General features: G+C 42.3%; 52 protein-coding genes, 4 tRNA genes, 1 rRNA gene and 1 pseudogene (1 of these 58 running past the window's edge). 14 read left to right on the top strand and 44 right to left on the bottom strand.

Annotation, left to right across the window (positions count from 1 at the left end; all coding sequences use genetic code 11):
- Both bfmS and bfmR read right to left on the bottom strand, forming a co-directional pair.
- Nucleotides 1-1297, bottom strand: partial view of a sensor histidine kinase BfmS gene (bfmS, locus tag QTA56_RS06165; protein ID WP_267980085.1) — the 5' portion only. 350 nt of this gene lie to the left of the window's left edge; only the first 1297 of its 1647 coding nucleotides appear in the window; the start codon lies at nt 1295-1297; the stop codon falls past the left edge of the window.
- A 113-nt stretch (nt 1298-1410) separates the two neighbouring features.
- The gene (gene bfmR, locus QTA56_RS06160) at nt 1411-2127 is read right to left on the bottom strand and encodes a response regulator transcription factor BfmR (RefSeq protein ID WP_004655457.1); all 717 of its coding nucleotides are present in this window, start codon (nt 2125-2127) and stop codon (nt 1411-1413) included.
- Between the two features lie 522 nt (nt 2128-2649).
- Between bfmR and QTA56_RS06155 the strand changes: the two genes are divergently transcribed.
- The 5 genes from QTA56_RS06155 (at nt 2650) to QTA56_RS06135 (ending at nt 9006) form a co-directional block, all read left to right on the top strand.
- The gene (locus tag QTA56_RS06155; RefSeq protein ID WP_267980084.1) at nt 2650-5484 is read left to right on the top strand and encodes a ribonucleoside-diphosphate reductase subunit alpha; all 2835 of its coding nucleotides are present in this window, start codon (nt 2650-2652) and stop codon (nt 5482-5484) included.
- Between the two features lie 134 nt (nt 5485-5618).
- A complete protein-coding gene (locus QTA56_RS06150; protein WP_267980083.1) occupies nt 5619-5747 on the top strand; it encodes a preprotein translocase subunit YajC in 129 nt (42 codons plus the stop codon).
- Between the two features lie 22 nt (nt 5748-5769).
- Nucleotides 5770-6249 carry a hypothetical protein gene (locus tag QTA56_RS06145; protein ID WP_267980082.1) on the top strand — a complete coding sequence of 160 codons (480 nt, stop codon included), beginning with the start codon at nt 5770-5772 and terminating at the stop codon, nt 6247-6249.
- Nucleotides 6250-6277: 28 nt separating this feature from the next.
- On the top strand, nt 6278-7561 hold the full coding sequence (locus QTA56_RS06140) for a ribonucleotide-diphosphate reductase subunit beta (protein ID WP_267980081.1): 1284 nt from the start codon (nt 6278-6280) through the stop codon (nt 7559-7561).
- A gap of 50 nt (nt 7562-7611) precedes the next feature.
- Nucleotides 7612-9006: a hypothetical protein gene (locus tag QTA56_RS06135; protein ID WP_267980080.1), complete on the top strand. Its 1395-nt coding sequence runs from the start codon at nt 7612-7614 to the stop codon at nt 9004-9006.
- Nucleotides 9007-9201: 195 nt separating this feature from the next.
- Here QTA56_RS06135 and QTA56_RS06130 read toward each other — a convergent pair whose 3' ends face one another.
- From QTA56_RS06130 to QTA56_RS06120, 3 genes are all read right to left on the bottom strand, one after another.
- The gene (locus QTA56_RS06130) at nt 9202-9765 is read right to left on the bottom strand and encodes a TetR/AcrR family transcriptional regulator (protein ID WP_267980079.1); all 564 of its coding nucleotides are present in this window, start codon (nt 9763-9765) and stop codon (nt 9202-9204) included.
- A gap of 1105 nt (nt 9766-10870) precedes the next feature.
- Nucleotides 10871-11626, bottom strand: coding sequence for a glutathione S-transferase family protein (locus QTA56_RS06125; protein WP_267980078.1), 756 nt, complete (start codon nt 11624-11626; stop codon nt 10871-10873).
- A gap of 13 nt (nt 11627-11639) precedes the next feature.
- Nucleotides 11640-12791 carry an oxygenase MpaB family protein gene (locus QTA56_RS06120; RefSeq protein ID WP_267980077.1) on the bottom strand — a complete coding sequence of 384 codons (1152 nt, stop codon included), beginning with the start codon at nt 12789-12791 and terminating at the stop codon, nt 11640-11642.
- Between the two features lie 126 nt (nt 12792-12917).
- Here QTA56_RS06120 and QTA56_RS06115 point away from each other — a divergent pair, with 126 nt between their 5' ends.
- The 3 genes from QTA56_RS06115 (at nt 12918) to QTA56_RS06105 (ending at nt 15147) form a co-directional block, all read left to right on the top strand.
- Complete coding sequence (locus QTA56_RS06115; RefSeq protein WP_267980076.1) at nt 12918-13526, top strand: PadR family transcriptional regulator; 609 nt, start codon at nt 12918-12920, stop codon at nt 13524-13526.
- Between the two features lie 92 nt (nt 13527-13618).
- A complete protein-coding gene (locus tag QTA56_RS06110; RefSeq protein ID WP_267980075.1) occupies nt 13619-14599 on the top strand; it encodes a putative solute-binding protein in 981 nt (326 codons plus the stop codon).
- 86 nt (nt 14600-14685) lie between these two features.
- Entirely contained in the window at nt 14686-15147 is a 462-nt protein-coding gene (locus tag QTA56_RS06105) for a Cif family virulence factor (RefSeq protein ID WP_267980074.1), read from the top strand.
- A 297-nt stretch (nt 15148-15444) separates the two neighbouring features.
- On the opposite strand, the gene QTA56_RS06100 is transcribed toward QTA56_RS06105, so the two are convergent.
- A complete protein-coding gene (locus QTA56_RS06100) occupies nt 15445-16620 on the bottom strand; it encodes a zinc-binding dehydrogenase (RefSeq protein ID WP_267980073.1) in 1176 nt (391 codons plus the stop codon).
- Between the two features lie 369 nt (nt 16621-16989).
- Between QTA56_RS06100 and QTA56_RS06095 the strand changes: the two genes are divergently transcribed.
- From QTA56_RS06095 to ntrR, 3 genes are all read left to right on the top strand, one after another.
- Nucleotides 16990-17868 carry a phosphoribosyltransferase family protein gene (locus QTA56_RS06095; RefSeq protein ID WP_267980072.1) on the top strand — a complete coding sequence of 293 codons (879 nt, stop codon included), beginning with the start codon at nt 16990-16992 and terminating at the stop codon, nt 17866-17868.
- 24 nt (nt 17869-17892) lie between these two features.
- Nucleotides 17893-19383 (top strand): nicotinate phosphoribosyltransferase, encoded by a 1491-nt coding sequence (locus QTA56_RS06090; protein WP_267980071.1) that lies wholly within the window; start codon nt 17893-17895, stop codon nt 19381-19383.
- Nucleotides 19384-19734: 351 nt separating this feature from the next.
- Nucleotides 19735-20484, top strand: coding sequence for an ADPR responsive transcriptional repressor NtrR (gene ntrR, locus QTA56_RS06085; protein ID WP_267980070.1), 750 nt, complete (start codon nt 19735-19737; stop codon nt 20482-20484).
- Between the two features lie 85 nt (nt 20485-20569).
- Here the strand turns inward: ntrR and QTA56_RS06080 are convergent, their stop codons facing one another.
- The 16 genes from QTA56_RS06080 to rpe all read right to left on the bottom strand — a co-directional run bounded on the left by QTA56_RS06080 (nt 20570) and on the right by rpe (nt 32543).
- Nucleotides 20570-22174, bottom strand: coding sequence for a GMC family oxidoreductase (locus QTA56_RS06080; RefSeq protein WP_267980069.1), 1605 nt, complete (start codon nt 22172-22174; stop codon nt 20570-20572).
- Between the two features lie 164 nt (nt 22175-22338).
- Entirely contained in the window at nt 22339-22962 is a 624-nt protein-coding gene (locus QTA56_RS06075) for a nuclease-related domain-containing protein (protein ID WP_267980068.1), read from the bottom strand.
- Between the two features lie 100 nt (nt 22963-23062).
- Nucleotides 23063-23139, bottom strand: a tRNA-Pro gene (locus tag QTA56_RS06070).
- A 4-nt stretch (nt 23140-23143) separates the two neighbouring features.
- Nucleotides 23144-23219: transfer RNA gene (locus QTA56_RS06065), tRNA-His, on the bottom strand.
- Nucleotides 23220-23257: 38 nt separating this feature from the next.
- Nucleotides 23258-23334 (bottom strand) — tRNA-Arg (locus QTA56_RS06060).
- A 69-nt stretch (nt 23335-23403) separates the two neighbouring features.
- A tRNA-Pro gene (locus QTA56_RS06055) sits at nt 23404-23480 on the bottom strand.
- Nucleotides 23481-23610: 130 nt separating this feature from the next.
- Nucleotides 23611-24675 carry a quinolinate synthase NadA gene (gene nadA / locus QTA56_RS06050; RefSeq protein WP_267980067.1) on the bottom strand — a complete coding sequence of 355 codons (1065 nt, stop codon included), beginning with the start codon at nt 24673-24675 and terminating at the stop codon, nt 23611-23613.
- Between the two features lie 143 nt (nt 24676-24818).
- Nucleotides 24819-26051 (bottom strand): bifunctional glutamate N-acetyltransferase/amino-acid acetyltransferase ArgJ, encoded by a 1233-nt coding sequence (argJ, locus tag QTA56_RS06045; RefSeq protein WP_267980066.1) that lies wholly within the window; start codon nt 26049-26051, stop codon nt 24819-24821.
- Between the two features lie 81 nt (nt 26052-26132).
- Complete coding sequence (locus tag QTA56_RS06040) at nt 26133-26621, bottom strand: methylated-DNA--[protein]-cysteine S-methyltransferase (RefSeq protein WP_267980065.1); 489 nt, start codon at nt 26619-26621, stop codon at nt 26133-26135.
- A gap of 20 nt (nt 26622-26641) precedes the next feature.
- Nucleotides 26642-26959 (bottom strand): DMT family transporter, encoded by a 318-nt coding sequence (locus tag QTA56_RS06035; protein ID WP_267980064.1) that lies wholly within the window; start codon nt 26957-26959, stop codon nt 26642-26644.
- Between the two features lie 166 nt (nt 26960-27125).
- Nucleotides 27126-27671 (bottom strand): hypothetical protein, encoded by a 546-nt coding sequence (locus tag QTA56_RS06030; RefSeq protein WP_267980063.1) that lies wholly within the window; start codon nt 27669-27671, stop codon nt 27126-27128.
- A gap of 1 nt (nt 27672) precedes the next feature.
- Nucleotides 27673-28179 carry a cobalt transporter gene (locus QTA56_RS06025; protein ID WP_267980062.1) on the bottom strand — a complete coding sequence of 169 codons (507 nt, stop codon included), beginning with the start codon at nt 28177-28179 and terminating at the stop codon, nt 27673-27675.
- 82 nt (nt 28180-28261) lie between these two features.
- A complete protein-coding gene (locus QTA56_RS06020) occupies nt 28262-29146 on the bottom strand; it encodes a copper resistance protein B (RefSeq protein WP_267980061.1) in 885 nt (294 codons plus the stop codon).
- The gene (locus tag QTA56_RS06015) at nt 29133-31016 is read right to left on the bottom strand and encodes a copper resistance system multicopper oxidase (protein WP_267980060.1); all 1884 of its coding nucleotides are present in this window, start codon (nt 31014-31016) and stop codon (nt 29133-29135) included. The genes QTA56_RS06020 and QTA56_RS06015 overlap by 14 nt, the downstream gene beginning before the upstream one ends.
- Before the next feature lie 74 nt (nt 31017-31090).
- Nucleotides 31091-31516: a hypothetical protein gene (locus QTA56_RS06010; RefSeq protein ID WP_267980059.1), complete on the bottom strand. Its 426-nt coding sequence runs from the start codon at nt 31514-31516 to the stop codon at nt 31091-31093.
- 340 nt (nt 31517-31856) lie between these two features.
- Nucleotides 31857-32543, bottom strand: a complete 687-nt coding sequence (gene rpe, locus QTA56_RS06005) for a ribulose-phosphate 3-epimerase (protein WP_267980058.1) — start codon at nt 32541-32543, stop codon at nt 31857-31859.
- Between the two features lie 176 nt (nt 32544-32719).
- On the opposite strand from rpe, the gene QTA56_RS06000 reads away from it, so the two are divergent.
- Nucleotides 32720-32995 carry a DUF2218 domain-containing protein gene (locus QTA56_RS06000; RefSeq protein ID WP_267980057.1) on the top strand — a complete coding sequence of 92 codons (276 nt, stop codon included), beginning with the start codon at nt 32720-32722 and terminating at the stop codon, nt 32993-32995.
- 27 nt (nt 32996-33022) lie between these two features.
- Here QTA56_RS06000 and fghA read toward each other — a convergent pair whose 3' ends face one another.
- The 7 genes from fghA to QTA56_RS05965 all read right to left on the bottom strand — a co-directional run bounded on the left by fghA (nt 33023) and on the right by QTA56_RS05965 (nt 39390).
- Complete coding sequence (gene fghA / locus QTA56_RS05995; protein WP_267980056.1) at nt 33023-33868, bottom strand: S-formylglutathione hydrolase; 846 nt, start codon at nt 33866-33868, stop codon at nt 33023-33025.
- Complete coding sequence (locus QTA56_RS05990) at nt 33837-35282, bottom strand: C13 family peptidase (protein WP_267980055.1); 1446 nt, start codon at nt 35280-35282, stop codon at nt 33837-33839. Before QTA56_RS05990 ends, fghA begins: the two co-directional genes overlap by 32 nt.
- A gap of 472 nt (nt 35283-35754) precedes the next feature.
- Complete coding sequence (locus tag QTA56_RS05985) at nt 35755-36558, bottom strand: class I SAM-dependent methyltransferase (RefSeq protein ID WP_267980054.1); 804 nt, start codon at nt 36556-36558, stop codon at nt 35755-35757.
- Nucleotides 36558-37379, bottom strand: coding sequence for an undecaprenyl-diphosphate phosphatase (locus tag QTA56_RS05980; RefSeq protein ID WP_267980053.1), 822 nt, complete (start codon nt 37377-37379; stop codon nt 36558-36560). The genes QTA56_RS05985 and QTA56_RS05980 overlap by 1 nt, the downstream gene beginning before the upstream one ends.
- An 18-nt stretch (nt 37380-37397) precedes the next feature.
- Complete coding sequence (gene tsaB, locus QTA56_RS05975) at nt 37398-38081, bottom strand: tRNA (adenosine(37)-N6)-threonylcarbamoyltransferase complex dimerization subunit type 1 TsaB (RefSeq protein WP_267980052.1); 684 nt, start codon at nt 38079-38081, stop codon at nt 37398-37400.
- 143 nt (nt 38082-38224) lie between these two features.
- On the bottom strand, nt 38225-38752 hold the full coding sequence (locus tag QTA56_RS05970) for a gamma carbonic anhydrase family protein (RefSeq protein WP_267980569.1): 528 nt from the start codon (nt 38750-38752) through the stop codon (nt 38225-38227).
- Between the two features lie 32 nt (nt 38753-38784).
- Nucleotides 38785-39390, bottom strand: coding sequence for a CoA pyrophosphatase (locus QTA56_RS05965; RefSeq protein ID WP_411956081.1), 606 nt, complete (start codon nt 39388-39390; stop codon nt 38785-38787).
- 129 nt (nt 39391-39519) lie between these two features.
- Here QTA56_RS05965 and QTA56_RS05960 point away from each other — a divergent pair, with 129 nt between their 5' ends.
- The gene (locus QTA56_RS05960) at nt 39520-40068 is read left to right on the top strand and encodes an NUDIX hydrolase (RefSeq protein WP_267980050.1); all 549 of its coding nucleotides are present in this window, start codon (nt 39520-39522) and stop codon (nt 40066-40068) included.
- Between the two features lie 44 nt (nt 40069-40112).
- On the opposite strand, the gene filF is transcribed toward QTA56_RS05960, so the two are convergent.
- The 7 genes and pseudogenes from filF to filA form a co-directional block, all read right to left on the bottom strand.
- A complete protein-coding gene (gene filF / locus QTA56_RS05955) occupies nt 40113-42083 on the bottom strand; it encodes a putative pilus system protein FilF (protein ID WP_267980049.1) in 1971 nt (656 codons plus the stop codon).
- A 19-nt stretch (nt 42084-42102) separates the two neighbouring features.
- Entirely contained in the window at nt 42103-43026 is a 924-nt protein-coding gene (filE, locus tag QTA56_RS05950) for a putative pilus assembly protein FilE (RefSeq protein ID WP_411956085.1), read from the bottom strand.
- Nucleotides 43027-43074: 48 nt separating this feature from the next.
- Nucleotides 43075-43155: pseudogene (locus QTA56_RS18310) on the bottom strand (hypothetical protein); the annotation flags it as partial.
- A gap of 53 nt (nt 43156-43208) precedes the next feature.
- A complete protein-coding gene (gene filD / locus QTA56_RS05945; RefSeq protein WP_267980568.1) occupies nt 43209-44873 on the bottom strand; it encodes a putative pilus system OmpP1/FadL family transporter FilD in 1665 nt (554 codons plus the stop codon).
- 12 nt (nt 44874-44885) lie between these two features.
- Entirely contained in the window at nt 44886-46013 is a 1128-nt protein-coding gene (gene filC / locus QTA56_RS05940; protein ID WP_267980047.1) for a putative pilus system protein FilC, read from the bottom strand.
- A 47-nt stretch (nt 46014-46060) separates the two neighbouring features.
- Nucleotides 46061-46894 carry a putative pilus system C39 family peptidase FilB gene (gene filB / locus QTA56_RS05935; RefSeq protein ID WP_267980046.1) on the bottom strand — a complete coding sequence of 278 codons (834 nt, stop codon included), beginning with the start codon at nt 46892-46894 and terminating at the stop codon, nt 46061-46063.
- 354 nt (nt 46895-47248) lie between these two features.
- A complete protein-coding gene (gene filA, locus QTA56_RS05930) occupies nt 47249-48301 on the bottom strand; it encodes a putative pilus system protein FilA (RefSeq protein ID WP_267980045.1) in 1053 nt (350 codons plus the stop codon).
- Between the two features lie 519 nt (nt 48302-48820).
- Between filA and pabB the strand changes: the two genes are divergently transcribed.
- Nucleotides 48821-50176, top strand: coding sequence for an aminodeoxychorismate synthase component I (pabB, locus tag QTA56_RS05925; protein ID WP_267980567.1), 1356 nt, complete (start codon nt 48821-48823; stop codon nt 50174-50176).
- A gap of 31 nt (nt 50177-50207) precedes the next feature.
- Here pabB and hisC read toward each other — a convergent pair whose 3' ends face one another.
- The 8 genes from hisC to rrf all read right to left on the bottom strand — a co-directional run bounded on the left by hisC (nt 50208) and on the right by rrf (nt 57666).
- Entirely contained in the window at nt 50208-51296 is a 1089-nt protein-coding gene (hisC, locus tag QTA56_RS05920; RefSeq protein ID WP_267980044.1) for a histidinol-phosphate transaminase, read from the bottom strand.
- 156 nt (nt 51297-51452) lie between these two features.
- Nucleotides 51453-52745 carry a histidinol dehydrogenase gene (gene hisD, locus QTA56_RS05915; protein WP_267980043.1) on the bottom strand — a complete coding sequence of 431 codons (1293 nt, stop codon included), beginning with the start codon at nt 52743-52745 and terminating at the stop codon, nt 51453-51455.
- Nucleotides 52746-52951: 206 nt separating this feature from the next.
- A complete protein-coding gene (hisG, locus tag QTA56_RS05910; protein ID WP_004799890.1) occupies nt 52952-53635 on the bottom strand; it encodes an ATP phosphoribosyltransferase in 684 nt (227 codons plus the stop codon).
- Entirely contained in the window at nt 53632-54891 is a 1260-nt protein-coding gene (murA, locus tag QTA56_RS05905) for a UDP-N-acetylglucosamine 1-carboxyvinyltransferase (protein WP_004675159.1), read from the bottom strand. Before murA ends, hisG begins: the two co-directional genes overlap by 4 nt.
- A gap of 6 nt (nt 54892-54897) precedes the next feature.
- Complete coding sequence (ibaG, locus tag QTA56_RS05900) at nt 54898-55149, bottom strand: BolA family iron metabolism protein IbaG (protein WP_004675160.1); 252 nt, start codon at nt 55147-55149, stop codon at nt 54898-54900.
- Nucleotides 55150-55288: 139 nt separating this feature from the next.
- Complete coding sequence (gene hpf / locus QTA56_RS05895) at nt 55289-55630, bottom strand: ribosome hibernation-promoting factor, HPF/YfiA family (protein ID WP_267980042.1); 342 nt, start codon at nt 55628-55630, stop codon at nt 55289-55291.
- A gap of 168 nt (nt 55631-55798) precedes the next feature.
- Entirely contained in the window at nt 55799-57247 is a 1449-nt protein-coding gene (locus QTA56_RS05890; protein WP_267980041.1) for an RNA polymerase factor sigma-54, read from the bottom strand.
- 304 nt (nt 57248-57551) lie between these two features.
- A 5S ribosomal RNA gene (gene rrf, locus QTA56_RS05885) occupies nt 57552-57666 on the bottom strand.
- Nucleotides 57667-57671: the final 5 nt, after the last annotated feature.

Raw genomic sequence — 57671 nt, 5'->3', positions numbered from 1 at the left:
GCAGATAACGGCGCTCGGCATCAACACGCAAGGCCAGAGGTGGAGCAATCAGTTCAATTTCTTTCTGGGTTTTGAGCGCCTCGGTCTCCATTGCGACCTGATCCAGCACCTCGACCAGCACAAGGTCTTCAAAATCAAGCGATGGTGTGCCCTGCTCCAGTTTGGCATAGGTCATGATCTCATCAATCAGGGTATTGAGCGCCTCAATATCCTTGTCAATCATGTCCACCTGCTGAATACGGTAACTGTAGTCGTCCTCTTCCGCCAGCATCTCCATGCCAAAACGGATACGGGCCACAGGCGTTCTCAGCTCATGCGAAACTGCACGCATCAATTCCCGCTGTGCCTCAATCAGGCGCTGGATATGGTCTGACATATTGTTATAACTTGATGCCAGATTCGCCATTTCATCAGTTCCCTCAATCGGGACACGCAATGACAGGTCGCCTGACTTCATTTTATTCAGGGCATGACGAACCTGACGAACTTTACGCTCCAAAGGCAGAATCAGTCCATATACACCAAGGCTCAGCAAGAACAAGCTAAATAAGGTAATACCAGCCGCAAGCTGGAAAGGCATCCAGTTGAACATCGGGACTGGTCCCAGAACCAACACCTGTGCAGGATGGTTGGGCATTGGAGATACAATGGAGATGGTGGTGCCACGTATGCTGGCACTGTCTTTATACATCAGCACACTCTGGTCCTGACGCAAACGGCCAATCTGTTCAGAGTCGAGGTTAATGTCTCGGATATCGGCAATTTCAATGGGATAATAGAAGTGCTTTTTAATTTTTTCCAGATATTCGCGCTCTTGGCCTGGATAAAAGATCAGGTAGTCCAGCACGAAAATTGGCAACGCTTTCATCTGCCGCTCGCCGATTTTATCCACCTTAATATAGAGAAAATGTTTGGGATCGTCTTTCAGTCCAATAATGACATAACCAATCCCATTATTGGCATCGTAACGAACCACAGACTGTTGCTCTGCGATCCGCTTTCGCTCAGTACGGGAAAGCTCCACCCGCGCCGCATCAACATAGTAGATGGGAAGCTCCAGCAAATCGGAAGCATCTGAAATCCAGTCCAGCTTTTGCTGTTTTTCTGGTTGGCGAGCCACGCCCTCACTGATGACATAGGAAATACCATCTGTCAGGGATTCACGATATTCCTGCGCCCGTTGGTAGTTAATGATCTGCACCAGCAAATAACAGAATGCCGCCACAACAACGACCAAAACCACCAGCCCAGCATAAATACGCAAGAATATGCTGTTTTTCAGTACTCGACTCACCATAGGGTAAATAATTCCCAGCTAATTTAGCCTCCCTCCCCACCTCCCTCTCATCAGGGAGGGGTCACCTCTGTTCTTAAAGGTAGGGGGTGGCTAAAACTCTGCAAGAAAGGGATTTATATCCCGTTGGTTTCTTTGACGAATAAATAACCCTTGCTGCGCACCGTCTTAATACGTTTTGGATTCTCTGGGTCATCACCAATTTTCGGACGGATACGGGAAATACGCACGTCGATTGAACGGTCCTGACCATCGTATTCAATGCCACGCAAACGCTCAAAGATGTCTTCACGAGAAAGGATACGGCCCGCGTTTGAAGCCAGCAGCCATAACAGGTCATATTCCGCGCTGGTGAAATCAACCAACTCACCATTGAGTGTCACTGAACGGCCACCGTTATCAATCACCAGATCATCAAACTCGATACGTTGCGCCACTTCATCCTCAACCGTCTTGTCGGTACGGCGTAATAACGCGCGGATACGTGCAAGCAAGACACGTGGCTGCACAGGTTTGGCAACATAGTCATCCGCACCCATTTCCAGACCAAGCACCTGATCCATATCTTCAGTACGTGCGGTCAGCATCAGGATTGGTTGATGGTAGTGTGGACGCACTTCGCGACAAACGGTTAGACCATCCGCCCCAGGCAACATTACATCCAGCACCACTAAATCAGGCTGTTCACTGATAATACGACGAATGGCACGGTTACCATCAGTTTCAACCCCAACTTCCAAACCGTTACGGATTAAATACTCCTGGGTTAAGCGTGCTAAACGTTCGTCATCTTCAACGATCAGAATCTTTGGTAACTTTTCTTCTTGGCTCATTTATTTGCCCCTAATAATCTTACAGATACATTGGTTTATGATTTGCAATATACACACGTTTACATTGTAAACAAGTGGTCGTTCACCAAACTGATACACGTCCACCCAGTTTTGTTATATTTTTATTAATATGATGAATTTTAATGTCTTTTTCAGAATTACATGCTTGTTATAAACAACATGGATATTGAGTATAAATTTTGTACCAGTATTAAACAATTTGTTTCTTTGCGCTTCCGAAATAATTTAAGTGTCTGTTTTTTGAGTTATCCACAGAGTTATCTATACGTCTTTTTAAAGCCCTTTGCTATGCTATGTGCCTGTGAATACAGCAGTTAAAACACGAAAAAAACTTTAGTAAAATGTCAAGATTGATCTGCTGTTAAAAATCCCGTATCTTGTGTTGAAAATAAACTTTAACCACTAAGTATTGTGTTTATCCCTCAAACATCGTGGCATATTTTGTGCACGGTTCAAACGGTCTATGAACATAAAAATAGATGATAATGGAGCTATGCTGACATGAGCATCATCACTTCCGCACCTGGCCAAATTCAGGTTATTAAGCGCACTGGAGAAATCGCGACATTTAATGCCGAGAAGATTTCTGTTGCGATTGGAAAAGCCTTTTTAGCTGTTGAAGGTCAGCAGGGAGCCGACTCAAGTCGTATCCATGACCGTATTGAGCAACTCACAGAGATGGTGCTGAATACCTTTAATCGTCGTTTACCGTCAGGTGGCACGATTCATATTGAAGAGATTCAGGACCAGGTTGAATTGGCGTTGATGCGCACAGGCGAGCAAAAGGTTGCCCGTGCCTACGTGATTTACCGTGAACAGCGTGCCACCGCCCGTCAGCAGGCAGGTGCGAACCATCACCCTACCCTACAGATTACCGATGCCAATGGTCAGCTCCAGCCATTGGACCTAGGTGCGCTTACAGCCAACATTGAAACTGCAAGTGCGGGTCTTGAAGGGATTGATGTTCAGGCCATTGTCGATGAAACCGTTAAGAACCTCTATAACGGTGTAAAGGAAAGCGACATTGCCACCACCATGATGATGGCGACACGTACCCGTATTGAACAGGAACCAAACTACACCTATGTGACTGCGCGTTTATTGCGTAATGAACTGGTGAGCACAGGTCTTGAGTTTTTAGGTTTAGCAACCGATACGCTGGAAGGCGATGCTTTAGAAACATTCCTAAAGAAAGGGATCGAGCTTGATCTTTTATCTCCAGAACTGCTTGATTTTGACCTTGCCAAACTGGCGGCGGCGATTCAGCCAGAACGTTCAAACCAGTTTACCTATTTAGGCCTACAGACATTATTTGACCGTTATTTTATCCATTCAAATGGCGTGCGTTTTGAATTACCGCAATTGTTCTTTATGCGTGTGTCGATGGGTCTTGCGCTCAATGAAGACAATAAGGAAGAACGCGCAATTGAGTTCTATAACCTGTTGTCAAGCTTCGACTACATGGCCTCTACGCCTACCCTGTTTAACTCTGGTACATTGCGTCCGCAACTTTCAAGCTGCTACCTCACCACCATTGGTGATGACCTGTATGACATTTATGGGGCAATGCGTGACAATGCCATGCTGTCTAAATGGGCAGGCGGTTTAGGCAATGACTGGACACCTGTACGTGCCTTGAACTCTTATATCAAGGGTACAAATGGTAAGTCTCAGGGTGTGGTGCCATTCCTGAAAGTGGCGAACGATACCGCTGTTGCGGTGAATCAGGGCGGTAAGCGTAAAGGTGCGGTCTGTGCCTATCTTGAAACCTGGCACTTAGACGTTGAAGAATTCCTTGAGCTGCGTAAGAACACAGGTGATGACCGTCGTCGTACCCACGACATGAACACAGCAAACTGGGTGCCTGACCTGTTCATGCAACGTGTATTTGAAGATGCTGAATGGACACTGTTCACACCATCTGAAGTACCCGACCTGCATGACCTGACTGGTGCTGAATTTGCTGAGCGTTATGCACACTACGAAGCTGTAGCCAAAGAACAAAACTTGCTGCACAAGAAAGTACGTGCCAAAGACTTATGGCGCAAAATGCTTTCCATGCTGTTTGAAACAGGCCATCCGTGGATCACATTCAAGGATGTATGTAACCTGCGTTCACCACAACAACACGTGGGCGTGGTTCACTCATCCAACCTGTGTACAGAAATCACCCTGAATACCAATCAGGATGAAATCGCAGTATGTAACCTGGGTTCAATCAACCTTGTACAACACGTTCAAGGTGGTGTGCTGGATCGTGAGAAACTTGCCCGTACCATCAAAACAGCAGTGCGTATGCTCGATAACGTGATCGACATTAACTACTATGCAGTGCCACAGGCGAAGAACTCGAACCTGAAACACCGCCCTGTGGGTATGGGGATCATGGGCTTCCAGGATGCGCTTTATGAAATGGGCATCGCTTACGGTTCAGATGAAGCGGTTGACTTTGCCGATGAATCAATGGAAGTGATCAGCTACTATGCAATCCAAACCTCTAGCGACCTTGCGATTGAACGGGGTGCCTATTCAACATTCAAGGGTTCACTGTGGGATCAGGGCATCTTGCCAATCGATTCTTTAGACCTTGTTGGTAAAACCCGTCCTGAGCGTATGTTTGAGGTTGACCGTACCCAACGTCTGGACTGGAATACTTTACGTGCCAAAGTTCAAAAAGATGGTATGCGTAACTCAAATGTGATGGCGATTGCACCAACCGCAACCATTTCAAACATTTGTGGTGTGTCTCAGTCAATCGAGCCAACATTCCAGAACCTGTATGTGAAATCAAACCTTTCTGGTGAGTTCACTGTCATCAACCCTTACCTTGTTCGTGCATTAAAAGAACGTGGTCTGTGGGATACCGTAATGGTGAATGACCTGAAACATTTTGAAGGTTCTGTACAGAAAATTGCCCGTATTCCTGAAGAATTGAAAGCGATTTTTGCCACTGCATTTGAAGTTGAGCCACGCTGGATTGTGGATGCTGCATCCCGTCGTCAAAAATGGATTGATCAGGCACAGTCACTTAACCTTTACATCTCTGGTGCAAATGGTAAGAAACTGGACATCACCTACAAAATGGCGTGGTTGCGTGGCCTAAAAACCACCTATTACCTCCGAGCTTTGGGTGCAACCTCTGCCGAGAAATCAACAATCAATACTGGCGCACTTAATGCGGTTAAACCAGCGGCTGTTGAAGCACCCGTTGTTGCGGCACAGGCAGTGGTTGTAGAGAAAAAACCTGATGTACAAGTTGAAGAGGATTTTGCTACGGCTGCGCCTGTACCATTGGCGTGTTCAATTGACAATCCAGACTGCGAAGCTTGTCAGTAAGACCGCCCCTAGCCCCTCCTAAAAGGAGGGGGACTTGCCATGAATCTAATGCTGAATATGATTCATGCTATCCCCTCTCCTAAAAGGAGAGGGTCAGGGAGAGGTTGAAAAGAAGATAAATAGAGGCAAAGATCATGTTCCATCTCAGTCATAATTATCAATTTGGTGTGATTGTCCTGATTCTTGCCTTTTTAGTTTTTTATATTCCTATGGTTTACGCATTTTTTAAAATTCGTAAACAGCAGCAAAAGCAAGATCAATAAAGTGATTGCTTAGGAAGATAAGATGACACTTCAACTTGATTTAGAAAAATATGCTAATTCAAATGCAGTGCTCATCCAGATTTATATAAATCGTATGGTACTTGGTGCTTCCTCTGTTACAGGGCAAATGGCTGGGTCCGCTTCCTTTTCACATCCACGTTCTTTATTGGGCAACTACAGCATAGCTGAAGAGACACTGACCAAGCTGATAAAACAAGGCAAATTTAGCTTTTTAGATTCAGCACCCATTATGTTTATTCAGGCTATGGAACGAACAGAAGCAGGCTTAACACAGGTGGAAATACGGGCATTGCAGGAATTAGGGTTAGCGAGTGGCGCAAGGGCTGTGGCTGTTTATGATGAAACAGGCAAATTATTGACACCCAATTCACTTCCCTCTCCAGTCAATCTTAAACGTTTAAAAAGCATGTTGGGATTAACGGTTGGAGTGATGGTATTGCTGTGTCTGATCTATGTTTTAGTGTTTAAAACTGTCACATAAATAAATTAAGATTAGAGTGAGATAAATTATGTCTATCCTTAGCTGGGACGATTTTGAAGATGATACGCAAAAACCGACTGCACCTGAACACAAGTCTGCGTCCCTCGAATCGCAAAAAACGGTTGATACGCAAGTGGTATCTGATGCAGAGCCATCATCGCCGCGTGTGGCAGCTCCACAATCCGCTGGAGCCAGTACCGTGCGATCAACAAATCCAACCGATTCGCTGGCTAGAGCATCTGAAGCCCTAGAACATCTTGACGTTGCGCCAGGTCTGGAAGAACTGGAAATGGGCGCACAGCGTGTACAGGTTGATGACAAGGCCATGATCAACTGCCGCGCGGACTTGAACCAGCTTGTACCATTTAAGTATGAGTGGGCTTGGCAGAAATACCTTGACGGGTGTGCCAACCACTGGATGCCACAAGAAATCAACATGAACCATGACATCGCGCTTTGGAAGTCTGAAAATGGCTTGACCGAAGATGAACGTACCATTGTCATGCGTTCTTTAGGTTTCTTCTCGACTGCGGACTCATTAGTTGCAAACAATCTGGTATTGGCCATCTACCGCCACATCACCAATCCTGAATGCCGCCAGTACATCCTGCGTCAGGCGTTTGAGGAAGCGATTCATACCCATGCCTACCAATACTGTATTGAGTCTTTGGGTATGGATGAAGGCGAAGTCTTCAATATGTACCGTGAAGTACCAAGCGTTGCACGCAAGGCATCGTGGGGCCTGAAATATACGCAGTCTTTAAGCGACCCAACGTTCCACACAGGCACACCTGAAAATGACCAGCGTTTATTGCGTAACCTGATCGCATTCTACTGCGTACTTGAAGGCATTTTCTTCTACTGTGGCTTTACCCAGATTTTGAGTATGGGCCGCCGTAACAAGATGAATGGTGTTGCTGAGCAGTTCCAGTATATTTTGCGTGATGAGTCGATGCACCTGAACTTTGGTATCGACATGATCAACCAGATCAAGATTGAGAACCCTCACCTTTGGACAAATGAGTTCCAACAGGAAGTGATTCAAATGATTCTTGAAGGTACCATGCTTGAAATCGAGTATGCGCGTGACACTATGCCGCGTGGTGTATTGGGCATGAATGCCAGCATGATGGAAGAATACTTGAAGTTCATCTGTAACCGTCGTTTGTCTCAGCTTGGTTTACCAGAGCAGTTTGCTGGCGTGACCAATCCATTTGCGTGGATGTCTGAGATGATGGACTTGCGTAAAGAGAAGAACTTCTTTGAAACGCGTGTAACGGATTATCAGACTGGTGGTGCGTTAAGCTGGTAATAAACTTAAAAGGTCGAGCTTTCTCGACCTTTTTATGCCTGAGAATATATATGGATAAAGAACTCGGTATCGATTTAGAAAAAATAAATGAAGATATCAATCAACTACAAGAAGAGGACATAAGTCCAAATCTATTTATTACTCTATATAAAAATACTATTTTATCCCCAACAGAAACACTTGAAACAAGCAGATTTGCACAATTTATTGAAAATTCTCAATTAAGTTATTCACTAAATAAAGCTAGTTCTATAGTTACACTTTTAGATAATTTTTTTGTATCTGCAATATTATTTAAACCTGAAGAAGAGGGTGTATTTGAACTTACCTATACAAATTTATTCAATATAAAGAGAACATTACGACAAGATAAATTAAATAAAGAAGGAAAAATTATTTTTTGGACAAATGACTGTGTTAAACAAATATCTATAAAATTTAATAATGAAAAACTCTTTGCAAAAAAGAGGTCTACCCTAGAAAGATTTCAACTTTATGGGATGAAGTTTAATGATGCAATTACTCAACTAAATAATTTTTATCAGATTAAGGAAGATCGAAATGAATATGAAGAAACTATTTCAACAAAGAAAATAGAGTTAACCAACAAAGTTGAGGAAATAGTTAATAAATTGAATGAATATCAAGAATATTTAGCGACACAAGAAGAACACGAATCTGAATTGGAAAAAAATATAGAAGAATTAAAAGAACAGAAGAAGAATCTACAAAACAATATAAACCAGCAAAATACAGAAATTGAATCACTTAGTTCACAAATTACTGCAAAAGATAATCAATTATCAAAATTAAATGAAGATTTTTTGGAGCTACAAAAACGTTCAAAATATTTAAATGATGGTAATGAACGTTTAGAACAACGGAGAAAAGATTTAGAAAAGTCTGTAAATCTATTTCCAGATAACCTTGAGGGTTTTGTTACTCGAGCAACTAGAACTAAATGGACTTATGGTTTTCTAGCATTCATCCCTCTACTTATTCTAGGATTTATTGTAAATCTTTCTTGGGAAACTTTAAAAGACTTTACAGCAATAACAACAGTAGATACTTTCGAAAAAGCATGGATTATTTTAATTCAAAGATTACCGTTTACTTTACTCATAATTACTTTAGCTTCAATGTGTTTAGCATTTCTATATAAAATGGTTCGTCATTTAACAGAAATTCAACAGCAAGAATTGAATCTATCAAAAATTAGTATGCTTGCTCGTGATGTTTCAGATAGTGAACACAGCTCTCTAGATGAAGAAGCAATTCAAAAATTACGTATTGATCGTAAAATGAAATTAATAAGAGAGTTTTTAAATTCAGAATTCAATAGATATCAAATATTTATTGACAAGGAAGAAAAAAATAAGGATATTAAATTTGTCAAAATAGATTTACCTTTCAAAATTCCATTCACAACAAATAAGAATGAATAACTGACATATAAATATTCATAAAAACAACACCAATATATTTTTAAAATTATTTCACAGATAAAAAACTCATTTTAATTATAAATAAGACCATTATATTTAACATAGTTAAAGTCCATTTAAAATTATTTAATAAAATATAAATACATAATTTCAGGCAATTAAATTTATAAAAATAAAATACCTATATAATATTTCTTATACTTTAATTTTCTGTTTTTTTCCAAAAAACCCCTCAACTAACCTCTCCCGATCCACCTCAAACCCACTCAATAACTGAACCATTGCCCCATCAATCATAAATAAGAACAGATCAACATCGGGTTTTAACAGGCTCATTTCCATACCTGACAACAATTCAAGAATTTCCTGAACTAGCCATTCCCGATATTCAATCACTACCTGATAGGCATGAGGATAAAGCTGTTCAATTTCAAAAATGGCCTTGAACAGAAGATGATAAGGGCTATTCAGGTCTGCATGTAAAAGATAAATTTCCCTGAGTTTATTGGCTGCCGTAAGGTGTTGGCATGAATAAATAATTGCCAGCACCTCTTGTTTGAGCCGCTCTTTTTGCACGGTCATGCATATTTCAATAAATCGTTCTTTAGACTGAAAATTATTATAAAACGTCATTTTGGCGATTTTGGTTTGCTGCAAAATAAAGTCTATGCCTGCCTTGTGAAATCCATAGGTATCAAATAGCTGGATGGAGGTATGCACCACCTGTAATGCTCTTGGAGAAATTTTTAAATTTGACATATAGATACCATCCACTCATCTTTTTTTGTTGTATTTAAATGAGATCAAACTACCTTTGCCCTTATGGCGGGCGAAAAAAAGGCATGCAGAGGCTCTGAAAGACTGCCCTATCGCATCTCAGTTTTATTGTTGATCAGTTTTTCTAGTCGCAATGAACCAAGGCCTGAAAGCTCAAAAGCGATCAAGCTGTGTAAAAGACTAATCTGGAGGTATAAGAATAAAATACATAGCCAACTCCTAAAATTCGGAATTCTGCCAATGCACTCATGAAGAATTATGGTGGCAGAACGAAAGAGGGTTAGCAGACTGGTTTCAACTCCAGCACACCCGAAGGTGTCCCACTCCCGTCCTACCGCTACGGGAGGGGCCGAGGAGTTTATACACAAAACTATTCCTCAGAAGAAATAGTTCTGATGTAGTTGAAAAAACGGTCTGCTAAAACCGACTGACCATGTGGGTCAGCATATAAAGGATAATCTGTGAGGTGGCGGGTGTCAATGTAAGGCTAATGGCAAGCCATTAAATTTATTAACTTTAACCTGAATTCAATATAAAATTTTCGATGAAATATGATACTCGGAAACGCCATCCGCAATTGTTTGAGACAGGACTTCATTAATAAAGTGCTGTTTCTGCGATTTATTAAATGAGTTAGCGGTAGTCAACGAGTTTTGCGGATGACAATGGTTTTGCCTACTTTTGCCGAAACAAAAGTAGGTCGTCGAAGACATATCCTGAAATTGGATGAGAACTCGGCAAGACTCCGAAAAATATTTTTTCAATAAATTAAAAAATATTTAAGTCAAACTCAAATTAACTTTAAAATATGGTGGCAAAACGAAAGAGGGTTGACGGACTGGACATCTAGAACCAGCACGCGCGGACGCGCCCCTCTTCCGTTCTACCATTACGAGAAACAAAATTATTATCAAAATATAGGTAAGCAGTCACAAAATAATCTGTGATTTTGCAAGTGTCAATGTAGGTAATAGCAAGTCATTAAAGTTACTATTATTTCTTAATATATGAATCAAATATCAACTTAATTCTAAGTTGTTGAGACATTATTCTACTTTTGAGTTTTAAAAAGATATGGATTCAATAATCACCCACACACACGATAATCCCGATAAAGCCTGAGCACCCATTGCCCTGCCAATGTGTTACGTGATTCCGCGCGAAGCTGCTGAGTCAGTGGCGGCATTCTGGTATCAGTCCACGGGCTATTCTCTGGGCCGAACAATGGGGCGAGCATACTTGCCGCAGTCAGGTCTGCCAAAGTAAAACGATCCCCGACCAGATAATGATTAACATTGCCCTGCAACCAATCTTCCATTTGCAGCAGCGTGTTCTGAATTTTTTCCCAAGAGTCTGCCACACGTGGTTCATAGACCTGAAAGGTACGGCGAATCATTTGTCTGAGCAGTGGTTTGCTACTATCTGCCAGCATACGTTGCCAGCGTGAATATCCAGAAAAATTAAAGAAAATATCGCTGACTTCATCACGCTCAACCGCCAGACTCCAGCAATAGCGGCGAACATGATCGCCCAATTCATCAAAGAAATCTTCCAGTTGCATCACCCGTTTTCTTGCCAGTTCATCTACAGGTAAAAGTGATCGTTTAGGATAAGTATTTTCAAGATACAGGGCGATTTTGGTTGAATCCCCAATCCTGTGCTGCCCATCCACCAAAATAGGTAGGCAACGCTGACCAGCCAAACGCCATGCCGTTGGCGCATGCAAACCTGGCACCAAGTCACGGCAGGTATAGTCCAAGCCTTTGGCATCCAGATTCCAGCGGGTTTTCTCACAGTAAAGTGACAGGGGAAATTGATACAGTACACGCTGATCTAAAGTCATTGTTATACTCCTTTTACGCATGGCCATGTGGCTGATAATCTGCCGCCACACCCGCCAAACCACGTTGTACCAAGTTATGTAGATAACGTTTGCCAAACTTCTCAGCAGAACGTCCCACTTGAGGAATAAGCAATGTCCAACTATAGATTCGTAGCCCAAATGCCAAAGGTGCAATCCAGCGCATTGCCATTTGATGCTGGGCAACCCCCATCCCATCTGCCCTTTCATTTCCCAAAAGATAACGGGACAGGACTTCATGTACAGTTTTTGGAATCATGTGTGCATCAGGCAAGTTTTTTAAACCCTCAAACAAGGCTTGCGCCAACTGGCGTGAGCTATCATTCGGGTCAAAGCATAGAGGCATAATACGCTGGTCAATCGCCTGCTGCTCTGCCACCGTATTGCCCAGCAAGCCCAGTGGAACACCCAACAGGCGTGTGACATATCGCCAGATCAGGTAATAGCCCTCATGTTCTTCTGGACGAATTTTTGCACCCAGTGCCTGTAAACTCTCTAGCACCATCGTGCCAAAAAATAACGGGCCTGCGGCGGTATGTAATTGGTTGATCGGCAGACCTGTTGCCATATCCCAACGCTCAGATGCCATTAAACGTAAACGCACCATCGCGTGCATCAAGCGGACACGCATACAGATTTCCCAAACCGCCCCATAAGGTCGTAGTGCTTCGGTATCCAGCACCCCAAAAAACAGGGTGGATGATTCAAACAGGCGGCGTACCACATTTTGTTCCAGACGTTGCGTACCTGACAAAATATGGGCTGAGGCAGCATTGGAAAAAGTGGTCATTAAACCACCATGAATCAGGGCAATGATCAACTGCGGAAAGTGTCGATAGGCCATTGCCCCACCCTTAGCCATCAACTCAAAATCCACCCAGTCGGGAATCATTTCCATATCGGCTAAAAAATCCTGACACGCCACATTGCCCTCACGGGCAAGTTGCTGAATGGCTGGCAATGGCTGGGCAAGCGGTTTTTTATGCGCTCTCAAAGTCTTAACCACATTCTCCGCCAGCTCATCTCCCAGATTTAACCACGGCGCAAGTGGCATCGCCCATAACCATGACTTGCGCGATATTGCTGGCAATGGACTGGTGGGTGCATCAGGTGAAAATGTAGCAGGTACATCAGCAAGCATATTCATGGTTCAACCTGTCAAATCGGGCAAATAATATTCAGCCTAGCAAAGATTTTTTAAATACTCAACTTGTTGAATATTAAATTTGATTATTGGATGCTAAGATAAATTATTTATTGAGGAGTCAATATCATGTCACTTCGCCATGTCTTACTGGTGTATTTAGGTACGGGGGCTGCCAGTGGCTACGATATTATCAAGGGTTTTCAACATACTTACGGCTATTTATGGAATGCCAGCTTTCAGCAAATCTACCGTGATCTGGGTAAGTTGCACAGTGATGGACTCATTGACTGCGACATTGTTGAAAATGCGCCCCGCCCACCCAGAAAAGTCTATCGGCTCAATCCAGAGGGTTATGCCGCTATGCAAAAATGGCTGGCAACCCCCATCAAGCCACCGCATCTCAACAGCGAGTTTTTAGTCAAACTGTCTTCGGTTCACCTGCTGGACGCAGATCAGTTTATGCAGGAATTTCAGCAATACCGACAGGCTTACCAGCAAAGTCTGGATGATTTATTTCGTATGCAGGCGGTCTTCCAGTCACTTCCACCAAACGTACTGGAAAAGTTTGAGGGCATTTACCTGACCCTGACACATGGGATCAGTCAGATTCAATGCTGGCTGGAATGGGCAAAACAGGTGGAGGTGTTTTTACAGAAGCAGAAATGGCGAGAAACCACCGCAGAGGATCTTCAGCTATTTACTGAGGCATTGCAGTTGAATCAGCCAGAAACATAACTCATCAAATTTAATATTCATCATGTTGAGTATTTAAAAAATCTTTGCTAACCTGAACGCATTCCATATCCCAACCAAAAGGAATGATTGGTATGAAACTTGGGTTTAGCCTGCTTGTGTTGGGCGTACTGCTTTCTCAGCAAACACAGGCGCAAACGTTCTGTGTTTTTGATATGGTCGGCGCACAAGGCCCTGTCATTTCGGGTATGCGTGAATATGCCACGCAATCAAGGGCATGGGGCGCACAGCTTGAACTGCGCTCCTATACTTCTGAACGGGTCGCTGCCGAAGACTTTAAGGCAGGTCAATGTGATGCGGTTTTGCTGACAGGGATGCGTGCACGCCAGTTTAACCATTTTACAGGCAGCATTGACTCAATTGGCGGCTTGCCAAACTACACCCAACTCAAGCTACTCATGGCAGCCTTGCTGCGTCCCGATGCCAGCAAGATGATGAGCAGTGGACAATATGAGGTGGCTGGGTTAATGCCTTTGGGCGCAGCCTACATTTTTCTGCGTGATCGCAATATCAATACCGTTACCAAAATGGCGGGACGCAAAATTGCCGTGCTGGACTACGACAAGGCGCAACTGGTAATGGCGGAACGCATTGGCGCACAGGCCGTGATGAGTGATGTCTCCAATTTTGCAGGAAAATTCAATAATGGTCAGGTGGATGCCACCGCTGCCCCTGCGGTTGCCTATATGCCGCTTGAGCTTTACAAGGGTGTGGGCAGTCAGGGTGCAGTGCTAAAACTGCCTGTGGCACAACTGACCTTTCAAATGTTGATTCGCCCAGATAAATTCCCAGCAGGATTCGGGCAACGTTCCCGTGAATATTTTTATGGTCAGTATGATACCGCCATGAAAACCATATCGGCAGCCGAAGATGACATCCTGTTTTTCTTTCCACCTGCCGATGGAACCGCACCACAATATCGGGAAATGATGCGTCAGGCACGAATCAGCATGACCAAACAGGGAATTTATCATCCAAAAATGATGAACCTGATGAAAAAAATCCGCTGCCGTGCCGAACCCACCCAAGCGGAATGTAGTGACAATCTTGAATAGCGCACACTAATCACAGATTGCCAAGATCAAGCCGCTTTTAGGCACGTACTTTTAATTTACACCCTATAACAATATCTGGAGTCATCATGAAAATCGCTTTCGCTCCATTGCTGATCATCAGTTTGCTTAGTCCACAACTTCATGCCAGTGACATTGATAAAGACACGGCAACCCGTTTTATTAACAACTTTTATCAAGCCATACAAAAACACGACCTCAAGGCAGTTGGTAATATGATTGACAATAAAGCCACGATTAAGGTGTTATGGACACAGGCTGATCCACCACAAAGCTTTACCATCAGCAAAGCCGATTATTTGCAGCAACTCAAGGCAACCTGGCATTTTGCCACCAATGAAAGTTATGAAATCAAGAACATCAAGGTTAGTCTGGTTGATAATGTCACGACAGTCAGTTTGCAAGAGACAGAAAATCGGACGCTTTTTGGTAAGAAAGCGGGACAGCAGAATGAGCTACAAATTGCGCTGGGCGGTGATACAAAATCGCCGCGTATTATCAGTATCCAGAACAAAACCAAGCTTTGGTAGATGTTCTGTTGTAGCCCCTATTTAATTAATCTGAGTTCGATATAAAGTTCTTGATGAAATATGATACTCGGAAACGTCATCCGCAATTGTTCGAGGCAGGACTTTATTAATAAAGTGTTGTTTCTGCGATTCAGTAAACTAGCTGACAGTAGTTAACGAGTTTTGCGGATGACAATGGTTTTGCCTACTTTTGCCAAAACAAAAGTAGGTCGTCGAAGACATATCCTGAAACTGGATGAGAACTCGGCAAGACTCCTATAATATAATTATTTTTCAATAATTTAAGTTGGAATCAGATTAAGCTTTAATCAACTGAATATCAGAACCCGTACGTTTCGGATCAATCAGGATTTTGGCATGTTGCTCTGGATCCCGTAATGCAGCAAAGGCATTATTGACCCCATCCAGTCCGACAATACCTGTAAGCAATGGTGAACAGTTTACCTTACCCTCAGCAATCATATGCAGGGTGTCACGGAACTCCAGTGGTGTATAGCCCAGTACATACTGGATTTCCAATTCCTTATTGATGGCCAATGCAGGTTCGATCTTATCGCTTTGCATACAAACGCCAACACCAACAATACGCGAGAACAGTGGCGCACCCTCAAGAATCTGCTGCATGATCCCTGCCACGCCTACACACTCAAAGATTACTGGACGTTTAGGCAATAGACCGAGTTTGTCACCGACCCGCATTGCGTTGACCCAAGGCAATGAGAACGTCTGGACCTTGTCAAAAATGCCCATTCCCATATTAATCGCTTCAGAGACATTCCCCAGCAACCCAAGCTCTTTCCAGCTGCTAAATGGAGATTGCTGTTTAGGGTCAATCAAGATATCTGCACCACATTGTTCAGCCAAGCGACGACGATTCGGTGAAAAATCACTGGCAACCACTGTTTTAACCCCCGCCGCCTTGAGCATCAAAATCACACCCAAACCGACTGGACCACAGCCCACCACAATCGCAGGTTCACTTTTCTTGATTCGGCTACGGCGTACCGCATGCAAGGCAACAGCCATAGGTTCAGTCAGCGCCGCACTATCCGCATCGAGTCCATTTGGAACTTCAAACATCAGGCTCGATTGAACCAGAACCTGCTCTGCATAACCACCTGATGCACTTGGTGAAAGTCCAGTGGGTACATAACCCTGTAGATCAACATTTAACAATGGCATCGCACAAACCAAAGTATCCGCTTTCAGTTTACGGCGTGTTTTTGGACCATAATCTAGGACCTTACCACAAAACTCATGACCGAAAACCAATTTATCTGAGGATTTCGCCACGCCATTAAATCCTACCCTTTCTGCCAAATCATGCATGTGGTCACAGTGGTGTTGCATGTGCAAATCCGAACCACAGATTCCACAACGTACCACCTCAAGCAACACCTGACCTTTGGCTGGAATCAGTTTTGGACTGTCTTCAATTTGAAGCTGGGCATTCTGGCAAACAAGAGATTTCATAGGATGTTTTCCTTTTTTGTTTTATTCCATTTGTTAGCGTTTCAGTTTTTTAAGTGACTGGAATCATCGCATCAACAAAGCTTGCCACAATACTGACAAACCATATTGTCAAAATCTATGACCCAAATATAAATATCTTAAATGAATAAAGTCAGCATACCAGAAGATTTAGAGCTGTTTATAAAATAAAGGCTGAAGAATTAAAAGTTTTAAAAAATAAATTCCAATTATATTCAAATAGATAGATAACTTACCTCCCCAGCAATCCAATATTTTTTAAAAAACACAAAATGAGCTGTTGCAATTTATAGTGTCATTATGCCAATATATATTTAATGGCTATAAGCCACTATATAAGGAAAGCAAAAAATGGCGATTCAACTCAAGACAAGCAACGTGAATGTTCCCATCGAATTTTTACAGTTTTCAGGTGGTGAACGTCATATTCAACTGAATCCGAGCCTGCTCAATCCATCTGAAAATTCAGTGCAGATCAAGGCTTTACTCAGCAACAGCACCGATGTAATGGACTACCTGTTACTGGAAAATGTGCTACTGCAACAGGGCATCCAGCTTGCAGTTGAAATCCCCTATTTTCCTTATGCACGTCAGGATCGTATCTGTGCACAGGGTCAGGCCTTTTCACTTGACCTGATGACTAAACTGCTGAATAGCAATACAGAACAATATGTAGGTCAGCGCCAGGAAATTATGGTGTGGGATTGCCATAGTCAGGCAACGCTTGAGTTACTGCGAGCAAATACCACTTTTCAAAATGTGGTCAATATTGAACCGATTCAGATCATTCAGCAGAGTGAAGCATTAATGCAAATTTTGCTGGCTGAACATACCGTACTGGTCTGCCCCGATGTAGGTGCAACACAACGTACTCAGGCGATTGCCAATGGCATTAATGCACAACGCCAACAGGCAATCAACATTATTCACTGTGAAAAAGTAAGAGATGCAAGCACAGGAAAAATCAGGGCAACACAAGTCCACAGTGCAGACTTAACAGGCAAAACCGCAGTGATTACAGATGACATTTGTGACGGTGGTGCAACCTTTATTGGCATTGCCCAGCAATTACGTCATCTCAATTGCCAGAACATCATCCTGTATGTCACACACGGCATTTTTAGCAAAGGACTTAATGTTTTCGATGGCTTGGTTGACCAGATTTTTACCAGCAATAGCCGCCCGCAACAACCTCATGCAAAACTCAAGATTATTGATTTTCAAAACTAATTTACATAAATAGGAGTATAAAAAATGAGTCTTAAAATCAACCCACTAAATGCCATCGACTTTTATAAGGCAGATCACCGTCGCCAGTACCCCGTTGGTACGGAGTACGTTTATGCCAACTTCACACCTCGCTCCTCACGTTTGGCAAAAATGCTGCCTGATTTTGATGACAAAGTGGTGTTCTTTGGCCTACAGGGATTTATCAAACACTTTTTAATTGAAACATGGAATGAGGGCTTTTTTAACCAGCCGAAAGACAAGGTGGTCGCAGCCTATAAACGCCGTATGGACAGTTCATTGGGTGAGGGTGCTGTACCTGTGGAACACATCGAAGCGTTACATGACTTAGGCTATTTACCTTTAAGAATTAAAGCTTTGCAAGAAGGAAGCCGCGTCAATATCAAAGTACCTGTATTGACCATTATCAATACTGATCCAGATTTCTTTTGGTTGACCAACTATATTGAAACCGTACTCAGTGCTGAACTGTGGAAGAGTTGCACTACAGCCACCATTGCTTATGAATATAAACGCCTGCTAAATCAATATGCACAAAAAACAGGTGCGCCTTTGGATTTTGTCCCTGTGCAGGGGCATGATTTTAGTAGCCGTGGGATGAGTGGTATTTATGATGCAGCTCAATCCAGTGTTGGGCACTTGACCAGTTTTATTGGCACAGATTCAGTGGCTTCGATTGATTATGCTGAAGAATATTATAATGCGACAGGTGTGATTGGTGTTTCAGTGCCTGCAACTGAACACAGCGTGATGTGTATGGGCAGTGAGGAAAGCGAGTTGGAAACCTTTAGACGTTTGATCTGCGAGCTTTATCCTGCTGGTGTGGTCAGCATTGTGTCGGATACATGGGATTTCTGGCGTGTGATTACCGAATTTAGCGTTGAACTCAAAGCTGAAATCCTCAATCGACAACCCAATGCTTTAGGTCTTGCCAAAGTGGTGTTCCGTCCAGATTCGGGTGATCCTGTCAAAATCATCTGTGGTGATCCTGATGCTGAAATCGGTAGCCCAGCCTATAAAGGTGCGGTGGAATGTTTATGGGAAATCTTTGGCGGTACAGTCACCGATAAAGGCTATAAGGTGCTGAATGAGCGTGTGGGTTTGATCTATGGTGACTCGATTACCCTTGAACGAGCACAAAATATTCTAAAAGGATTGGAAGCGAAAGGCTTTGCATCTAATAATTTAGTGTTTGGGATTGGCAGTTATACCTATAACTATCTGACTCGGGATACTTTTGGCTTTGCAGTCAAGGCAACTTGGGGACAGGTCAATGGGGTTGGTCGGGAGCTGTTTAAAGACCCGATTACTGATTCAGGCACCAAGAAATCTGCCAAAGGTTTGTTACGGGTAGAACAGACTGCCAATGGTTTTGAGCTGTTTGATCAACAAAGTCTTGAACAGGAAAATATGGGCGCATTAACACCTGTATTTGAAAATGGGAAATTGTTGAGAGAGTGTACATTGGATGAAGTGAGGGGGAGGCTTACCCTATAAATATTCAATTGAAAACTTTTCACCATTCTACCCTGCCTCATAAACCATGTATGATCGCATGACATTTATATAAGCATTCTCTTACTTTTCATAGGTAAGGAGTATACTCCGCAAGGTAAGTAAAAATCCTTTGTAGGACTGGCGGTACATCCTGAGCAATTTCAAAGCAACGCTTTGAAAGCAGCGCAAGGCAGTCCTACAGGGTGGCATCCATGCCGCCAACCACGATAGCAAATAAAGAGAAAAAGCCTAAAATTTTTCAAATTAACATCAATGCCTTATAAGCAAATGCTTCCAACAATACAAAATCATTTATAATTGTTATTGATCAATTTATGAGAAATCAAAACTGTGACCTACACCTCTGAACAAGAATACCTTGCCCACTATCAAAAACGTGACTATGACAGTCCTTTGTTTACCGTGGATATGGCAATTTTTTCGATTTCAAAAGGTCAGTTACAGGTTTTGCTGATTCAGCGTTCCAACTTTCCTGAGAAAAGCAAATGGGCTTTACCTGGCGGTTTTGTTGATTTAAACAACGATCAGGATTTAATGACAACCGCCCACCGTAAACTACTGGAAAAAACAGGGATTCACACCCCTTATCTGGAACAGGTGGAAACAATCGGCAATCGCCAACGTGACCCGCGCGGCTGGTCAATTACCTCTCTCTATTTTGCATTGATTGATTTTCAAAAATTCCAGATCGAGGAAACCGCACAAATTGAACACAGTACATGGTTTCCCATCCATGAAGCACTACAACTTGAACTGGCCTTTGACCACCAAAAATTATTAAATATGGCAGTTGATCGCCTCAGCAGTAAAACACGCTACACCGCCCTACCTGCCAGCTTAATGCCTGAACGGTTTACCCTGACTGAACTACAGACTATTTATGAAATTATTCTTGGGCATAGTCTGGAAAAAAAGGCTTTTCGCCGTCGGATGCAAGAAGCAGGTGTGGTTGAGGAAACAGGGCAGCATAAAATTGTTGGCAAACGCCCAGCCCAACTATTTCGTTATGCACTGGATGATTTTAACTTTACCTTTCCAAGAATGCTGGAAACACCAAGAAACTCTAATGAGGATGAGTAAGTAACATGGGCAGATAATCATCTGCCCATGTTATTAGTGAGATTCAATATAAGAAATATTTCCCACCTAAAGAATAAAATTTATCTTATCGCCAAGTCTGGCGAATCATATCGACAGCTTTTTCGGCAATCATAATCGTTGGCGCATTGGTGTTGCCATTGACTACAGTTGGCATGACTGAAGCATCAATCACGCGAAGTCCCTCCACCCCATAGACTTTCAGTTCTGGGTCAACCACCGCCATGTCATCCACACCCATCTTGCAGCTTCCCACTGGATGGTAAACGGTATCGACACGCTGGCATAACACCTTGCGAATATCCTCATCCGTTTTTACATTTGCGGTGAACATATCTTCCTTGATTTTTTCGTTTAAAGCGGGCGCCTGCATCAACTTCTGGGTGATCTTGAAGCCATCCACCATATCCTGCAAATCCTGTTCATCTTCCAGAAATTTAAAGTCAATCAACAGTGGATCATTGGCATTTTTACCACTTAGCTTGACTGAACCACGGGCACGCGGATTGAGCAGGCACACGTGACAGGAAATCCCATGTCCCGTATGCATGGTTCTGGCATGGTTATCCACCACTGCAATCACAAAATGCAACTGTAAATTCGGTTTATCCAGTTCAGGACGGGTTTTTAGGAAACCACCACATTCGGCATAATTGGTGGTGATCAGGCCACGGCGTTCCTTGCGGTAACGTCCAATCTGCTTAAACAGGTCAAAACTGCCCCCGACCGACACCCCAAACGTTCCATCAGTGAGCTTGGTTTTATAGGCAAAAATAAAGTCGGGGTGGTCGTGCAGGTTTTCCCCCACGCCAGGCAGGTCCTTAACGACAGGAATACCATGTTTTTCCAGTTCCTGACTCGGGCCAATACCAGACAGCATCAAGATTTGCGGTGACTGGAACGCGCCGGCCGAAAGCAGCACTTCCTTATTCGCCCTTACCGTATGGCTTTGACTCTTATGCTTATATTCCACCCCGACCGCACGACCATTTTCAATCACAATATGTGACACCATCGCATGGGTAATAACATGCAGGTTCGGGCGTTTGCCAATGTGCGGCAATAAGTAGCCACGTGCAGCACTCCAGCGCTCGCCATTTTTCTGGGTGACCTGATAAACCCCCAACCCTTCCTGCTCAGCCCCATTAAAATCGTCATTGAGTGGATAGCCCACCTGTTTAGCCGCTTCAATAAAGGTTTTTTGGTAAGGATTGTCTGAATGTAGTTCACTGACATTGAGTGGGCCATGCTGTCCGTGATATTCATTCTTGATTCTTTCATTGTGTTCAGACTTGATGAAATAAGGCAAAACTTCATCATACGACCAGCCCTTATTACCCAGTGCCGCCCAGTGGTCATAGTCATCACGATGGCCACGAATATACACCATCGCATTAATCGCTGAACTTCCACCCAGCCCCTTGCCGCGTGGTTGATAGCCTTTACGCTGGTTCAGGCCCTTTTGTGGAATGGTTTCCAAAGCCCAGTTGTTCAGCTTGGTTGGGATACTGATTACGGCGGCGGCGGGCGTATTCACCAGCCAGTTGTTGCCATCTCCGCCAGCTTCCAGCAGGCACACGGAAACATTCGGGTTTTCTGTCAATCTTCCTGCCAGCACACAACCTGCTGACCCCCCACCAATAATCACAAAATCATAAGCTGTTTGCGTCATTTCTATCCCTGTTATTTTCTTTATAAAATTTGAGCCATTATGCCTAAAATTTGGCTAAAAAACAGTATTCACTGTCTAACCATATCCCTTATTTTATAAAAATAAAAATTTAATTTTAAACAGTATCTTAAAGAATAAACCTTATAAAAAGTTGCTTTAGGAATTTAAGACTGATTCAGATGCTTTTGTTTTAAATGTTCAACATGTTGACGATCTGTTCTCCATGATGGTTCCAGAACTTCTTTCTCAATACGATAACGAATACGTTTCTGCTTCATTGGACTAATCGCTTCATCACGAAAACCTTTTACATAATCAAGCCAAACCTTACCTCGTAAAACATTCTCTGGCATTTCTGTCTTAAATTCACATCTTGGCGTAAATACTATCACTGAGTGTAAATATTGCGGTTCAAGTACGTCTGCTAAAATCGCTTCCAACACTTTGCTATGTTTATAATTTTGGTGTAATGGATTTTGAAATTTATAGCTTTTTTTATAAATTTTCTGCGTCCATTGCTTTTGTCTGGCATTTCCAAAAATCCAACCCGTATAGTTTTTAGTTTCAATAATAAACACGCCATACGGACTAATAAGAATATGATCAACTTGTGTTGTACCCTGCTCACCATCAGGAAGAGTACAATTATTCAATAAAACATATTCTTCACCTAATTTTTCGGCATGACCAATGACCATCATTTCACCCATTTTCCCCTTAAATTTAGGTGAAGTAAGATAAGCGAGTGCAACAATAACAATGATAAAAAAGATGATATAGAAAAACATATTGCCCCATTCAATTTATAATTTTGAAAGTTTTAAATAATAAAATTCAGACGTAAAAAAACCGCTTCATTAGCGGTATTTTATCTCATCTCTAGGATGATGGTCGGAGCAGTAGGATTCGAACCTACGACCCCCTGGTCCCAAACCAGGTGCACTACCAGGCTGTGCTATGCTCCGAATGTGGGGTGAATGACGGGATTCGAACCCGCGACAACTGGAATCACAATCCAGGGCTCTACCAACTGAGCTACATCCACCATAACATATTTTTGATTCTATATACCAAACTGCCAAATGGCGCGCCTGACAGGATTCGAACCTGTGACCATCCGCTTAGAAGGCGGATGCTCTATCCAACTGAGCTACAGGCGCATAACGATGATAATATTATCAAGCGATACTTCGCCGATCTTAAAATAATGTTTTTCAACATCTTTTAAATGGTCGGAGCAGTAGGATTCGAACCTACGACCCCCTGGTCCCAAACCAGGTGCACTACCAGGCTGTGCTATGCTCCGATTTCTCAGCTTTTATTGTATCGCACATCGTGCGGTACGGTGTGCATTCTAGGCTTGACGTTGCATCACGTCAACACCTAGTTTTAAAAAAAATGATTTTTCCTTATCAAATGTATATTTAACAAGCATTTTAACGCTTTAGCGAAGCGCTAAAGTTCAACATTCGATCTAAAGGTAATTTGGCACGTTCAGCTAGGGCTGGATCAACGTGTATTTCCTGATCACCATGCTGTAACACATGCAAAATCCCATCCAGTTCGTTCATTGCCATCCACGGACAATGCGCACATGAACGACAGGTTGCACCCTCGCCTGCGGTCGGTGCTTCAAATAATTCCTTATCAGGTGCGGCCTGCTGCATTTTATAGAAAATGCCACGGTCGGTTGCCACGATCATTTGTTTATGCGGTAAAGTTTGCGCCGCTTTAATCAATTGCGAGGTGCTCCCCACCGCATCAGCAATTTCCACCACCGATTCAGGTGATTCAGGATGTACCAAAACCGCCGCATCGGGATAAAGTGCTTTCATTTGCGCGATACCACGGGCACGAAATTCTTCATGCACGATACAGGCACCATCCCAAAGCAGCATATCAGCGCCTGTTTTCTTCTGGATATAACGACCTAAATGCTGGTCAGGTGCCCAGATAATCTTTTCACCCAAGCTATCCAGATGTTCAATAATCTCCACCGCACAGCTTGAAGTCACTACCCAATCGGCACGCGCTTTCACTGCCGCTGAAGTGTTGGCATACACCACCACGGTATGGTCAGGATGCTGGTCACAGAATGCGGTGAACTCATCCACAGGACAACCCAAATCCAGTGAACAGGTTGCTTCCAAAGTTGGCATCAACACTGTTTTCTCTGGTGAGAGAATCTTGGAGGTTTCGCCCATAAATTTCACCCCTGCCACCACCAGTGTTGTAGCAGGATGGTCTCGGCCAAAACGTGCCATTTCCAGTGAGTCGGAAACACAGCCACCTGTCAGTTCTGCAAGCTCCTGCACTTCAGGATCACAGTAATAGTGCGCCACCAGCACAGCATTTCGTTTTTTCAGTTCCGCTGCAATCTGGGCAAACTTTTCTTGTTTCACTTCTGGGCTAAGACTGTTGTCTTTTGGCTCACCCAAACGATCTAAATGCGCCTGCACAATATTTTTGGCTTCGTTCGCAATTAAATTCGTATCATTCATAAAACGTCTTCTCTATCCTGCGCGCCTGCATCACTGCAAACTTATAACGTGGGTCTATGCTGATCTTTCGGGATCAATCATATTGTCCACAAATGGGTGATATAAAAAAAGCCCCACTGTGGAGGCTTTATTATACCGCATATTTACGAGCGATAATCGGCATTAATTTTTACATAGTCATAAGAAAAGTCACAGGTATATACTGTGTCTTTGGCTGTACCACGACCAAGGTCTATACGGATGGTAATTTCCTTTTCCGCCATCACCGCAGCACCTGCCTCTTCGGTATAGTCAGGGTTGGCCCCACCATCCAGACAGATTTGCACATCACCCAGCCAGACCTGCACCTTGCTGCTGTCCAGATTGGGTACACCCGCCTTGCCAATCGCCATCACAATACGGCCCCAGTTTGGATCAGAGGCGAACAATGCTGTTTTAATTAACGGTGACTCAGCCACACTATAGGCAACATCACAACATTCCTGGATATTTGCCCCGCCCTCAACCTGAACTGTGATGAACTTGGTTGCGCCCTCACCATCACGAACGATTAATTGTGCAAGACGATTCATGATCCGAGCAAGCACATCCAGTACCTGTTGGTAACGTGGGTCATCCTGAGAGGTAATTTCCGCACCGCCTGCCAAACCTGTCGCCACAAAGATACAGGAGTCATTGGTGGAGGTATCACCATCAATGGTAATGCGGTTAAATGAATGCTCAACTGTGGTTTGGAGTAGGCTTTGTACCCGTTCACGGCTAATCGGCGCATCAGTTGCCACAAAACTCAACATGGTCGCCATGTTCGGGCGAATCATGCCTGCACCTTTGCTAATCCCTGTCATGGTATAGGTCACACCATCCAGCTCAAACTGCTCAGATGCACCTTTTGGTGTGGTGTCTGTGGTCATAATACCTGATGCGGCATCAGCCCAACGATCGGCATTTAAGTCATTTAATGCTGGTTGAATGCCTTGCAGCAAACGTTCAATTGGAAGTTGCTCACCAATTACGCCTGTTGAAAATGGCAGGATTTGACTGCTTTGCACACCTGTCAGTTCAGCCAGTTTGGCACAGGTTGCCTCCGCATTTTTATAACCGATTGTACCTGTGGCGGCATTGGCGTTGCCTGTATTAATAATCAGGTAACGTGGCTGTTTTTGTGAAGCACTTTCAGCCAGATGTTTTTTACTAAGTAGAACAGGTGCAGCAGCAAATGCGCTTTGGGTAAACACACCCGCAACATTTGAACCCTCGGCAAATTCAAAAATGACCAGATCGCGTCGGTTTGGATAACGTACATACGCCTCAGTTGAGCCAATTTTCACACCCTGCACCACATGCATCCGCGGCATCGTTACGTCACCAACAGCCATTTTTAAATACCCATTCAACTTGTTATGAAAGACTTAAGCTTATTCCAAAAGGCAATTAAAATCGAGTATCAGCGATATAGTTTATTGAATTTGACCCTGTTCCAAACTCAATAAAATCTGCTTCTTATCCAGACCACCTGCAAAACCCACCAAAGCCCCACCAGAACCAATCACCCGATGGCATGGTGCAATAATTGAAATTGGGTTTCTACCATTGGCGGCACCAACCGCACGCACTGCCTTTTCATTGCCAATCTGGAGTGCAATGTCCTTATAACTACGAGTTTCCCCATAAGGAATGGTCAATAAAGCCTGCCATACCTGTTGCTGAAAATCTGTTCCCTGAAAATCCAGTGGTAGATCGAACTGCTGGCGTTGCCCTGCAAAGTATTGTTCTAATTTTTGTTTTACTTTTAGCAGCATCGGATGCTGGATATTCTCAATCAGTTCCGCCAAGCGTACCCGTTTATGGTCTTCATTGTCCCACATCACGGCGACCAAGGCCTGGTCATGAGCAACCAGTTTTAATGCGCCTACAGGAGAGTCCATATACATATAAACCAGTTGCATTATTTCTCTCCTTAAATCTTTTAATGTGATGACAGTTTCATCAAAACCAAACCAGATACGATCAGAACGGCTGCGATCATACGCATTGCGGTCATGGGTTCATTCAGCACCATAATGCCCAGAATAAAGGAACCAATCGCACCAATCCCCGTCCACACCGTATAGGCTGTTCCCAAAGGAAGTGTACGCATTGATATGGAGAGCAACACCACACTTAAAATCATAAAAACAATCGTAACCACACTTGGGGTGAGACGTGTGAAGCCCTCAGACATTTTCATTGAGTATGCCCAAATGACTTCAAAAACACCTGCCAAAATTAAAATTGCCCACGCCATTTTTACATTCATCTTGTTTAATGGTTGGGTCGTCCCAACGTGATTCTTTTTTGGGGAGGTCGTCCTCCCAGCCCAGAAGTTTACTTTAAAATGGGTAGTTATGTGAATTGTTATGTATCTATATTACCTAAGCTTTTGAAAAGCATGGACTGTTATTCTGTATATTCTATTGCCAAATGATGCTGTCCACACGCATCAATTCACAGGCACCATTGCCTGTATCCTCACGGGACAAGGAGCTTTTCCAGCGCCATCCGTCAGGGGCCTGAATTTCGATTAATGCACCTTTGAGGTAGACCAAATCATCCTTTTTAATTTTCTTCATTTGCGATGCCACATAGGCATCTGCTGGAACCAGATGCATGTTGGCACTGTGTGTTTCAATTTCCCTAAACGAAATCGGTGGTTCATGGTCAACACGCCAGTGATACCAACGGTTACTCTGGGAAATATCAATCTGTTTATACACCTGTGGATTTGCCATTTCACCCCAGCCCACTGCAATGTCCATTGGGGAAAATTCTGCTTCACGGCCTAGATTATAGTCTTCCCGTCCCAGTACACGAAATGAACCCTCATAGTTTTCCAGTGCCATCACCTGTACACCTTGCTGGGTCGTAATTTGACTCACATTTGGAGCGGGTTTAAGCAGATTGGTCCAGACCAGCCATGCCAGTGCCAATCCCAGCAAGCCATACATCCATCTTGGCATATTATTCATCCTTTTTGCGTTGTAATACCTTGATCCATTGCCTGAGCTTTTCTAAAGCGGAATACAAAAATTGTTGAATAAGGTTAAGCTGGTTTTTTGTAAAGGTCTTGTTCTGATTGAATGAATCTGTCTTTTCCTGCTGAAATGACGCGATTTCCACAGGTTCATAATGGGACATGGTTTGTTGTAGTTCAGCCCCCAGACTCAAGCGCTGCAAGGCGGCGGTAACCTCATCAATCGGTAGATGATGGTAGAGGGTTAAATGACGTGCATCCAGGTCAATACTGTGCTCAACCAATAAGTCAACAAACGGAACTAATGCCTTGCGTACACGTGTTACTTCCACAACACTGCTCATATGGGGAATATAGTAAAAACTGACATTCATGCTGCCATTTGCTGAAATGAATCCTGCTTGAGACTGAAAAGAAGCCTGGGGCCTTTCTCTTGAATTTCCCCCTTGATTTGCATGATCTGTTATTTGTCTGTCTTGTTGTTCTAAAGCCATTTATGCACCATGAATGACTCAAAAAAGATACTGCCAGTATAAACCAACAGTATCTCAGTGAAGTGACATTTTAGACAGAGTATCAGAACTTTAAAGTAAGCCCCGCACCATATAGTCCACCTTGCTCGCGCCCTGAAGCCATTTGCCATGCAGTTTGCTTATTACCTTTATGGTAGGCATAGGCAAGGTCAATGAACGGCATCACTTTTTTATTGATTTCATAGCGAATCTGCACGCCCGTTTGCAGTTTGGACACACCTGATTTTTTTGCATATTTTGATTGATCATTTAAAACCAGATCCGCATTGAAATAAGGCTGTGCAATCAATTTCTGGGTAAACAGTACATCACGGCTGGTTTCCAGACTAAACTGCCAGCGTTGATCCTGCCCTGCATAGAGATAGGCTTCGGTTTCAAAGAAATAGGGGGCCAAACCATGTAAGCCGACTACAGCACTCCACTGACTTTTATCCTGCTGCTGTTCTGGGTGATATTGATAGCGAGCACCCACCTGTACATCCCAAAAGTCAGAAATATTACGGCTATATAAAGCCATTGCATCGGTTTGTGTCCGTTCAGATTCCGCCTTTTCCACATGGGCCTTAATGAAAATCTTGTTTTCATCTGTGCCTATCCAAGTTTTCAGTTTGCTGCTGGCACTGCCCCGACCATGATCATCCACCGTCCACGCATTTTCCAGACTGGTGGCCTGATAAATCTGCCCACCATGTTCACGGTGGTGATCATGCTGTGCATGGTCAACTTCTACCTTTACAGGAGACGCGACCTGATGTTGTTCATGTTGCATCGCTGATGATGCACCCATCTGCATAACGGGTTGTTCATCTGTCATGTGATTATGCTCTTTATGTGCATAAGTCACGACACTCAGGCAGCACATCATTCCACCCATCAGCAATAAGCGGACATGGCGTTTCATTTCAGGAGTTGGCTTAATGATGTGCATGGCTTTCTCCCTGAGCTGGCTGGACAGGTACGTTATTTTTAATTGGCGCTTTCGAGCCATCAACATTTGCCACGATCAGCTTGCTCATCATACCTGCACTCATATGGTATAGCAGGTGGCAATGAATTGCCCATTCGCCCAACTCATCCGCAGTCAGCATGGCGGTCACTGTCTTGCCTGGCGGTACGATTATTGTGTGCTTGTTTGGCATGTCCTGTGCAGACTGGCCATTTTCCAGTTGCATAAACATGCCATGCAGATGCATTGGGTGTGCCATCATGCTGTCATTGACAAATTTCAGGCGGATACGTTCGCTATATTTCACCTTTAAAGGAGCAAAGTCCTTGTCACTGAACTTCTTGCCATCAATCGTCCAGATATAACGCTCCATCGTACCGCCAAGACGGATCACCAACTCTCTTTCAGCAGGACGGGTATCAGCTTGGGGTGTTAATGATTTCAGGTCGGCATACTGCAACGCCTTATGCCCTGCTGGTGTGGAGGCATTGGCCCAACCCTGTACGGTATCAGGCTGATCTTTTTCAGAAAATGCTATAGTTTTGTGCTGGCTATGCTCAGACATTGCCGATGCTGACATCTGCATCTGGTCATGTGAATGATGTTCCATGTTCATTTGCTGATGCGAGCCGTGATCCATCCCCTCATGCTGCATTGCTGTGGAAACCAGTTTTTCCTGCGACATCTGATGTTGGGCATGTGCATCATGATCCATATTTGCCATGTTCATTTGCTGATGTGAGCCATGATCCATTTTGCCCATATCCATTTGTCCATGTCCCATATCATCCATGGTCAATAATGCACGCGGACGGGCTTTCGGCATTTCAAGCTTTTGCTGTTTTGGTCGAATTTCGTTTTGCAGTGATGCAATCGCAAAACCAGCACGGTCAATCGACTCTGCCTGAATTTGATAATGTGCCTGCGTTGGCTCGACCATCACATCATAGGTTTCTGCCGCACCAATACGAAATTCATCTACTGGTACAGGTTGCACAGGCTGACCATCAGCACTGACCACGGTCATTTTTAAATCTGGAATACGTACATCAAAAAAAGACATGGCTGAAGCATTGATAAAACGCAGGCGGACTTTCTCACCTGTTTTAAATGCACCTGTCCAGTTCTGCTGTGGTGTCTGACCATTAACTAAAAAGGTATAACCCGTAACATCAGACAAATCAGTTTTTAGCATCCGCATCTGGTTCCACATTGCACGGTCTTGCCAGCTTGCCTTTAAACCTTGCTGTTTCACCTGTTTCCAGACATCGCCTACTGTTTCACGCTGGTTCTGATAATATTCGGCGGACTTTTTCAGGTTTGCCATGATCTGGGCACTATCAGACTCATGAAAATCCGACAGCATCACCACATAGTCACGCTCTGCTTTTTCATGTGCGGCAACAGGCTGTTTTCCTTTTGGATAAATCACCAGAGGACCATATAAACCATCCTGTTCCTGTCCTTTACTATGGGCGTGATACCAGTAGGTTCCGTTTTGACGCACCTTGAAACGATAGGTAAAATCACCCTTTGGCTTAATGCCCTGAAAGCCATTAAAACCAGGCACACCATCCATCAATCCAGGTAAAAGCAGTCCATGCCAATGCAGGGATGTGTCCTGATCCTTGAGTTGGTTATGCACATGGATTACCGCCTCGTCACCCTCTTCAAACTCCAGAAGCGGGGCAATAAACTTGCCATTGACTGTCATTCGTTTGACAGGTTTCCCTGTTACGTTGACCATGCCCTGATTGATATTCAGGTGATATTCCTTAATTGCAGCCCAACTCTCGGGCGCAAACAATAAGCTTAGGCTGGCCACAACACCAGCATATAATTTTGAAGACATAAAATAATCCCAATCTGTTAAATATCGCCTAGCCCCTCTTTAAAAAGAGGGGAATTTCAACGGAATTTAATAGATCAGGTTCTAGGAGGGCGTAAAATTTCCTGCCAATAGCCAGCAAGATGTCGAGCTTGATAATCGGTATTTTTATATGAATCAGGCTCTAAAAATGGGGAATAGGATAAACTGGGTGCCTGCTGATCAAGTGCAAGATTGACTGCCTGACAATGTGAGGGACTATTGCAGTCCTGACAATACTGGTCATTATGCATTTTTCCATCATGACATTTTGTCAAACTCTTCATATCAACATGTGAATTAGACATATGATGATGTTGATCCATCATATGTTGCTCATGGCAAGGCATTTTCTGGGTTGTTATATAAGATTTTTGATCAGATTGAATAGCCTGAACTACTGCAACAGCCACACCACTTCCCCCGATGAAGAATATCATCAGGAATACAAACCACAGATGTTTGTATTTTCGGCACAATTGCACGTTAGGTTCCCTGTTTCAATAATCAAGCCAAGTCAATGTACTTAGCATAATTTCTTTCATACTTATGCACAATCATCTTCATGTTTAAATTCTGATAATTCAGACTCAGTTTAAAGAAAATCTGCTGATTTATCACACAATTTCCCACCAAATAAAAACTGGATAAAAATAAAGCAAAATAAATAGGTTAGCGCACAAAAAAGGACAGATATCTATCCTTTTTCCATTATTTTGCTGTGAATATAAACAACTGAAATCATTTTGTTTATTTTAACAACACCTTATTCACTTGCTTATCAACACGGTTATCCACCCAGTTATAAACAAAGTTATCCACAAATTAAATCTCTACCTGATTCACTTTTGCCAACTCCGCACGCATTTGATCAATCACTGTTTTATAATCTGGTTGACCAAAAATCGCTGAACCCGCCACAAACATATCCGCACCCGCTGCTGCAATCTCACGAATATTTGCTGGGCCAACACCGCCATCAACTTCCAAACGGATATCACGACCACTGGCATCAATAATCTGACGTGCCTGACGTAATTTTTCCAAAGTCATTGGAATGAATTTCTGCCCACCAAAACCAGGGTTTACACTCATCAATAGGATTTGATCCACTTTATCAAGCACATAATCCAGATAGTGCAACGGCGTGGCTGGGTTAAACACCAGTCCTGCTTTTGCCCCACCCGACTTGATCAGTTGTAGGGAGCGATCAATATGGTCTGATGCTTCTGGGTGAAAGGTAATAATGTCAGCACCCGCTTCCAGAAAATCGCCAATCATACGGTCCACAGGCGAAACCATTAGATGCACGTCAATCGGCGCCTTGATACCATAGTTTTTCAGTGCCTTGCATATACCTGCACCAAAGGTCAGGTTGGGTACATAGTGGTTATCCATCACATCGAAATGCACAACATCTGCGCCTGCCGCCAACACTTTTTCCACGTCTTCACCTAAACGTGCAAAATCAGCAGATAAAATTGACGGTGCAATTAAATAGGGCTTGGACATGGATAACCTGACGAATACTGAGAAAATGATGGGAAATTATAGCAAATTCATAACACTTCCGTCTGTAGTTAGCCTGCTGGCATTGCAAACTTGCAACAGCCCGTTTCATGAGAACTATTTTCATTTACAACTGGCCTTGCTATGTTTATGCAAGCAACAACAGGATGAAATACAAGATGAACAGCACCACACAGATCAATACCACTGAAGCAAGACGCATTAGCAAACGTTTAATCAATCACTGGAAACACAAATTTGAAGTGGCAGAAACAGAAATTAATTCCAAGATTTTTATGCCAACTGCAACAGTCACGCTTAGCCCACATGAACAGCATCTGGATGTCCTGATCGAAAACCAGCAGGAAGATGTTGCTCATTTGGAGCAGGTTGTACTTGTCCATTTAAATCGAATGGCAGGACAGGAATTTAGTGTGGATTGGACACATCATTAAAAAGAAGCTCATATGAGCTTCCTATATTTAGCTTAATGCCTTTTCTAACTGAATGGCATGAAACTGTAGATGGTCATCAATAAAACTTTGAATAAAGTAATAGCCATGATCATAGCCTTTGTGCAGACGTAGGGTGAGATGCTGACCAGCATCAAGACAGGCCTGCTTAAATTTCTCAGGATTCAACTGCGCATAGAACTGGTCATCCAGTCCCTGATCAATCAGGATTTCTTCAAAAACGCCACCCTTTTGCTGGACCAGAGCAGTCGCATCGTGTGCTGACCACTGTTGTTGATCAGTGCCTAAATATTGGCTAAATGCCTTTTCTCCCCAAGGACAGAGACTTGGTGCGCAAATGGGCGCAAAGGCGGAAACAGACTTAAATTGCTCAGGATATTTAAATGCCAGTGTCAATGCACCATGTCCACCCATGGAATGACCAAAGATTCCAACTTGATTTTCAATAACTGGAAACTCCTGCAATACGTGCGCATACAGCTCATCAACAATATAGGATTCCATTTGATAATGTTCAGCCCACGGTTGCTGTATCGCATTGATGTAGAAACCTGCACCCTGCCCAATATCCCAATGATCTCCTTGCGCCACATCCTCTCCACGTGGCGAGGTATCTGGTGTAATTAAAATCAGGCTTAAACGCGCAGCCATACGTTGTGCATGTGCCTTGATTGCAAAGGTCTCTTCCGTACAGGTCAGGCCAGCAAGATAGAATAAGGCTGAACATGGCTTGCCCTCTAAAGCAGCGGGTGGCAGATAAACTCCAACCTTGCTCAGCCCTTTGAGATGTTGGGAATCAATCTGGTAAATCCGTTGCTCACCCTCAAAACAACGATTTTTTTGCAGTAGTTGCATGTTCATTATCCTGTGTTTTTGTAGTATCTGTTGTTGTCATATTTTGTGTAGGAAACAAATAAGGCTCCAGTTGTGGCAGCATCAATTCCATGTTACGCCCAATTGACCATTGTGGTTCTGATGGTTCAAAGCCTTGGGCCGTTTCCCATTTGGTCACTGTTTGTCTGGCCTGCTCAAATGCCTGTTTGATTGAAGACTGCTCACGCATTGCCAAATCAAAAAATGCCCGACCAAAATAGGTATAGTCGGCCTCACTATTACAGCCAAATGAAGTCTTATCTGCTGCTGATGCGGTAATGATCAATGTTTCAGGTGACTGCAAGGCAGGAATAAAGCTACCCGAATAACAAGCCGAAATTACGATCACACGCCAGCGAATTCCTGACTTATCCAGTGTTTCACGCAGCCATTTTGGGTCAACCTGCCCAAGCTCTAGCGGTGCATTTTCAATTTCAAAATGGTTCCGTTCACCATGTGAGGTCATATACAGGAATAGCACATCACTGTCACGGTTCATTTGCTGGCCAATACGGCGCAAAGCCAGTTCCATACTGGTTTTAGAGGCAATTGGCACATCCAGACGTGTGGCAGGATTATTGATCAACATCAGCGAACGGCCAAAGGTTCCAAAACGGGTATCAAACTGCTCTTTTATCCGTTCAATTTCCGACTTGAACACATCGGCATAACTATCTCCCGCCACCCCCATAAAATACCAGTGGCTTTGGGCAATATCACCATATTGTATTTGATCCAGTGCCGTCTCAAGCAAATGGCCCTGCGCATAAAATGCCTCTTCACTGAAACTTGGCGGTGTTTCCTCCACTTTCCAGATCGGCTGGTCCTTAACGGATAATTGCCATACCACCATTGTGGCAATAGTTGCCACAATCACCAGTACACGCTCCCACCACGGCCATTTTAATGCACGAGAAAAAACCCAGATGACTGCCAAGCTTTGCCAGACAAACAAGCCAACAAAAAATGGGGGTAAAAAACCATTATAAATACTGTCAGGGATAAAGTTCAGGTAACCATTTGATCCCAAATACTGAATCAGGCATTGTAACAACAGGATATTAGTATCAAGCACCAACCACAGCAACGCAGGCACCAGCATCAAGCGGGGCTGGTTCATGCGCTGGGAAAGAAAAATACCGACAATTAAGGCAATAAATGGCCACAGTGCATATCCAATCAAACCCTGGGGATTAAAGTCCCCCATTTGCCCAGCAACCAGCCAGCCATAAAGCGAGTTGGTACATCCCCCCAGAATGCCCCACAGAATCAGTTGGGTTATTGAAGGATGCACCACCTGTAGGGAACGGCGTGACCCCAGAAACAACCACATTCCAGCAATTTGGTTACTTTTAAAATCGTGCCAGATATTAATGGAGGGCTTGAGGTCTATCATAAAATTCTTTAGGTATTTCTCTTTTCAAGACTAAACTGAAAATCTACTTTTTCAAAAAGTGTGATGCACAACTTTAGGGTCTGTTGACATTCCACCTTGCGAGCTTTCAGCTCTCATTGCGACAGAGGACATTTTTTAGACGGTACAAGGCATGACTTATGAAATTTAGCTATTCTAAATGAATAAGGCATAACACAGTAACGGCAAAAAATGTCCCTGTCCCACAGGGTTATGGCTAAAACTGCCCCAAACTTCGTTATGAAACTTGACAAGGGGGTCGCCATTGCCTGCGTTTCATACCTTGTTTGAGTTGTTTTAGCCTATAACGCAAGGCATAGCTGAAATGTCAACAGACCCTTAGTGTAAGCTTGACAAGAATTTTTTAGCAATCATGCTTTTGCACTATATCACAAATCTTTACTGAGCATTGACGCAAGCCAAACAATCAACTGAATCCGATGTGGATTTAAACTTAAACTTTGGCAAAATATGCATCAAAACGACAGGTATCTCCCAGCCATTGATGATCAGGATTTTGATCTGCCAGATAAATGGCATGACGTGGACGCTTGACCACCACACGTTTGGCAATTTTCCGCGCTAAATCCAATAACTGATCGCCCAAGTCCATCTCGCCATCTTGAGGCAACAACAAGTGTAACAACTGCATGTGTTTCTTCACCTGTGCCTGTTTCTTTTGTGCTTGGTGATTCTGATCTCGCTGTGGAAACATCGGGTCCAGATAGACCACATCCACCTGCTGATTTTGCTCAGCCAATTGCTGCAAATATAGATTGGAGTCAGCAAAGACCAACTGAATCCGTGACACAAAAGTCTGTAAAAATGGATCCAGTTCAGCCTGTGTTCTAGCATATTCCAACAACACAAACAAGATTGGATGCCGTTCAACCAGACGAACTTCCGCACCCAGGTAGGCCATGAGCAAACTGTCATGTCCTAAACCTGCGGTCGCATCAACTAGTGTTGGCTTCTCTCCAAGCTGACACGCTCTGGCAATCATCTCGGATTTTAAACTTGCCCTTTTTAATCGTGGTATTTCAGCACGCCAGTCAGGCTGCATTTTCATGCCATTGGCGGCAAGGCTTATACCATCCTCATCCAGCACCAGTGCCATCTCTGGATTCAGGCGTAAAAAACGTGCATTGATCTTCTCAACCACTTGCCCATCAAGCTGAACATGCAATTCAGCCAAACGTGTTTGCAGTTGCTGAAATTGGTGTTGATATTCAGCTTGATACCAACAGATCATCTGCATTACCAATGCACCCAACCTGTCCACCACGTCGCCAAGATGAACAGCCCAAATATAATGCGGTAGTAGGCAAATGCGGTAAAATCATGCTTGGAGACATAACGAATCAGGGCACGAATCACAATCAGCGCTGAAATAAAGGCTACGATAATTCCAACAGCCAAGACTGCCATATCGTTACTATGCAATTCATGACGCATCTTATACATATCCAGCAGACCTGCGCCCATCAGTACAGGAATGCCCAGGAAGAATGAAAATTCAGCCGCAGCTTTACGTGAAACGCCCAGGAACAATGAACCAATAATGGTTGAACCAGAACGGGAAGTGCCTGGAATCAAGGCAAGACACTGAATCAAACCAATTAAGGTTGCCTGCTTAAAGCTTAGATCATCCACTTCCTGAGTTACGATCTGATGCGGACGGCGTTCTGCCCATAAAATAATAAAACCACCCACAATCAACGCGATTGCAACGGTGATGGCATTAAATAAATAGGCTTTTACCACATCACCAAAGCTCAACCCAATGATCACGATTGGAATTGAGGCAATAATCAGGTTAAGGCTTAAACGGCGGCCCTGTTCCTGCCCTGTGAGCGCTCCGATCAAGGCCCCCCACAACTTGCCCCAATACTCATAGATCACAGCGGCAATCGCACCAATCTGCACAGCAACCGCGAACATATCACGCTTTTCAACCGTCCAGAAATCCAGCAGTTGCCCCGCCAAAATTAAATGCCCTGTACTTGAGATGGGTAGAAATTCAGTAATCCCCTCTACCAAGCCCATAATCGCTGCTTTAAATAGCAATAAAAGATCCATACTCAACCTTAATTCGTATTAATTTGCTTTGCCTTGTTCTGGAATTTTCTTCCATGCATCATCACGTAGATACACAGGCAGTGCATGTTCAGCATCAACCCATTGTTGTTGTTTCGCATAGACACGGGCAATTGTTGCGATATCCTGTGCAGTCGCCATGATCTTCAGCGTGGAAGCCTCAGATGAGTCTATTTGCTCTGGCTTAATCAAGCCTGAACCCGAACCAATCACAGTAAACTGGCAATATTCGGCTGCCTGCTGATAATTTAATAATCTTTCTTCATCCACGGCCTGCATAATGCCATGTTGATCCAGACTAAAGTTGGCAATATAAACTTCCTGCATTCGTGCATCCAGCACAGCGCTGACCTGCTGCAAACCCATTAAACGATAGGCTGCCTGAGCCAAGGCCTGCAAACTGGATACAGGGATTACAGGCAAGTCATGTGACCAGGCCAAAGCCTGTGCAACCGCGGCATTAATGCGTACCCCACTAAATGAACCAGGGCCACGGCTAAAGGCGATTACAGTTAAGTCAGTAAGTTGGGTCTGAGTTTGCAACAAGGCCTGTTCAGTTAATGGCAAAATGGTTTGCGTTTGTGCCTTGGTTCGTTCATCCAGTTGAAAAAACAGTTCTTGGGTATCATCCACCAATGAAACAGAACACTGCTCATTTGCAGTTTCCAGTGCAAGCAATTTCATGCAAAAACCCTGAGTGCCAGAAAGAGAAAAAACGTCGAGTATCATACTCCACTCTAACGTGCCAAGCGAGTTATTCACTTTTTATAGATACAAAAAAGCCAAGCGTTTGCCTGGCGTTTATAGCTTTAAGTTTAGATCAAAAATTAAAAATGAAACTCTTCCAGATTTAGGAAATTCTTATAATGTTCTGCATAATGCAAAGCGCTTAAACGTAAACGGGCAGCTCCCTGTTCATCCAGAGTTTTCACAACTTTGCCAGGTGAACCCATCACCACAGAATTGTCTGGAATCACCTTACCCTCTGGTATAAGAGCATTAGCTCCAATAATACAGTTCTTGCCAATTACAGCATGATTTAAAATGACCGCATTCATGCCAATCAATGAATTATCACCAATGCTACAGCCATGTAACATGACTTTATGTCCAACTGTTACATATTCGCCAATGTCCATTTCAATGCCTGCATCAGTATGCAACACCGCATTTTCCTGAATATTGGAAAAATTACCAATCCGAATCACACAATTATCGGCACGCACCACAGCACCAAACCAGATACTGACCTGACGACCCAGCTCAATCTGACCAATGACTGTTGCGGTTGGTGCAACCCAGCCATCCCAAGGCTCATGCAATGCTTTTGGACTCAATCCCTGATAGCGATACATCATGATGAATACTCGACTTGGTTAAATACGATTTAAAACTTGGATAATCCAAAATGCGGTGGATTGACCAGAAAAGGCCAATTTTTTTGATAACCCAGACCATACTGAAACAAAGAAACCAGCATACGCGCCGTTAAGCCCCACACGATTTCACTTTCCACCTGCATACTTGGAAAATAAAGGGATTGACGTGCCAGACGAACTTCATAAGGTAAAGGCGGCGCTTCTATTAACTGTTGCAATGGCACAAAAAAAATGCGATCTATTTCTGTAGGCTGGGCAATCAGTTCGACCTCAGCAGGAATCAATCCCACAATCGGCTTCACCGAGATGCCACTGCGCGCACGCTGAATAGGTAGGTCACCCAAAAGCTTGACATCAAATGGATTGAGCGCAGTTTCTTCCTGCGCCTCACGTAAGGCAACCACAATATTACTGGTATCACTTGGATCACGCTTGCCACCTGGAAAAGATACTTCACCAGCATGTTGTGACAACTGCATGGAACGACGTGTCAGCAAAACTTTAGGTTGGACTTCCTGAGTAATCGCAATTAAGACTGCGGCATCTGCCTGCTGGATTCGTTTGGAAAAACGCAACCGTTGTTGTAAAAGCTGTATTAACGACGGCTGTTCCATATCGCTCATCTCTTCTTCTTACGTTCCTGATAAATCATCATAGCTGAAATTTGAGTTGTCAGTATAGATGATGATGCGAACAGATAAAAATTCAGTTATGCTGGGCTATCTCTACGGCTGATGATAATTATGAGCTTTTGTGTTGCATGCGGACATCAAACTGAGGCAAAAATTCCCCTTGGTGATCATAAATCACGTTTGGTTTGCACAAATTGCGGCAATATTCATTATGAAAATCCCAAAGTGATCTGTGGGGCATTAGCGCTTTGGGACAACAAGGTTCTACTTTGCCGTCGGGCAATTGAACCTCGCTATGGATTGTGGACCTTACCCGCTGGTTATATGGAGCTGTTTGAAACCATGGAACAGGGCGCAGCGCGTGAAACCCGCGAAGAAGCCGAGGCAGAAGTTGAGATTGAACAGCTATACTGTATGTATAATATTCCCCGTATTGGACAGATCTATGTATTGTTCAAGGCACAATTAAAACAGGGACTGTTTGGTGCTGGTGAGGAAAGTCTAGAATGTCACTTATTTGAAGAACATGAGATTCCATGGACAGAACTTGCCTTTCCGAGCGTAGAACAAACACTAAAACATTATTTTGCCGATCGTAAAGATGGGCTATTCCCATCTCATTTAGAAACATTGGGAACCCGTTTAGATCATACAGGTTAAAATAAAAAAGACCGCTTTTGCGGTCTTTCGTGATCTCTTTCAGATTAAGATTTTATCTTAATTGCATTACAAGCTGGAATGTTCTGGTCAGCAATATTAATACTTACCGTACCTGAATAACGTTTCGCCAGCTCACGCTCTTCATCTGTCGGTTTAACATACTGATTCTTATTGGTGTTTTCATCATCATATATACGAATATATGTGTTCTGATAATACGCATAACTATTTGACCAAGTCACAGCATTATTTGCAAAGTTTGTTAGGGTGATCCCCGTTGCCTGCCCATCCAATAAATTATGGATATTTATTTTTGCGCCCGTCCCATCACTTATATTCAAGCCAAACAGTGCACCATCAACTAAACCAAATTTAGGATTGGATAAAATCATACGAACAGTCACAGATTTATCATTGGTAGAAAACAAAGTTGCTCCCGTTGTTCCAATACGATATTGTGTAACCCCATCTGTATCCAAATAAGTCCCATCATCTTTTGCAAAGGCTGTTAAACAATTCCCTGACATATCCGTAGTTGTCGGATCTTTCTTGATATCAGTACGGATATCACCATTTTCATTAATCACGATACCAACATTAACTTCTTTTGGAGTTATAGAAGAATCAGCAAATTTAAAAGTTAGGGTTGCATATAATGGGAATACATAGGCTTTTCCAGACTTTACATTCGCTTCGGTTGTAAAAATCTTTTTATCAAGATAACTTGATGGATTGACTTTATAGATATCTATTACACCTCTATACGCTTCACCGCCAATGGTTTGTTGCCATAAACCTAAGTGTTTTGTATCGATTGAAATATCCCAATCTTTAATTAATTGTCTATAAATCGCTTCTGTTCCTGCAATCGTTGCGCCATTCATCAATTTACCTTGTGTTAATAGTAAATCTTCTGTTGACTCATTAGTTGCATTAAATCGCAGCGGTTGACTACCATTAATTTCTCGACTAATAAGATTTAACCAGGTATTTTGAGCATTTAGCTGTATTTTTGTAGGTTTTACCAAGGTCGTCAATATATAAGGGGTAAGAACTAAACCACTGGAAATACTTGCATTACCGCGCCATTGTTCCCCATAACCCAAAGTGTAACCTTGGCGATCTGATAGTAATAGAAAGCTTCCCATTGAATGCAGTAAGTTATTTGAACCCGCATTCATGCAATCATCATATTTAGCTTTATTACAGCCAAAGAAACCATCAGGAGTAACCCCACCATCAGATGCAGTCATACCAGTACTTGGTTTATAAATTGGCAGCTCAGCTTGCCATACACCTGAATTACTAATATTTAAAAGCTGCTTCAACATGGCGAATGCCTGTTGATCCGTTACTTGCGCAATATCAACCCAGGGTTTTAATATCTCAGCATATTCACCACTTTTTAACTCAGATACACCAATATCCTTACTAATTTCACCTAATTGATCCTTTTTCTCATTAGTTAATGTAATTTGCTGTAAATCACCAACCACATTATCTTGAGTTGTACTTACACTCTGTAAAATTTTGACCAGAGCCATTGCAACACGTATGGTGTCATCACTTTCACTTAATGAAGATGGAGCTATTCCTGTCAATGCTGTCGCAAAATCAATGATACGAATACGTGGCAAGGTAGAAAGTTTTAACTTGGAAATATCATTCAGTTTAACAGTACCCAAATTAATCTTTCGGGCACTTGAAGCTCCCTGAATATAAAAAGTTGCTGTGTCACCTAGCTTACAAGCACCTGTAACAATATTACTGTCTAACTTTGTGGCAAAATGGTTAGCTGTATCACTGCTACAATCAAAATTTAGGCCTGCCACAGGATAATCCAATGCGAATTGTAAACAATCATCTGCCGTGATATCACAACTGGTACTTGAAGTTACACCTTTAACCCCAGTAGTTGGATCCTCATTAATTTTAGCACTTTCACCACCACAACCATGCATAAGAATAGCCAATGTTGAAAGTGCAAATGGCAATAAAATTTTTTTGTTTATCATTGGGTCATCCTATCCTTGTTTATTGTAAAACGGAAAGTTTTATCTGTCCTTGATTCGAAAGTTCCTGTTCAGGAACATCTACTGCTGATGCCAAGGGTGTCATCATCAAATAACTTGCTCGCGCTGGTACTTTTATCACACCTTGAATAGCTGAGTGTTGTAATACTGTCGCAACCGTTAGGTTATTTTTGAACCCGCTCACTCCCTCCTGTATACAACCTGCTTCATCTAGAAAAATAACCAGAGGCCAATAATAAACAGGCTTGCCATTGCTTGATGAATAAGATTCAACCTGTATATATTGAATTGCAGAATCCAACTGAACCAACTCATATTCAAACTTTTCTTTTAACGGTTTGCGAGGCCAGAGTCCTACCTCTTTCTGAGGTGTCAGTGTTTTAATTTTCTTAGTATAATTCTGCAAAAAACAACGATCACTTTCAAATGCCGATGCCAAATCCTGCTCAGACAATCGAACATAACTTGTGGCCAAAACAATTGGTGCATTGGTTTGCTGTGTGCGATTCATGACTTTATCTAAAACTGAACGGCTTATTCCTTTTTTACGTTCAATTGTTTCAAAACGTCCTGTACCATCAGGCATGCTATAAAACCGCTTCTTACTATCCAAGTTAAATTCCTGGTCTTCCAGATACTCACTATTCACATACTCAATACCATCAATCTGGGTAAAAGCATTTGCCTGATCTTGTTCCTCACCAGATTGTGTAGCGGACTGTATTTGGGACAATGTGGATGGTTGCTGTTTTAAGCTCCCGCCCCCCTTTTTTTGCTCTTCCAACACTAGTTTAGGTATCACTGTCGATCGTTCGGCATTTCCAGCCGATATCTTCACTGCTTTTTGCAATGGAGGCGCTATTTGAGCTTGGGTATCGTTATTTTGCGTCTGTTCGACCTGAGCCTGTTTTAATGGTTTAACCATTTTCGGCTGCCCTACAGCCTTAGCCTGCTGGGAATCCAATTTTTTAGGTACAATCATTGGCCGTCCATCTGGCCCAATAATTGTGTAAAAACCATCTGCATATACAGCAGAGCTACTTGTAGTACCCATTATGCAAAACACTGATACTACAAGTGCCGAGTATTGAATCCTTTTCTTTTGCATTACCATCTTGTTCTATAGTTAATACCAAGGAGTGTTACTTTGGTATTGGTTTTAACATCCAACCCTGCATAAGGATTTAATAAAATATTATCCACACCTGTCTTATTCGAGAGGCTACTGGTATTAGCAGGAATATCATCACGGCTACGTAAAAAACCCAAGGTTAAGTCTATATCAGTATCCTGATCAAAACGATAACCTGCACCTAAGCCAAATAACTGAGCATTGTTGATTGGCACCATCGTATTACGCTTATCATCAGGAATTGAACTGGTACGTGGCTCATATCCTATACGCAGCTTTAAACGATCTGTTGCAGAGTATTCAAAACCAAGTCCCCAACGCCATGAAGACTGAAATTTTAATGGAAGTGATAATGATCGATCAGTCACATCACTAGAAAGTAATTTAGCAACTTTCAAGAGAGAAATTTGACGATCAAACTCAAATCTGAATTTATCCCATGCTGAAAAATCAGTCCATCCCAAATCAAAATTCATTTGTAGATCAGGGAATATTTTATATTTAATACCTGCTTTAAAATGCTGAGGATATTTAAAGTCCATTGCCAATAAACCAGATTCCACAGCTGGTGCATAACTTGGAAAGCCTAAAATCGCCGCAAGAATCTGACCAGTTGCAGATGAATTCAATCCCGCAATCAACTGTTGCGGTGCTTCAGCAACATTAATCAGGTATTTACCATGCAGACGCATTTTGGCTTCACTCTGGTATACCATCCCGAAACTAAAATCATCCGTTGGTTCCCACAATAATCCTAAATTATAGCTTGGGCTCAATGACTGCTCGAGTGAAACATCCAAGGCCCCAACTTTACTAAAAGGATTCATTCCCTCTTTTGCATTACACATACCAAAAAGTAGCAGGTCAGTAATAATATCGCCATTCTCTTTAAATGGACCACACACGACTTCATCCACCATACGTAACACCCCAACCAGTTCATTAGGGAAACGTAGATCTGTTTTCATGGCAATCGCTTGATAAGACATCCCAAATGATGCCCCAAGATATAGGTTATCATTAACTTGGTAACCAAAAGATGGTGAGAGATACGTAATACGCTCTAAAGCAACCTGTTGTCCCATATAGTTACTGGGATTACCATCCTCAGCACCAAAACCTGCAACCAAAGGTGCATAAATAGCCGTTGCATATGTAACTTTTGAACCTGGTGGCTTATACGAAATACCAGCAGTTGGCGCTGCAACTGGATAACCAGGTCCTAAATCGACAATTTTCTTTAAAATTGGAACGTAAAGACTGGCATATTCTACATCACCACTTACTGTACCTTTAAAGTCTGTACAGATATTGGCATCCACTTCAGGCCCATCATTACAGACTATCGGATCATCAGAATATCCAAAAACGTTATAACCCGCTGGTGCAGAATAGTCCCGTTTAATGGCAAAATTTGCCAAGATACCTTGCACATCGGTTTGTAAACCATCAAGCTTTGCCAATGCTGCTGGATTAAAGTGAACTGCACTAATCCCAGGTGGATCCGCTGTAACAGCATTCCCTAAAGAAAGTGATCGAAGGTCAACTGATAAGTCCTGTCCCAATTGTGCATTTGCAAGATTAGATAGACCTGCAAGAAAAACTGCTACAGTTAAGGGACATAATTTAAGGTATTTCACCATTATCTCTCCTTAACGAAGCTTTTTACCAAAGCCTATAATATCAAGCGGGAAAGATAAGCCCAAAGATACATCTGGTGCATCTTCAGTTAAACCAATACCAACTGAACCATTGACGATTGTCTCAGGTGAGACCCTAACCCCAAGCGCAAAAGACAACATGGAACTACTTTGATCAGCGGATTGATAACTTTCATCATTTTTAAAGTAGAATTTTGCACCTGTATTAAAGCTTTGTTGATATGACATTGTCAAAGACACATCATAGTTAAAGGAGTATGCAAAACCGAAAGAGAAGCCCCCACTCAACCCTGGATCAAAACTTTCTAAAATACGACTACCACGTAGCTGATTTAATCCAGACTCTTTTAAACCGTAACTGGCAGACACAGAGGTAAACAGCACAACAGGATCAATATATTTTCGTGTACTCGCCCCAAAACCAGCAGAATAATACCCCTTACCTGTCGACAGTTCATCCACACCCACATCATAGGGACTATCACCCGTTTTTGTTGATAAACTACCAAATAAAACAAGTGGAAGACGTCCCTGTTTTAATGGGAATGGTTCCCAACGTGCACTGAAACTTAAATCGCCTAGCCCTGCCGTTGTCTTATCTTGAAGTAAGTCATTCTTCGCAACAAAGGGTAAAGATGCAGATAAAGTAACATTATCGAGAAAGCCATATTGGACTGTAAACGTATTTGTTAAAGTATGGTTGGCATCTTCTTCAACACGTAATCTTGACAAGGAACTATTACTATCATTCATTGCTAAATCAAGACGACTATCACGGTAATAGGTATAATCTAGATCGTAATAGGATGAGAAAATGCCTTTCTTAATTAATGAGTATTGGCGTTCATTAGAAGTAAACACTTCTTGCAAATTTGTTTCCTGGGTTGCATCACTTTCTTTTTTTTGTAATGCAGTTGCAGCTTGATTGGCCCCACTTTCAGTGGCCGTGGCATTTGAATCCGTAGTTACAGGCACTGGTTCTGGATTACTTGCAGTACCCACTTGCGATTGTTCTTCAGTTACAACATCAGGTGATGCCTGCTCTTCAGCATAAAGTGAAGATGTAATTGCGCTTAAACTTAACGCCAATACACTCATTTTCATCCATGTATTATTCATTTTACTTTGCATCCTATTCATACATTAATTTTGCTGATTTTCCAGAATTACTTCCGCTTGTAATATAAGCGCATATAAGTGTTAATCGGTTTGTTATAAGTTGATGAGTTAGGGTCTGCATCTAATACCCGACGCATTGTTGAGGCTTTATCTGCATTATGTTCAAACTTTTGTGTTGGGAACTGAATTTCGGCAAATGCATATCGATTCACTGTTGCATCTTCTACATGACGCATATCCGAATCCTGTAAAGCTAAAAAGTTCTTTCTATATTGTTCAGGGATATCAACAATAAATAACGTATTGTTATCCCATATCTCTTTAAAGCGGATCTCATCAAAACTTATATTACCCAATGATGGGTCAGCAACGTAAACTCTCCCATCCTTATATGCCTTATATACCACAAAATGTTTAAAACCAGCATAGGTAATAGGCACAATGGCAGGTTGTTTCAGTGCTGTAAGGTCGGAAAACTCACCACGATATCCCCCACTATTAATACCCAACGCAGAAACAAAACGCTTCATATCTAATAACGAGAAACTACGTCGCTCGATAATTCGCTGATATTCACCGTACTGTAAAAGACCACTCATGGTTTGTTGTTCTGTTAAGCGTAAACCGCCATAACCGTTCAAAAGTGTGGTTAATGCAGCAGATCCACAGCTATAATCATATGCTTGGCGAACAATTCCACGGAACTGATATTCCACAGCAGGTCTAATCGTAACAGCTTCACGGTGATTACGAGTAAATGAAGGGTTACGAGAATCCAACGTTTCTGTGTAATACACAGTCCCCTCTGGCTTTTTTTCTATTTCGAAGGCTTGCGTTGTAAAGTAATACATCAATGCTGAGCCTAAAGCGATCTCTAACATAAGTCTCTTTTTCTAACCATGGCACAACTTGCCTTATTCATTTTATTGTTAGTGTCCGTAAACACCCCATCCTTGTTTGTTGAAGATACCTTCTTTTATAAAAAAAAACAGCTTTTTTTTAGTTTTTTTTGACGAAATGTTGTCTTATTTTATACTTTAGACTCATTTTTATAGTTTAATGTGATAAATATTACAATATAGAAACAATATTATTTATTTAATTCCTTTTTACCTCCTATTACATAACATTTTTCATCTGAATCTTAGTCATTAAGTCCGAGATATTATCAGCAAAAAAGTTTTAAAATAAAAACAAAAAAAGCGCATAATGCGCTTTTTTTGTTTGGTAACTGATTAGTGACCAGAAATTTTGATCAAAGCACCAGCTTTTTGGCTACCAGTAGCTCCATAGTAAGTTGCTAAACCTTGGATTTCTACATCACCGATTGAAGCAGCTGTTGCACTACCTAAATGAACACCCTTGATGTAAACATCTTGAGAGTCAGTAGCTGCTACAGAAGTAGCACTGTATGCTGCTCCAGAACCAGTTGCGATTTGCAGGTAACCTTTACCACCAGCAGTATCTTCACCATATACAGCCACTTTCGCATTGATCGTTAAGTCAGCACCAGCTCTATCAGAAACACGAATGCTATCAAGTTGGATTACACCATTCGCAGTTGTTGTAATAGCAACAGGAGGAGTTGCATTAGTGTAACCAATAGTTGCGCCGTTAGTTGATGCATCATTAATACCAAGATTTGTGATTTCCAAACCACCTTGCATAGTCGTGCTTAATACGATCATGGCACCTTGTGGAGCAGCACCTAACTGGATATTTGCATCCATTTTACCCGTTTTTAAAGACAAACCAGATAAAATTTCATTGTAGTTAGAAGCATCATTACCACGGCGAACAGTAGAACCTGCAGCATTAGAAGCAGATACACCAATTGGACCAATGTCAATATTTAAACCTGAAACTTCAGCAGCGATATTAAGGAACGCACCATTTGTACCTGTACCCGCATCAGTATCGATTACAATATCAGCCAGGTTATGGCTAGCTAAAAGTGATGCAGTATTTGTAGTAATTACAACACCCTTAGTTGTCGCATTACCCAATACGATTGCACCCGCAGTACCTGTACCACCTTTAGAACCAACTGTTACTGCAGTAGGTGGAGTAGTAGTAGGATCTGCTGGCAAACCACCATCTGCTCTCAAACCATCATTATCGTGAATTAAAACTTTATCAATTTCAACGCGAGAAATACCGATACCGATATTGATACCGTCTTGACCTGTTGCAGCGCTTAGTGCAGCATCATCCATAGACTGCATAGCCATAGCGTTTGCGCTAATTGCCACTGAAGAAACTAAAGCAAGTTTAGTAAACATTTTCATTGAGCACTCTCCCAAGAGCATTTATTTTTTGACTTTCACTACTCTAAACTGTTCGCGGTCGTTTTTTTCTTAATGACAACTTGAACTTCCAATCCTTGAGTAGTTCGCTTAGCAAGTACTAAATTACCTGTTTGTTATTTTATGTTCAACTCCTGTTAAGCACTTTTTATAGACTACCCGATAAACGGCATTATCTTCTTATCTAAAATTTATAGTTTTTTATTTCATAAGATAAAGATAAATATAATTTTTTATAAAAATTCTTTTTTAAATCAATTTAAGTAGTTTGAATACTTGTCTGTTAATTAGTAAAATTCTGGTTTTCAAAATGTAAACAAAATCTCTTTTTACTTGTATTAATTCAAAACTCAATACACTTTATTTCATAAAATAATTATAAACCTCATATTTCTCAAATATTGATCAATTTCCAGTTCAAGGCAAGATAAAGATCAGTAACATGTGAAACGTTGTAGTACAATTTATCTATCCAAATGTATATGAATGTACTTTCGTTTTATGTCTTATTTCCAGCAAAAGCTTAACACGCAACTCATTTCTGCATTTACGCTTCTCTCGAAACTTTATCATCTAACTGGTTTAGTGTATCTCAATGACCAAAATTTTCCTGTTATTGGATTTCTACCCAAAAATTTTCTGAAATTTCAGCAGTCAACGCTGACACAGTTTCATCAAATTCAATTTAATCAATATCAAATAAATCAAGATGTCACATCAGTGATTGAGTTCTCAAATTTTAATCATTCTCTAGAATCCTTAGGGCACGATATTTCTTTCAAGGGTGGTTATATTGGCTTCTTTAGCTATGACTATAGTGCAGATCAATTTATTGATGTCTCTAGTCATCTACAACCCAGCTTTTTTCTAGGTAAATATTCTACCTTTTTAAAGTTTCAGGATGGTGCATGGTATTTTTATAGTGATGAGGAACAAGCGCAGAATATTTATGAAACTATTTCCAGACTTCTCAACCAAGCCCAAGAAAATGAATTAACAACACTTCAACTCTTAAAAAAATGCACTTCCCGTTGGTCAAAAGCACAATATTTTGAAGCATTCAATCAGGTTCAGGAGTACATCAAGACAGGTGATTGTTATCAAATCAATTTAACACAAGAATTTAAGGCAACAGTACAAGGAACGCTATTAGATAAAGCCGAAGAATTATGGCAATTGACCCATGCACCGTATGCAGGTTATCTAAAACTTGATGATTTTGAGCTACTCAGTTGTTCACCTGAGTTATTTATCGAATTTCAGCATGAGAGAAAAATCAAGACCCGACCAATTAAAGGAACCATGCCACGCTTTGATGATTCCAAACAGGATCAAGCTTCCAAAGCCAAACTCAGTAACTCTGAAAAAGATCAGGCTGAGAATGTGATGATTGTAGATTTATTACGTAATGACCTCAGTGTTTATGCGGAAACTGGTTCGGTAAAGACAAGTAAACTCTTTGAAATTGAGAGCTTTAATCAAGTGCATCACATGGTCAGTGAAATCACAGCAACTTTAAAGCAAGATGTCAATCCAATGCAGATGCTATTGTCTGCCCTACCTGGTGGTTCAATTACGGGCGCACCTAAAATTCGTGCCATGCAGATTATTGAGGAGCTTGAGGGAGCACCACGGGGCGCCTATTGTGGCAGTTTGGGTTATTTCAATTTTGATGGTACAGGACGCTGGAATATCCTGATTCGTAGTATTCAAAAGTATCAGGATCAATTATCGGTCTGGGCAGGTGGTGGCATTACCATCGCTTCTGATGCTGAAGCAGAATATCAGGAATGTTTTGATAAAATCTCTGCCATGCTTGATTTGCTCAACACATGGCAGAAAAATGAGGCTTCATAATCGGTACAAATAGGGCGTATGCGATACTCCCCTACGATAATATGTCCGTTTTGAATGTATCGACTAAACGCTGATTTTGTTCATCTGTCCCAATCGTAATTCGCAAGAATTGATCAATTCTTGGTTTATTAAAATAACGGACAATAATGCCCTGCTCACGGAGTTGCTCTGCAAGCTTGGCGGCTTCATATTGTGGATGAGTGGCAAAAATAAAATTAGCTTTTGATGGCAATACCTTAAAACCTAAAGCAGTCAAATCACCAACCAGTTTTTTACGGCTTTCTATCACTTTTGCACATTGTGCTTCAAAGTAGGCTTGATCTTCAAATGAAGCCACTGCCGCTGCAATCGCAAAGCGATCTATTGGATAAGAGTTAAAACTATTTTTGACTGCTTCCAGTGCTGCAATCAAATGGCTTTGTGCAATGGCAAAGCCAACCCGTAAACCCGCAAGGGAACGTGACTTGGAGGTTGTTTGACAAACCACCAGATTATCGTATTGATTCACAAGCTGAACTGCTGATTCTGCTCCAAAATCTACATAGGCTTCATCAATGACAATCACACGATCTGGATTGGCCTGCAAAACTTGTTCAATTTGATCCAAACCCAATGCAATACTGGTTGGCGCATTAGGATTGGTAATAATAATGCCGCCATTTTCCTGCTGATAATCTGAAACATCAATTTCAAAATTTTCATTCAAAGGAATTTGCTTGGTTTGGATTCCAAAGAACTGACTATAAACTGGATAAAAGCTATAGGTAATGTCAGGATAAAGCACAGGTTCTTTCTGGATAAAGAATGCCTTAAAAATATGGGCTAGGACTTCATCTGAACCATTACCCACAAAAACCTGATCAAGCTCAACTTTTTGCTGATTGGCAATCGCTTGCTTTAGGGCGGTTGCATCAGGGTCAGGGTATAAACGCAAGGCATCAGCCTGATTTGCTAACACAGCCTGTACTGCTTCCACAACTTTTGGTGATGGTGGATATGGGTTTTCATTGGTATTGAGTTTGAGTAAGTTCTGAATTTTAGGCTGTTCACCTGGCACATAAGGCTCTAATTCACGAACTTCTGGGCTCCAAAAACGCATTTGTTCTGTTGTAAACGTCATTTTATTCTCTCTTTTAGCCCTCTCCTAACCTCTCCCACAGGGAGAGGAATCTTCCACTGATTCCATATATATTTATGGCCAGCCCCCTCTCCTTTCAGGAGAGGGTTGGGGGAGAGGTTTATATTTACGTAGCAATAATCGCAGTTACACACTAGCTCAAAATTTATAACGGTAACGTGCTGAACGTGCATGGGCATCAAGGTTTTCTTGCACCGCAAGCACATCGGCTGTTTTTGCCAGCGTTTTAACACCACCCTGTGAGCACATGATCAGACTTGAACGTTTCTGAAAATCATAAACACCCAGTGGCGATGAAAAACGTGCGGTTCCTGACGTTGGCAAGACGTGGTTTGGCCCTGCACAATAATCGCCAATCGCTTCTGGCGTATAACGTCCCATAAAGATTGCACCTGCATGACGAATATCTTGGCTCATCAATTCAGCGTCATCCAGACATAGTTCCAAATGCTCAGGCGCAACCTGATTGATCAGTTCAATCGCTTCTGCACGGTGTTTAACCAGAACCAGTGCGCCACGGTTTAGAATTGAAGTACGGGCAATCTCAGCTTTTGGCAATTCAGCAAGATGCTTTTCAATAGCTGCATCCACAGCATTTAAAAGTGCTTCATCTGGTGTAATGAAAATGGCTTGGGCAACTGTGTCATGTTCTGCCTGAGACAGTACATCCATCGCCAGCCATTCTGCATTATTTTCGCCCTCGGCATAGACCAAAATTTCTGAAGGTCCAGCAATCATATCAATGCCCACCTGACCAAACACTGCCCTTTTTGCCGCAGCAACGAAACGGTTACCTGGACCTGTAATTTTATCCACGGCTGGAACAGTTTGGGTTCCATAGGCCAAGGCTGCTACTGCCTGCGCACCACCAATCGTAAATACTCGGCTAACCCCACCTAGATATGCGGCGGCCAAGACCAATGGATTGAGCTCACCATTTGGTGCAGGCACCACCATAATAATTTCAGGCACACCCGCCACATGGGCTGGCAGTGCATTCATCAATACCGAGGATGGATAAGATGCCAAACCACCTGGCACATAAATCCCAACCCGATCAAGAGGCGTAACTTTCTGTCCCAGGGTATTCCCCAACTCATCCACATAAGTCCACCCCTCTTGCTTTTGAGCCTGATGGAATGAACGAATCCGTTTTGCCGCCAATTCCAGGGCTTCACGGATTTCAGAACTTAACCCCTCAAATGCTGTTTTAAGCTGTTGCTGGCTAAGTTCTAAATCGGAGAATTGATGCGCTGGATGTCGATCGAACTGTTGGGTTAATTTAAGTACATGATCATCACCATGCTGACGGACATCAGCAATGATCTGGTCTACAGTCTGTACTAGTTGAGGATCATTGACAGTTTCAAATGCCAAAAGCTCAGCAAATGCCTGTTTAAAATTCTGATCCTGAGTCGATAAACGTCGCATCAATTTACCCACAAGATAAAAAAGAGAATGCTAAGTTTACTCTTTTTCATCGTCCTTGTGGATGCAATATCAGCCTAAAAAATCAATCACAAAGAAAGAGTCCCTTGATCAACATCCCGTTCTTGTTTGCCTATATTTTCCCTAACCCCAAAATCAAATAAAAAGGCCAACCTAAGTTGACCTCCAAAATTTAAACTATTTATCGACTAACGATTATTAATCGCCTGCTCAAGCTGGGTCAGGATTGGATTTAACAAAGCCTGTTTACGTTTAAAGCTGGCTTTATTGACAATTAAACGTGAAGACACTTTGCAAATTTCTTCCAAAGGTTCCAGACCATTGGCACGCAAGGTATTGCCTGTATCCACCACATCAACAATGTAGTCACCCAGACCAACCAAAGGCGCAAGCTCCATTGAACCATATAGCTTAATCACATCAACCTGCTCACCCAAGCTTGCATAGTATTGTCGGGTTAAATTGACATATTTGGTGGCAATCTTTAAACGCCCTTTAGGGCGCTCCATGCCAACTTTACCCGCAGTCATTAGCTTACAATTGGCAATTTTCAGGTCAAGCAGTTCGTAAACGTGCTGGGCACCATGCTCCATCAGCACATCTTTACCTGCCACACCAAAATCTGCCGCACCATTCTCCACATAGGTTGGCACATCAGAAGCCCGCAGAATCAAGATGCGTACTTTTTTATGGGTGGTTGGAAAAATTAACTTACGTGATTTATCTGGGTCTTCAAGTAAATTGATGCCTGCATTTTCCAGCAATGGCAAGGTTTCCTTTAAAATACGACCTTTACTGAGTGCTAAAGTTAAACCATGATCAAAATTACCCATCACATCAAAATTCGGATCATCGTTTCTTAAGTCATTCATGCTTTTACCCGCTTAATCTGCGCACCTAAACTTTGCAATTTTTCTTCCACACGTTCGTAGCCACGATCAATATGGTATATACGATCAACCAGTGTTTCACCCTCTGCAACCAGCGCAGCAAGAACAAGTGAAAACGAGGCACGTAAATCCGTTGCCATGACAGGCGCAGCTTGCAGTTTTTCCACACCTGTGACCACCGCATCATGCCCATCAACCTGAATGTTGGCACCCATACGTGAAAGTTCAGGTACATGCATAAAACGGTTTTCGAAAATCGTTTCTGAAATTGTTGCAAAACCACGACCAATTGCGTTGACTGCCATGATCTGCGCCTGCATATCCGTTGGAAACTCAGGATGAGGCAATGTTCTAAAACTCACTGCCTTAGGGCGTTTACCTTGCATATCCAGTTCAATCCAGTCTTCACCACGCGTGACTTCTGCGCCCATTTCCTCAAACTTGTCCAACACACTTTCCATAATATAAGGGTTAGTATGTGTGGTTTTGATTTTTCCACCCGTGATCGCAGCAGCAGCCAGATATGAACCTGTTTCAATACGGTCAGGAACGACACTATGTTCGCAACCATGTAAACGTTCAACACCTGTCACGATCAGTGTGTTGGTGTCCAGCCCTTCAATTTGTGCGCCCATTTTATTGAGCATATTGGCTAAATCGGTAATTTCAGGCTCGCACGCAGCATTACGGATTGTTGTCACACCTTCCGCCAAAACCGCAGCCATCAGGATATTTTCTGTACCACCTACTGTGACCATATCAAAAACGACTTCACCGCCTTTTAAACGACCATCAATCGAAGCATGCACATAACCATTTTCCACTTCTATCTTGGCGCCCAGCGCTTCCATCGCCTTTAAATGCAAGTCCACTGGACGGGAACCTATGGCACATCCACCTGGCAATGAAACTTTTGCATTGCCATAACGTGCCAGTAATGGACCCAGCACCAAAATCGAGGCACGCATGGTTTTTACTAGATCATAAGGGGCAAATTGATTACTTAAAGTGCTGGCATCAGCATAAACAGTATCGCCCTCATAAGTGATTGTTACGCCTAGGCCTGCAATAATTTTGCTGATGGTGTGTACATCTTTTAAATTGGGAACATTGCGAATTGTGACTGGATCATCAGTTAAAATCGTGGCTGCCAATAATGGTAATACTGCATTTTTAGCGCCAGAAATGCGCACTTCACCCTCGAGCTTAACACCACCCGTAATCAAAAATTTATCCATTAATATTTAGGCTCCGAAAAGGCTTGCTTTGCGCCATTCGTCTTTTGTCATTGCACGAATCGTAACAGCGTGAACTGCACCACTCGCAATATAGGAATTCAAGGGTGCATAAACAGCCTGTTGACGAGTCACAGTCCGTTTACCATCAAATTGATCGTCAACAATGCGAAGGTCAAATTTCCCAGCTTGTCCACTCACTGCCACTTCTGCTTCAGGGAAAGCTTCTTTTAAAATTTGCGTGAGCTGCTCACTATTCATTACCAAGACCTCTTATACAAGCATTGCTGTAAAACGATATATTTTACTATAACTTTTTCACATAATTCAGTAAGGTTTCATTTTTATCTATAAAAAAAGAGGCTTTTCAAAAAAGCCTCTTCTAATTAGAACGCCAAAATCAGGATGCTACCGCAAGTTCATGCTGATAAGAACACTGCATCTTTCTATGTTTGGCTAGCTGTCGTTTTAATTTTTCTGTCAGCTTTTTAATCGAAGTATACATATCATCAGCTGTCGCCTGAGCAAACAGCTCAACCCCTGGCAAACGTATAATCGCTTCCGCAATATGGTTTGCACTCCCTTTATGAGACCGTTTGTCTATTTGATGATCCTTAGCCAGCTTGATCTGCATGCTATTCACATGATCCAGATGCTTGGTCATTTGGCTAAACTTCGCTTTTATATTTTCTTCAATTGCTGGTGTAATGGTTAAATGGTGTCCACGAATTGTTATTTGCATAATTCTATCCCTCACCTTTTCTCAGGATTCAAGAATATCGCTCAAACAATTTAATGCGACCTATATGGTTCAACATATCCATTAAATCATCTCAGCGATTCCTCTAGTGTTTATTAAAAATTCATTATTCCGTCATAATGAACTCTTAGAATAGCCACACCTTTAAATTTAGATCAAGACTTTTCTTTCAGAAGATGAGGGAATATGTAACGATTCGCGATATTTTGCAACCGTGCGTCGTGCCACTTCAATTCCTTCTTCTTTCAGCATTTCAGCAATTGCATTATCCGACAAAGGTTTACGTGGATTCTCGTTTGAAACCAACTTCTTAATCATGGCACGGATTGCGGTGGAAGAAGCCTCACCACCCGTGGTTGTTCCCACATGGCTAGAGAAGAAATATTTCAGTTCAAACAAACCACGTGGAGTCAGCATATATTTATTGGTTGTGACACGTGAAACAGTAGACTCATGCAATTCAACTTCTTCCGCCACATCCCGCAATACCAAAGGTTTCATTGCTTCAGGCCCCTGCTCAAGAAAAGCCCGTTGATGCTCAACAATACAGGTAGCAACTTTCAACAAGGTTTTATGGCGCTCATCAATACTCTTGATAAAGTTCTTGGCTTCAAGCATTTGATTACGCAAATAAACATTGTCATCACTTTGATCAGCACGACGAATCATGTTTGAGTAAAAGGAATTAATGCGTAATTTTGGCATAACATCTGGATTCAATTGAACCTGCCAATGCTGGTCTTTCTTCGAAACCACCACATCAGGCACCTGATATTCAGATTCCTGTTGATTAAATTCCAACCCAGGATAAGGCTTTAAGGTTTTTAATAGATCAATAGCGCTCTTTAGTTGTTCTTTGGTTAGGCCAGTCTGCTTTAACAACTTATTTAAATCATTTGCAATCAAAAGCTCATAGCACTGTAATAATTTTTTTGCTTCAGCCAAATAAGGCACTTTTTCATGGAATGTCTCTAACTGAATTTTTAAACATTCCGCCAAATTACGGGAACCAACACCAATTGGATCTAAACGTTGAATATGTTTTAAAACAACAATAATCTCATCTTGTTCAATCTCTTCATCATTCTCCATTTCCTGCAACAGTCGAGTAGTGGCCAACAAAATATCATCTAGCTCTGCATCCAGAAATCCCTTGTCATCCAAAGAATCTACAATGCAATACGCAATTAACTTATCGACTAAAGAAAAATGCAGCAGATTTACCTGTTCTAAAATATGTTCCTTTAGGCTCAACTGAATCTGGCGATTATCTTCTCTCTCTTCATATTCTGGAGAAGCCAAGGCAGTAGATTGATGGGTGTAAATATCATCCCATTCTGTATCAACGGGTAAGTCATTTGGTAGATGGTCAGCATTTAACTCAGTGGTTAAGTCACCTGTTTCAGAAGTTTCAAGCGTAGTTAAACTTTCTGTCGTATTAATTTCTTCAATTTTCTCCAATAAAGGATTACTATCAAGTTGAATTTGTATTTCCTGTTCTAGTTCCAAACTTGAAAGTTGTAATAAACGAATTGCCTGCTGTAATTGAGGAGTTAACGACAAACTATTCGCAACTTTCAACCCAACAGATAATTTCATAACATACTCCTTTTATAGATAAGCAAAAAACATGCCTATTCATATATTTATAACATAAAGCAATGTTTACGCCTATAAGGAACCACATAATCTTTAAATATTTATTTATAAAAAAGAAACGTCAATGATGCATATTGTTGAAATATTTCCCTTGTTGTTAAATGTGGACAAATATTGGACAACCTTTTGATTCAAATAAAAATAAGTAAGAACTCATATCTTTTTCTTCTTTTCTTTAAATAACTTTCTATTTCTTCAGCATAAAAAAACCTCCCAACATTGGTTGGGAGGTTTTCAATTTAAAAGCTGGCGATGACTTACTCTCACATGGCAAACGCCACACTACCATCAGCGCGGGGAGGTTTCACTTCTGAGTTCGGGAAGGGATCAGGTGGTTCACTCCTGCTATTGTCGCCAGCAAACT

Origin of the sequence: Acinetobacter thutiue (assembly GCF_030385805.1) — a bacterium.
Taxonomy (GTDB): Bacteria; Pseudomonadota; Gammaproteobacteria; order Pseudomonadales; family Moraxellaceae; genus Acinetobacter; species Acinetobacter corruptisaponis.
This window is presented reverse-complemented; position numbering and strand designations above follow the sequence as displayed.

Coding starts and splice junctions, on each gene's coding strand:
- bfmR (WP_004655457.1), bottom strand. CDS start 2,127: ATGAGCCAAGAAGAAAAGTTACCAAAGATTCTGATCGTTGAAGATGAC.
- QTA56_RS06155 (WP_267980084.1), top strand. CDS start 2,650: ATGAGCATCATCACTTCCGCACCTGGCCAAATTCAGGTTATTAAGCGC.
- QTA56_RS06150 (WP_267980083.1), top strand. CDS start 5,619: ATGTTCCATCTCAGTCATAATTATCAATTTGGTGTGATTGTCCTGATT.
- QTA56_RS06145 (WP_267980082.1), top strand. CDS start 5,770: ATGACACTTCAACTTGATTTAGAAAAATATGCTAATTCAAATGCAGTG.
- QTA56_RS06140 (WP_267980081.1), top strand. CDS start 6,278: ATGTCTATCCTTAGCTGGGACGATTTTGAAGATGATACGCAAAAACCG.
- QTA56_RS06135 (WP_267980080.1), top strand. CDS start 7,612: ATGGATAAAGAACTCGGTATCGATTTAGAAAAAATAAATGAAGATATC.
- QTA56_RS06130 (WP_267980079.1), bottom strand. CDS start 9,765: ATGTCAAATTTAAAAATTTCTCCAAGAGCATTACAGGTGGTGCATACC.
- QTA56_RS06125 (WP_267980078.1), bottom strand. CDS start 11,626: ATGACTTTAGATCAGCGTGTACTGTATCAATTTCCCCTGTCACTTTAC.
- QTA56_RS06120 (WP_267980077.1), bottom strand. CDS start 12,791: ATGAATATGCTTGCTGATGTACCTGCTACATTTTCACCTGATGCACCC.
- QTA56_RS06115 (WP_267980076.1), top strand. CDS start 12,918: ATGTCACTTCGCCATGTCTTACTGGTGTATTTAGGTACGGGGGCTGCC.
- QTA56_RS06110 (WP_267980075.1), top strand. CDS start 13,619: ATGAAACTTGGGTTTAGCCTGCTTGTGTTGGGCGTACTGCTTTCTCAG.
- QTA56_RS06105 (WP_267980074.1), top strand. CDS start 14,686: ATGAAAATCGCTTTCGCTCCATTGCTGATCATCAGTTTGCTTAGTCCA.
- QTA56_RS06100 (WP_267980073.1), bottom strand. CDS start 16,620: ATGAAATCTCTTGTTTGCCAGAATGCCCAGCTTCAAATTGAAGACAGT.
- QTA56_RS06095 (WP_267980072.1), top strand. CDS start 16,990: ATGGCGATTCAACTCAAGACAAGCAACGTGAATGTTCCCATCGAATTT.
- QTA56_RS06090 (WP_267980071.1), top strand. CDS start 17,893: ATGAGTCTTAAAATCAACCCACTAAATGCCATCGACTTTTATAAGGCA.
- QTA56_RS06080 (WP_267980069.1), bottom strand. CDS start 22,174: ATGACGCAAACAGCTTATGATTTTGTGATTATTGGTGGGGGGTCAGCA.
- QTA56_RS06075 (WP_267980068.1), bottom strand. CDS start 22,962: ATGTTTTTCTATATCATCTTTTTTATCATTGTTATTGTTGCACTCGCT.
- nadA (WP_267980067.1), bottom strand. CDS start 24,675: ATGAATGATACGAATTTAATTGCGAACGAAGCCAAAAATATTGTGCAG.
- argJ (WP_267980066.1), bottom strand. CDS start 26,051: ATGGCTGTTGGTGACGTAACGATGCCGCGGATGCATGTGGTGCAGGGT.
- QTA56_RS06040 (WP_267980065.1), bottom strand. CDS start 26,621: ATGCAACTGGTTTATATGTATATGGACTCTCCTGTAGGCGCATTAAAA.
- QTA56_RS06035 (WP_267980064.1), bottom strand. CDS start 26,959: ATGGCGTGGGCAATTTTAATTTTGGCAGGTGTTTTTGAAGTCATTTGG.
- QTA56_RS06030 (WP_267980063.1), bottom strand. CDS start 27,671: ATGCCAAGATGGATGTATGGCTTGCTGGGATTGGCACTGGCATGGCTG.
- QTA56_RS06025 (WP_267980062.1), bottom strand. CDS start 28,179: ATGGCTTTAGAACAACAAGACAGACAAATAACAGATCATGCAAATCAA.
- QTA56_RS06020 (WP_267980061.1), bottom strand. CDS start 29,146: ATGCACATCATTAAGCCAACTCCTGAAATGAAACGCCATGTCCGCTTA.
- QTA56_RS06015 (WP_267980060.1), bottom strand. CDS start 31,016: ATGTCTTCAAAATTATATGCTGGTGTTGTGGCCAGCCTAAGCTTATTG.
- rpe (WP_267980058.1), bottom strand. CDS start 32,543: ATGTCCAAGCCCTATTTAATTGCACCGTCAATTTTATCTGCTGATTTT.
- QTA56_RS06000 (WP_267980057.1), top strand. CDS start 32,720: ATGAACAGCACCACACAGATCAATACCACTGAAGCAAGACGCATTAGC.
- fghA (WP_267980056.1), bottom strand. CDS start 33,868: ATGCAACTACTGCAAAAAAATCGTTGTTTTGAGGGTGAGCAACGGATT.
- QTA56_RS05990 (WP_267980055.1), bottom strand. CDS start 35,282: ATGATAGACCTCAAGCCCTCCATTAATATCTGGCACGATTTTAAAAGT.
- QTA56_RS05985 (WP_267980054.1), bottom strand. CDS start 36,558: ATGCAGATGATCTGTTGGTATCAAGCTGAATATCAACACCAATTTCAG.
- QTA56_RS05980 (WP_267980053.1), bottom strand. CDS start 37,379: ATGGATCTTTTATTGCTATTTAAAGCAGCGATTATGGGCTTGGTAGAG.
- tsaB (WP_267980052.1), bottom strand. CDS start 38,081: ATGAAATTGCTTGCACTGGAAACTGCAAATGAGCAGTGTTCTGTTTCA.
- QTA56_RS05970 (WP_267980569.1), bottom strand. CDS start 38,752: ATGTATCGCTATCAGGGATTGAGTCCAAAAGCATTGCATGAGCCTTGG.
- QTA56_RS05965 (WP_411956081.1), bottom strand. CDS start 39,390: ATGGAACAGCCGTCGTTAATACAGCTTTTACAACAACGGTTGCGTTTT.
- QTA56_RS05960 (WP_267980050.1), top strand. CDS start 39,520: ATGAGCTTTTGTGTTGCATGCGGACATCAAACTGAGGCAAAAATTCCC.
- filF (WP_267980049.1), bottom strand. CDS start 42,083: ATGATAAACAAAAAAATTTTATTGCCATTTGCACTTTCAACATTGGCT.
- filE (WP_411956085.1), bottom strand. CDS start 43,026: ATGGTTAAACCATTAAAACAGGCTCAGGTCGAACAGACGCAAAATAAC.
- filC (WP_267980047.1), bottom strand. CDS start 46,013: ATGAATAATACATGGATGAAAATGAGTGTATTGGCGTTAAGTTTAAGC.
- filB (WP_267980046.1), bottom strand. CDS start 46,894: ATGTTAGAGATCGCTTTAGGCTCAGCATTGATGTATTACTTTACAACG.
- filA (WP_267980045.1), bottom strand. CDS start 48,301: ATGAAAATGTTTACTAAACTTGCTTTAGTTTCTTCAGTGGCAATTAGC.
- pabB (WP_267980567.1), top strand. CDS start 48,821: ATGTCTTATTTCCAGCAAAAGCTTAACACGCAACTCATTTCTGCATTT.
- hisC (WP_267980044.1), bottom strand. CDS start 51,296: ATGACGTTTACAACAGAACAAATGCGTTTTTGGAGCCCAGAAGTTCGT.
- hisD (WP_267980043.1), bottom strand. CDS start 52,745: ATGCGACGTTTATCGACTCAGGATCAGAATTTTAAACAGGCATTTGCT.
- hisG (WP_004799890.1), bottom strand. CDS start 53,635: ATGAATGACTTAAGAAACGATGATCCGAATTTTGATGTGATGGGTAAT.
- murA (WP_004675159.1), bottom strand. CDS start 54,891: ATGGATAAATTTTTGATTACGGGTGGTGTTAAGCTCGAGGGTGAAGTG.
- ibaG (WP_004675160.1), bottom strand. CDS start 55,149: ATGAATAGTGAGCAGCTCACGCAAATTTTAAAAGAAGCTTTCCCTGAA.
- hpf (WP_267980042.1), bottom strand. CDS start 55,630: ATGCAAATAACAATTCGTGGACACCATTTAACCATTACACCAGCAATT.
- QTA56_RS05890 (WP_267980041.1), bottom strand. CDS start 57,247: ATGAAATTATCTGTTGGGTTGAAAGTTGCGAATAGTTTGTCGTTAACT.